We start from the raw sequence: 57,671 nt of genomic DNA on the forward strand, positions 1-57,671 counted from the left end.
TGCAAATGTAAAAGTATTTGACAGCTCTATAACCAAACTACGTTGTCTTCAAAATAATCTTGGTCGTACGATATACACATCAACCATGCAACCTAAAAACCTTCTAAAAGCTTTAAAGCGTTGTGATGTTGCTATTGGAGCCGTAAGAGGTGTAAATCGATCACCTATTATAGTTACTGAAACTATGGTAGATCATATGAAACGTGGCTCTGTTATTATAGATGTTAGTATAGATATGGGTGGTTGCTTTGAAACTAGTGAAGTTACTACACACTATCATCCAACTTTTGATCATAACGGTGTTATACATTATTGTGTACCAAATATTCCTGCAAGATATTCTAGAACAGCTTCAGTATCAATTAGTAATATCTTTACCCCTTACCTATTAGAAATAGGAGACTATGGTGGTATAGAAAATGCACTTCGTTTTGATCGCGGATTAAAAAATGGGTTGTATTTTTACCATGGCATTTTAACTAACAAATCTGTAGCCGAATGGTATGGCTTAGATTATAGTGATGCCAACCTATTAATTTTTTAATTTTAGAACTAACAGCATTTCTTTTATATTATGAAGTTTATACATCGATTAGGCTATTACCTTGGTGGTTTTTCTTTAGGCCTTATACTTTTAATGTTTTTTTTAAATGGTAAAGACGCATCTTGTGACTATGGTCCAAACGCTAGAACCGTAAAGAATATAAGCTCTAAACCTATGGTTTATTCTAGTACCGCTTCTGATTTTGTAAAAGAAAATTCACTAGATTCTATAACCATGTTAAATTTAGTAAAATATGGTAGTGTTGACTTTTCAAAAAGTAAAGAAGAACTAGATTCATGTAAAGTTTATCACATAGAGAATAGCTACAAAGATCTTGATATGGTGCTTAAAGTTCAAAATTGTGATTCTATAGCTACGCTTTTAGATGTGAAATATTTGTAATACTAATTTATCTAAAATATTTATACAAAATTTTAGAATTTTTCAATCTAAATTCACATCTTTGAAATCATTATAAAAAACAGTAAGCATAAGATTATGAAAGTATTAGTAACTGGAGCAGCAGGTTTTATAGGGTTTTATGTCTCAAAAGTATTATTAGAAAAAGGACATAAGGTTGTAGGACTTGATAACATCAATGATTATTACGATGTAAACTTAAAGTTTTCTCGACTAAAAGAACTTGGAATAAATCAAAATGAAGCTGAAGAATTTAATTCACTTTGCAAAAGCAAAAATGAAAGCTTCACATTTATAAGAATGAATCTTGAAAACAGAGAAGAATTACCTCATTTATTTAGAAAAGAAAAATTTGATATTGTTTGTAATTTAGCTGCTCAGGCAGGTGTAAGATACAGTTTAGAAAATCCTGAAACTTATATAGATTCAAATTTAGTAGGATTTCTTAATATTCTTGAATGCTGTAGACATAATGATATAAAACATCTTGTTTATGCAAGTAGCTCTAGTGTTTATGGTCTTAATGAAAAAATACCATTTTCTACTGATGACAATGTTGACTACCCAATCAGTTTGTATGCAGCTACGAAAAAGAGTAATGAATTAATGGCTCATACATACAGTCATTTATTTAAGATTCCGACAACGGGATTAAGATTCTTTACCGTTTATGGACCTTGGGGACGACCAGATATGGCAATGTTTTTATTTACAGACGCTATTGTAAAAGACAGACCTATTAAAGTGTTTAATCATGGCAAAATGGAGCGTGATTTCACATATATCGATGATATTGTTGAAGGAGTCGTTAGAATTATTGAAAAATCATCTGAAAAGAGAATAGATCATAATGAATTTTACAAAATATATAATATTGGTAATAATAACTCTGTTAAGTTATTAGACTTTATAAAAGAGATAGAATATAATTTAGACAAAGTCGCAACCAAAGAAATGTTACCTATGCAACCTGGTGATGTAGAACGAACTTGGGCAGATGTTAATCAATTGATCAAAGATTATGATTATAGCCCTAATACTTCGATTAAAGAAGGTGTTAAATATTTTATCGATTGGTTTAAAGGATATTACAATTAATTGTACTGTATTTTAACGATAGTTTATAGCACTTTTACTAATCTTATGAAGTTTATCGTAAAAACGCGTCGTTGATATAAAATTTTAGACTAATCAAATTATTTCTTACAAATTTGTTGTCATTAAAAATAAACCCAAATCAAATAAACTTAAAGCTATGAAAATTACAAATATTTGTTGTATTGGTGCTGGATATGTTGGTGGACCAACTATGGCAGTAATCGCAAAAATGAATCCGAAAATTAAAGTTACTATTGTGGATATTAATGCCGAGCGTATTGCTGCTTGGAATGACGAAGATGTTTCAAATTTGCCTATATATGAGCCAGGTTTAGCTAAAATTGTTAAAGAAACTCGTGGTAAGAATTTATTTTTCTCAACTGAAATAGATCAAGCCATTAGTGAATCTGAGATGATTTTTATTTCAGTAAACACACCTACAAAGACTTATGGTAAGGGTAAAGGAATGGCTGCAGATTTAAAATATGTTGAGTTATGCGCTAGGAATATTGCTGAAGTTGCCACAACGGATAAAATTGTAGTTGAAAAATCTACTTTACCTGTTAGAACAGCACAAGCCATAAAGAGTATTCTACATAATACCGGTAGTGAAGTTAAATTTGAAATTTTATCAAATCCAGAATTTTTAGCAGAAGGAACAGCAATCGAGGATTTATTAAATCCAGATCGCGTTTTAATAGGTGGTGAATCTGAGGCTGCTATTGAAAGTTTAGCTAAGGTTTATGGTAGCTGGGTTTCTCAAGATAGAATACTAAGAACTAACATTTGGTCTTCAGAATTATCAAAGTTAACCGCTAATGCGTTTTTAGCACAGCGAATTTCTTCTATAAATGCAATTTCAGAATTATGCGAGCATACAGAGGCTAATGTTAGTGAAGTAGCAAAGGCTATTGGTATGGACTCTAGAATTGGCTCAAAGTTTTTAAATGCCTCTATTGGATTTGGTGGTTCATGTTTTCAAAAAGATATTTTAAACTTAGTCTATATTGCTAGAAGTTATGGCTTAAATGCTGTTGCAGATTATTGGGAACAAGTAATTATTCTTAACGACCATCAAAAAAGACGATTTTCAGATAATTTAATAAGTACATTATATAACACCGTATCTGGAAAGAAAATAGCGATGCTAGGTTGGGCGTTTAAAAAAGACACCAACGATACAAGAGAGTCAGCAGCAATATACGTTGCCGATCATTTATTAAGTGAGCAAGCCCATATTGCCGTTTATGACCCAAAGGTTTCTGGTATAAAAATTCAATCAGATTTAAATTATCTAAATACAAGAACCGAAGAAGAAAATAATGATTTAGTTAAAGCTTTTGAAGACCCTTACAAAGCTACCGAAAATTCACATGCCATAGCTATTATGACAGAATGGGATGAATTTAAGACTTATAATTGGGGAAAAATATACGATGGCATGAAAAAGCCAGCATTTATATTTGATGGTAGAAATATATTAGACAAAACTGAAATGGAAACTATTGGTTTTGAATATTCGTCAATAGGAAAGTAATATTTATTTTAAATTTTATTGACACACTTAAAAAAAGCTCTAAGATGTTATCATCTTAGAGCTTTTTTAATTCACTTATATTTTATATAATCTGTATTGCCTATTTATCATCTAGCCCATATAGTTTAATTAACAATTAATCGCTTAGTAATTTCATTGTATTCATCTTTAATTCTTATAATATAAACTCCGACATCAAGAGCACTTATATTTAATTGTGTATTTACAGTAGGATCGTAATATTGATTTGTTACTGTCTTTGAAAGTACAAGTTTACCTGTTAAGTCATATAATTTTATATCAGATGTCTCAAATGAGCCTTGCATTTTAATATTTACAATATCATTTGCAGGATTTGGATATATTGTAATATTGAAATCTAAATTTTCATCCGAAGGCTCTAAGTTACAATCAAAATCTATTTCTACTCTTACAGAAGCTTCATCAAAATCTACAGCATTAAATACAGTAACATAATAATCTGTGGTCTCTGCAGGCGCTACTTCAATAGATGGTGTAATTTCCCCTGTACTCCATAAATATTCGTCACCTCCAGAGGCCGTTAATACTATGGAATCATCTAAGCATAATAAAACATTCTCACCAGCATAAGCAGTTACAGGTTCATAAACATTTATAGTAATATTCTTATCGTCATAACAATCGTTTATATAACCCCTAACCTCAAAAACTGTAGTCTCAGATGGACTAATAGCAATATTAGGTTGTGTTGCTCCATTATTCCATTCATAATTGTTAGCACCAGAGGCTGATAGTGTAATAAAATCACCGCTTAATATATCTAAACTCTCACCGTTCACAATAACAACGTTAGGGTTTGGGTCTACAAAAACAGTAACAACATCAGAGCTTTGTTCTTCACCCAAAGTAACGGTTACGCTATAATCTGTTGTAGATAATGGACTAACTATAATATTTTGAGACGTTTCTCCAGTACTCCAAAGGTAACTATCACCTTGGTTAGCAGATAATTCTACCTCATAATTATCATTTTCACAAACGCGTTCGTCTTCACCTGCGGAAGCTTCAAAGATTTCATCTACCGTTACTGTAATTTGTTCTTGTACTTCACAACCTCCATTAATACCAAAAACAATATATGTCGTAGTTTGTAATGGGCTCACTATGATAGAATTTGATGTTTCACCTGTACTCCAAAGGTAGGCATTAGCGCCAACTGCAGTTAATGTCGTACTTTCTCCTTCTAAAATTATTACGTCATCACTAACTGTTACTAAAGGTAGTGTATTTACATTCACTATTACACTACTAGTAGTCTCTTCACCGGTATCATTAAAAGCTATAACATTATATAGTGTAGTTTCCGTTGGACTAACCTCTATGGAAGCAGAAGTTTCTCCTGTATTCCATAAAAAATTTGTACCACCAGTAGCAGTTAGAGTAGTCGTTTCCCCTACACATATAGATTGGTCGATACCAGCATTTGCTACCTGTGCGGTATCGAATAAAAAATTCAGTGAAAAATTATCAATTGCAACAACATCTCCTCCTGCTCCATCCGCACTGTAGTATGTAATTGTAAAATTATAGGTACCTTCTTCTACTACATAAGATTCAAAATTTAAACCTACATGGCCATTAGGAAGACCTGCATATATAGTTCCACTTTCTATCCATGTACCCGAAGATGGACCTACCCAATCTACTCTTACACTTTCTACTTCTGTGTTTAAATCGCCTCCTTGAGGTATACTTCTAAAGTTTATTTCATTTCCCTCATCTGTTAAATCTATGTCTGTATCTCCTGTAATACCTTGGATTAATAGATCTGTAGAGGCATTGTAAAACTCATAAGTTCCAAAAAATGTATCGATTACTGTAATACTAGAGCTGGCAGTTAAACTTGCATTATTAGATGTATAAGTGATGTCTACCTGACCTTGACCAATAGCTGTTACTAAACCATTTTCATCTACTGTTGCAATTAAATCACTACTACTTGTCCAAGTACCAGATGAGTCTGTTGTATTGGTAGGGATAAGTGTTGCTGTAAGTTGCGTGTTTTCACTAATTTCTAAAGTAACATCTATTGGACTAACTGAAACCGACTCTAAAGGAATAACAATATTAGTTACCGTAATTTCAGCTGTGTCTATAAAACCTCCACTGTTAGATGTAAATGTTATTGTTGCTAGTCCTTCAGAAACGGAAGTAACTAAACCATTAGTCTCTACAGTCGCTATACTAGAATTGCTAGAAGTCCATGCACCACTTTGGTTTGAAGTATTAACTGGTGTAAAAGCTGTAGACAAGGCTACAGAATCTGGTAGGTTTATCGTAGCTGTATTTGGTGTTATTACAACACTCTCTGCTGGAACATCTGGAATTTGACCATTTGCCGTTTGATTTAAATATTCTTCTAAATCTGTATAACCATCTATATCAGTATCTACTACACCGTTGCTAACTAAATTTCCGTACTCTAATATCTCCCAAAAATCTGGCATTCCATCGTTATCTACATCTGTAAAAGGAGTACCACTTGTGAGTATAGGAAATGTTCCTGAAGTAACAGGTGCCGTTGCTATTTGAGTTTCAACATCATTAATAGCTCTAGCATCTTCACTATCTCTTGTTGGTAATGAAGCACCGACATGGTCTTTAAGACTATCAAATAAGTTTACAGCATTTATCAATACAACACCATCGGCAATAATAGGTGTGTTCTTAGGTGTTGTTACTCTATAAGATGTATTTAATGTATTCTGTACGTCTGAAGAACCTCCGCCAGGCTGTACAACGCTCCATTCTTCATCCCAATCAACAGGTGATGTAATTGAAGTTCTTAGTGGACTAATATTACCCTCTGTAAATATTGAAACAGGATAAGCAGTGCTTACATATAGCATATTTCTTGAAAAGCCAGAATCAATACAAAGATTATTTATATAATTTAGATGTTTAGTGCCTGATTCTTCTATGTTATTAGGAAAGGATGCGTGTAATTTGCCTTCAAATGTTACCGTATTTATAATTTCAAAATAAGTATCTTCTGTTACATAATTGCCTGTTTCGTTTTTAATTAATGGTTGTCTTTGCCCTACACTTGAAAACAAAAGATTATAAAAAGTTAATCTATCAACACCACCCGATGCTATTATTCCTTTATCGTTTCCTCCCCAAGCTGTATCTATAAGAGAATTCTGTATGGTTATATCATAAACATTAGCTTCATTATTTCCATCATAATCATAAATTGCTATATTTTCATCACTAGCCCAACTAAATGAACAATGGTCTATAATAACATTGTGTGCGTTTGTTATTACTAGATTATCTGAATTTTGTTCAGAAACTTCAAATTCAGAACGCCTTAATGTTAAATATCTAATAATTACATCATTTGTCTGTACTTGTAATACGACGTCATTTGGTGTGCCTTCCATACTTAAAGTAATACCATCACCAACACTGTGTTGTCCTGCAATAGTTATAAAAGGATTATTGATCGTAAGTGTGCTTTGAAGGTTTATACGGCCTCCTACGTCAAAAATGACTGTTCTAGGACCACTTGCATCAATAGCAGCACGTAAACTTCCAGCACCAGAGTCATTAAGGTTTGTAACTCTTATAACTTGACCGCCTCGACCTCCAACGGCATATTTACCATAACCTTCAGCTCCAGGAAAAGCTGGTAACTGAGCATAAGAATTAAAAGTTGAGAAAAGGGTAAATAAAAAGGCGATACTAAAAGTAATTTTAGTCATATTCTTTTGGGCTTTCATAAAATAGATATTCTTTCTAAATTAAGTTTAGAACAATTTTAAAAAATAAATTGCAATTAACAAGGTTAAGTACTTAATTATTCGACATAATGTAATTTTTTGTAGGTATTTATTTACTTAAAATTACTTTATCGGTTAAATTATGGTTTATATACGTCTAAATACATTTTTTAGACGTTTAAAAATTAACTTTAACATTCTCAAGAATTTATTTACAAAAACAATAGAGTTTAGACCTTATTATTAATAGTTTGTAGCTCAAAAATTTAGATAGGAATTTATAAAAAACCAATTTAGTATATAGTATAGCTACATTAATTTTTTAACGGTTTTTAAAAAAAAGATAATGGTATTACAATAAAATTGCTTTTTTTTACAAAAAACTAACCAAATGTGCGGTATATACTTAACAAATATTGTTTTTGAAGAAAGTGTAGTAAAAGAAAAACTGGATTCAATTTCGTTTAGAGGACCTGACTATACAGGTATAGAGAAAGTTAATAATCTAACTTTTGGTCATCTTCGTTTATCTATTTTAGATTTAGACCCACGTTCTAATCAACCCATGCAGTATGAAAATCTAACAATAGTTTTTAATGGTGAAATATATAATTATAAGGCTATAAAACAAGAACTTTCAGACTTAGGTCATAATTTCAAAACCGAAAGTGACACCGAAGTACTTTTATTAGGTTACAAACAATGGGGCAAATCTATTCTAGATAAAATTAATGGCATGTTTGCCTTTAGCATATATAATGCTACAACAAATACATTATTTTCTGCTAGAGACCGATTAGGTGTAAAACCATTTTATTATTACTGGAATGACAACGAACTAGAGATTTGCAGTCAAATAAGACCACTGCTAAAGAATAAGAAGATAAACGAAGATGCCATATCTATGTTTTTAGACTGCATGTTTATTCCTAGCCCTTACACAATAGCACAACATATTTATAAGCTACCACCAGGAAACTATATGGAACTAGATTTTAATACTAATGAATTAATAATTCAGGAATATTGGAATTTAAAGGAAGTGAAAATACAAGACATTTCATATGAGGACGCAAAAAAAGAGTTGCATGCATTACTAATTGATGCCGTTAAGATTAGGCTGCAATCCGACGTCCCTATAGGATCCTTTCTATCTGGAGGAATAGATTCTGCTTTGGTATCGAGCATTGCAGCAAAAGTATCACCTACCCAGATTAATACGTTTTCAATTGGTTTTGATGACCCAAAGTTTGATGAAAGTAAAATCGCAGAAAAATATGCCGAAATAATTGATTCCAAACACATTACAGCAATTTGCAGTCCTGATGATATCTTAAAATTAATTCCGAAGCTTACAGAAGTATATGATGAACCCTTTGCAGACAGTTCTGCTTTACCCTCATTATTATTAAACAAAGTAACAAAACAATACGTCACCGTTGCACTTTCTGGTGATGGTGGCGATGAAAGTTTTATAGGGTACCCGTATTTTGATTCTTTAATAAAAAACAAGTCTATTATTGATATTCCTTATCCTATTAGAAAATTTCTATCCAAGCCATTATTTTTAAAACTATTTAGATTAAACTCACATCGTGTAAGAAATGCTTTAACCACTAAAACTAGAAATGACTTTATTGAGAATATTTTTTCTAGGAAAGGGTTGCTCCTAAAAAAGGGAAATCATAGTTGGATGAAGCACTATCAAGGTTACAAAAAATGGTCAAACATTTTCCTTCAGAAAGCTGCTGACCTTAATATAAAACTTTGGCTAGAAAACGACAGTAATGTAAAAGTTGATAGAGCAAGTATGGCTTATTCTGTTGAAGTTAGAAGTCCATTTTTAGATTATAGAGTCATAGAATACGCTAGAACACTACCAATGCATTTTAGGTATGAAAAAGGAAGACAGAAAAAAATATTAAGAGATATATTAAAAGAATATATACCCGAAGAAGTGTTTAATCAACCAAAAAGAGGTTTTGCAGTTCCTATTGGTAATTGGATGAGAAGTGAATTGAAAGAAGAATTTATGACCGCTCTTAACGACGATTTTTTAAATAAAGTCCCAAACTTAAATGTGGAAAAATTTAAAAAAATGTTAGAAGAGCACATGAATAACAAACAAAGTCATACACCAAATATTTGGAAACTATTTGTTTTGAGTAAGTGGTACGAAGAATTTGGATTTAATTAGAACCTAAGAAAACTTAATCCGTTTTTTGTATTATGTATTTAACATCAAAATTCTTGTTTTTACTAGAGCTATATTTGATGTATTCTATAAATTCTGTAAGATTTGGGTTAACTATAGTGATATCTCCTGTAACATTCTTAATACCATTAAGTGTTCCTAGACTCGAGCCTCTTACTGTAAAAAAAGATGATTTAGAATTGTACTTTACATACATATTCTCAAAAGAAAACCCACCAATAGGACCAGATGATTTAAAGTAATCTGGAACTTCAAAATAAATAACACTTAAATCGTCTCGTTGCTTACAAATGTCTATCGCACTAATGTTTTTAAAAGAAGTGTGATATCCTTTACTTGGTTTTCTTGAGTATAATAAACGCCAATTACTTTCGTCTATAACAATGTCGCTAAATGATACATTTCCTTTTACAGGAAACTCAGGATGGGAAGAAATGATGATCTCTGCAGCAGGATATCGATTAGACACATCATGATTCATACTTAAATAGCAGTCTTTAAAATTTATACTTACAGGTTCAGATTTATCTGTTAAGTTGTCTAAACCAATAACAATACCAGAATGATTATTATTTGTGAAAGAGCAATGCTCAAAATTTACGTTAATAATGACATCTGTTTCACTATCTGGCTCTATATCTAAACCCGCTTCTGGTAAAGTACCCTTTGTTTTGGTGAAAATAGAATTTTTAACCCAAACGTTTTTAGCACTTATTACACTTATACCCTGTCTTTTATTATTGGTTGAAATAACACCATCTATTAATATATTTTCAGAAAAACGAGTGTCTTTATAGCCATCTATATAAATACCATCGCCACCAGAACTAGAAATTGTTAGGTTCTTTATTTCCACATTACTGCATCCCATGAGGCTAAGTCCCATGCGCCACTCACCATCTATATATTCACTTTTGTTCATTAATAGCATAGAACCATTACCAATTATTTTAAGGTTTTTACAGTTAATAAATTTTAATAAAGCATCACTGGTATTTACATAAGCGCCTGGTTTTGCTTGCAACACAACATCATTTTCAAAAATAATGGTTTTATTTTGTAAGTTTCTCAACTTTAATGGAGACACAAACCAATTACTACTTTGCTTATCAACTATAATAGTATCATTATTTCTAATAGCTTCATTAAATCCTTTTTTATTATCATTAGTATTAAAACCATATGTTGATAGATTGACACTCTGAGCGTTAAAAAGAAGAGGACATAAAAAAACAATACCAAATAACGTTCTCATTGCTTTTAAAAGTAATAAATCAAACAAAAAAAGTTTTTTCATTGAGCACAAAAATTTGCATTTAATCGCATTTATTGATTTTAGACGTAAAATACTGTTTTTTATCAAAAAAAGAGCCTGATGTAATTTGATTTTTTTGATATTTGTCATTAACCAAATTTACTATAACTATCGAAATTTATGTCCTATGGAATAATAAGAATAATTTAAGCTTTAGTTAATTAAGCCTATTTTTTTAGATTAACTAAGATTTTTAATTCAGAAAGTGTTTTCAATTTAATTGATTTTTTTACTATATACTGTTCTAAACAAATTTTAGTGATTCACCTTAAATGAGAACCAATAATTCCCTCTAGACTATTCTGGAACTACAATAATCGATATTGACGTAAATGAGCAGCAATATAAACTGATGTTATTTTAACATCTGTTAATGAGCTGTTTGTATTATTAAAAATTAAAATGAATAGATGTTTTACTTTTGAAGTAAAATCTATATTCTTGCAATTAGAATGCAATTTTTAAACGAACCAATTATAAATGTCTAGAGTAAAAAAATCATTAAAAAACGCGAAAGTTGGGGTGTTCTTCTTCATTATATCCATTTTCGTTCAGTTTTTCTCTAGAAAATTATTCTTAGATAACCTTGGTGATGAATTTATAGGTTTAGAGACCACTTTGAGAAGTGTTTTGGGATTTCTTAATTTGGCTGAATTAGGAATAGGGACAGCCATTGGCTTTACGCTATACAAACCAATTTTTGACGAGAATCATAAAGAAATTAATAAAATAATAGCACTACTTGGAGTACTGTATAGAAAGATTGGTTACTGTATTATTGGTGTTGCCGTAATAGTATCGCTCTTCTTTCCATTTATATTTGACACATCTGAGACTGGAGAGCTGTCTAACTTTTCGCTATTATTAATTTACTTCGTTTTTTACACACTTCTATTTTCATCGTTGCTAAGTTATTTTGCAAACTTCCATCAAAGTTTACTAGGTGCTGATCAAAAGGGGTATATCATTCAAGGTTACTTCCAAACCATAAATATTATTAGAGTCATATTGCAAGCTATTGTTGCTGTTTATTTTAAAGATTTTTATTTATATATCATACTAGAGCTTATATTTAGTATAATTTATAGTGTTTTTGTTCGAAAAAAAATAAAACAAGAATACCCGTGGTTAATTATTAACTCCTCTGAAAAGGCTAAAATAATTAAGGAATACCCAGATATCATTAAAAAGATAAAGCAAGTCTTTGTGCATAAAATGAGTTCTTTTGTTAAAAATGGCACAGATAACATATTAGTAGCTGCATTAGTCAGCATAGAGAGTGTTGCCTTTTTTGGAAATTACCAACTTATATTCACAAAACTGGGTGGTTTAGTGAAAATGGCTTTTGCAGGTACAGGATCTGCTGTAGGTAATTTAATTGCAGAAGATAATGCTGAAAACATTAAAAAAATCTTTTGGGAATTGATGGCTGTTCAGTTCTTTATTGCTGGATTTTTTAGTCTAATTATGTATTTTACCATGGAACCACTTATCATATTCTGGATAGGCGCAAAATATATATTAGCAAAAACCACTTTAATATTACTGATAGCCAACTTCTTTATTTTTCAAATTGCATCACCTGTAGAACGTTTTAAGAATGCCTACGGACTTTATCAAGATACTTGGGCAGCGGCAGCCGAAGCTATAATAAATCTTACCATTTCATTAATTTTTGGAAGCATTTGGGGAATTGATGGTATTATATTGGGTACGCTGGTTAGCCTAATTCTTATTGTAGTAATTTGGAAACCTTATTTCTTATATAAACATGGATTTAAAAAAAGCGTTTGGATATATTGGAAAGGTATTTTACCAGTAACTATAGTCTTTTCTTTAGCGGCATTGTTAGTTAATTTTACTGCTAATTATGTTACTTATGATAGAGAGACATCCGGTATAATTAATTGGATTTTATACGCTACAATAATTACAGCTATCGTCACAGTAATTTACGGTACACTCTTATTTATCTTTGTAGATGGGTTTAGAGTCTTTGTTTTTAGAATGAGAGATTTATTGACTAAGAAATTATTTAAATAAAAAGTAATTCACTTAAAATTGGAAAACACAAAAAACAAAATAGGATTTGTAATTGGTAAACTTTCTTCTGGTGGTGCAGAACGTGTAATATCTACGCTTAGTAACGAACTTATTGAAAGATTTGATGTCACTATAATTACATTTACTGAGTCAGCACCTTTTTATGCTTTAGATGAAAGAATCAAAGTTATTTCTTGTCAGAATTTAGTAGAACAACCAAGTTCAATTTTTGATTCGCTAAAACTAAATTATATTTTAGTAAAGCGTATTTCTGAAATTACTAAAAAAGAGGGAATCAACATACTTATTGGCTTTATAACATCTGCAAACATACTAACTACGATTGCTGCAAAGCTAAATCGCCTACCATGTATTATAAGTGAACGAAATAATCCATTAGTAGAAGAAGTCCCAAAGTTGTGGGTTTTACTTAGGAGATTTGTTTATCCTTTAGCTAATAGCTTGGTCTTGCAAACCAAAGGGGTGAAAAAGATTTATGAGAAAAAAATAAGACCTCACAAAATTACTATATTGCCAAACCCTATAGCGTCAGAATTATCGCAACTAAGGACTAATCAAACAAAATACAAAAAGATTATTTTAACGGTGGGTAGACTAGATAAAAATAAATGTCACGATGAGTTAATAACAGCTTTTAATACTATTAAGCCAGAAGGATGGAAAGTTAAAATAATTGGTGAAGGTGCTAAGAAACAAGATTTAAAAACGCTCATAGAAAGTTATAATTTAGATCATAAAATTGAAATTATCTCAAAGGTTAAAGACATACATAAATATTATAATGAGGCTTCAATTTTTGTTTTCACCTCTAAAACAGAGGGGTTTCCTAACGCTCTATTAGAAGCTATGCATTATGGATTGCCCTGTATTTCTACAGATTGTAATTTTGGGCCATCAGATTTAATAGACAATGGTGTCAATGGCTTTTTAATTCCGGTTAACGACCAGTCTGAATTAACTGATAAATTATCACATTTAATAAAAGATAAAAAATTACAAAATAAATTTTCAGTAAAAGCTAAAGAAACCACTGAAAACTATATTAGCGACAAAGTTGTCGCGCAATGGGAATCATTAATAAATGCACACATCAAATAACTAATAAACTAAAATTAAATAGATTTAGCTACAATAGTTAACTCAACAAACAAATGAGAATTTTAAAATACATAAGTTTAGCATTGGTTTTATTCAATTTACCTTCATTTGGTCTAATGGCTTTTGGTGGTGGTGTTGGAACAGCACTTAGTTATGGTACAATCTTTATTTTGTTTATTTATTATGCATTAGAAAAAAAGACAACACCAAATTGGTGGATTATTATCATTGCAATCTTATACTTTACTATTTCTAGTCTTCAATTCTATGGTCCGCCAACGGTTTTTATGATAGAGCTTGTTAAGTACTTTCTTTTTGTTATTTGTGGCTACGAAATGACAAAGCATGTTAGTAACACTGAATTATTTGTTTTTCTATTAATAGGGGCATTAAGTGTCGGTATAGAAGCTTTATTATTTACTAGTGATTTCGGTCGTTATGCTGGTTTCTATCTAAATGCAAACGTTGCAGGCTTTATTTGTATTTATGGCTATTCTGTAATATTCGGAATAAAGAATGACACCTTAAAATTATTAGGCCAATTTGTATTTACCTTAATGGGTTTATTGACATTCTCACGAACATTTATAGTTATTTGGTTGTTAATTAATATTATATCATTAAAAGTCAGTATTAAAAATATAAGAATATTTGGTATTGGATTTTTAATCTTTGCAACATTGTTATTCATTGACCAAGTTGTTGGTCTTAATAATCCTCGTTTTGATCAATTAAAGAGCATTGCTAACAATGAAGAGGTTTCTAGCCAAGAAATCAGCGAAGATTCTAGAACAGAAACTTGGGCATTATTTTACGATCAAATCTTTGAAGCACCACTCATAGGCAGTGGTTATGGTACTTTTTCTGGAAAACTAAATGAAATGGGTGTTCACAACACATATTTAATGATAATTGGAGAAGCTGGCATATTACCATTTCTTTTGTTTTTAATGTATATAAGTTATCTCTTTTTTAAGAGCTATACCTTTTTTAAAGAAGCACCATATCTTATTATGATGAATATTTCCCTCTCAGTTTTTTTACTGGCAAATCATAATTTTTTTACATTTTATTACATGACCTTCTCTGCAATGTGGATACAATACGCAATAGCTAAGTTGGATAAGGAAAAGGAAAACCAAATCAATGACAAGAAAATTTTAGAAGTATGATAAGTTCTAAAGAAGATTATATTAAATATCTAAACCAAGATAAAAAAGCACTTGGTGTAAAGTCTAAAAGCTTAGAGGATAAGTTAGTTCGTTATATCTCACCTAATCCTATTTGGACGTTCCAGAAAAGAATGCGAAAACTAGAGTTTTACAATAATTGCAAAAATAAAGGCATCTTTAAACTCTATGTGTTTTACTTAAAATATAGATTTAAGAAAATATCAATAAAATTAGGCTTTTCAATACCAATAAATGTTTTTGGGCCAGGTCTATCTATTGTACATTATGGAACTATAGTTATTAATAGCCGTACTAAGGTTGGCAGTAATTGTAGAATGCATGCTTGTGTAAATATTGGTGCTTCAGGCGGAAAAAAAGAAGCTCCACAAATTGGAGATAATGTATATATTGCACCAGGTGCCAAAATTTATGGAGATATTACAATTGCTAATAATATAGCCATTGGTGCAAATGCTGTTGTTAATAAATCCTTTAATGAAGAACACATAGTCCTGGGAGGTATTCCAGCAAAACCTATTGGTGAGGTTAACATTAAGAAAATAATAAAACATATCTAAACAGATAAATACGTAATGTAATATTGCAATGACGAATTTAAGAAAACAAAAAATAAGGAAAAAATTATCTGATGTCTACAGGAAATCAGATATTGGATATTACCTACTTAGACCTTTTTTTAAAATTTATGTACAGGTGCTAAAGTTAATCCCTGATGAGATTATTGTTAAAAAAAGTTTTAAACAGCATATGGGTTATTCCCTAAATTTAAATAATCCCGAAACATTAAATGAAAAGATTAATTGGCTTAAACTATACAATAGAAAAGAACTACATACAATTGTAGCAGATAAATATAAAGTTAGAGCATACATTGAAAAAAAGATTGGAAATCAATATTTAATACCTCTACTCTATCACACAAAGAATTATCGAGATATTAAACCTGAAAATTTACCTGATACAAAATTTATTATTAAAACAAATCATGATAGTTCAGGTGGTCTCATTGTAAGAGATAAATCCCAAATTAATTGGGGAAAAGCCCGTAATAGATTTAAAAGACTACTTAAGGAAAATCATTATTATAGCACAAGAGAATGGCAGTATAAGAATATTTCACCTATGCTTATAGTTGAAAAGCTTTTGTTACATGAAAATGGTAGTATTCCTGAAGATTATAAATTTCATTGCTTTAATGGAAAATTTGGATTTGTTGGGGTTGATTTAGATCGTGAATCTAATAACCGAACAAGAAATTTATATGATTCTCAATGGAACTTACTTCCATGTAATTGGGGAAGACCTAATGGTAGGAAACTTGAAAAACCAACAAATTATGAAGAAATGATCAGGCTAGCAGAAACAATTGCACAAGATTTCATTTATGTCAGAGTTGATTTCTATTCTATTAGGGGTTGTACATTTTTTGGAGAAATAACATTACATCACTCCTCTGGGCTAAAGGAATTTCTCCAAAAAGAATGCGATTACAAGCTCGGTAAGTTACTAAAATTAGATATAAATAATGAAAAATAAAGTAAAAGTGTTTTTTATAATACCTACGCTTTTTGCGGGAGGTGCAGAAAGAGTAATGTCTTTTGTTTCACAAAACCTAGATAAAGAAAAATTTGACGTAACGTTAATAGTTATTGGTTATGAAAAAGATGGTAAATATGACATATCAGGAATTACAGTTAAGTATTTAAATAAAAAAAGAGTACTTAACTCATTCTTTTCTTTAAATAAACTACTTAGAGAAGAAAAACCAAAGATAGTTGTAAGTGCTATTTCTCACTTAAACATATTTATGGGGTTTATTTCTGTGTTATTTCCAAAAATTAAATTCATAGGAAGACACACAATTGTCACCATAGCAGATGAAAAATTTAAAACAGAAAACAAAAAATCGTTCTTAAAAAATATTGAGTATAAAATTAGAAAGCCATTTAGTTTTGGTTACAAATTATTAGACATTATTATATGTCAATCTACAGATATGTATAATGATATGAAAGATAAATCTAATGTGCCAGAGCATAAGTTAAAAATTATTAATAATCCAATTACAGACAACTTCAAATTAAAATCTAAAAATACTGAAGGAGCAGATGTTATTAAATATATAACTGTGGCAAGGATATCAAAAAACAAAGGACACAAAAGAATAATTATGGCCCTTGCTAAACTAAACTTCCCTTATCAATATACTATCATTGGTGATGGTGCAGAAAAAAATAATTTATTTAATTTAATAGATGAATTAGATCTCCAAGACAAAGTTATTTATATCCCCTTCACTACTGAAGTTTCAAAATACCTTTCCAGCAGTGATGTTTATTTAATGGGTTCTTATTCTGAAGGGCTACCTAATAGTCTAATAGAAAGTTGCTCGGTAGGAACACCTGCAATAGCCTTTAAAGCACCAGGTGGTTTAAATGAAATAATTGAAGAAGGTGTAAATGGATTTTTAGTAAATAGTGAGGCTGAATTTTTAGAAAAACTAAACGGTTCACAAGAATGGGATCCGATAGAGATAAGAGAGTCCGTTTATAAAAAATATAATAAAGATAAAATTATTGATGATTATGAAAGCATGTTTTTAGAAATTTTAAACTAAACTACTTAGTTTAAAAAACAAGCCTTAAAAATCAAAAGCTAGTAAAATGTATTTATTTAAAACTAGCTGGTTCAACAAACACTATTAACAAAGTAAATAAAAGAATAATGAGTCTAAGAAAAACCTTTTCAAACTTTTTTAGAGAAACTGAATTGGGTTATTATTTTATAAAACCCTTTTATTTAGTATATCTCATGGGATTAAAATTAATTCCTGATAAAATTATTGTAAGAAATACTTTTAAAAGACATTTAGGTTACGCTCTCAATTTAGATAATCCTAAAACATTAAATGAAAAATTAAATTGGCTTAAACTATATAACAGAAAGGATCTTCATACTACAATAGCAGATAAATATAAAGTAAGAGCATATGTAGAAAAAAAGATTGGGAATAAATACTTAGTGCCCTTATACTACGAAACAAAAAACACCAATGATTTAAAACCTGAGAACTTACCTGAAGCAAACTTTATTATTAAGACAAACCACGATAGTTCTGGAGGTTTAATTGTTAGAGATAAATCATTAATAGATTGGAAAAAAGAAAGAAAAAGATTTAAAAGAAAATTAAACGAAAATCATTACGTTTCTACAGGAGAATGGCAGTATAAGTATATAAAGCCTAGAATTATAGTAGAAAAACTTTTAATTATGGAGGATGGCAGCATACCCAACGATTATAAATTTCAATTTTTTAATGGGAAATTTGCTTTTGCTTTTGTTGATTTAGATCGTTATTCTGGCGAACGAACTAGAAATTTATATGATTCAAATTGGGATTTAATGTCTTGTGAATGGGGAAGACCAAATGGAGAAAAAATTCCGAAGCCAACCAATTTTGATGAAATGAAAAAAGTTGCTGAAAAATTAGCAGAGGATTTTGTTTGTATTCGAGTTGATTTTTATCTTGTAAAGGGTCAGGTTTATTTTGGTGAATTAACATTACATCATGCCTCTGGGCTTCAAAAATTCTTTCAAAAAGAATGTGACTATAAATTTGGAGAACTATTAAACATTGAAAACCTAAAAGGTATCGATTAAATAATAAATATATTCTACCCAATATGTTTGATATCCGTAAAAATAAAAATTAGTTAAATTAAAATAATAAAACATCTAAAAAAACCTGAATTATAAAACGATCTTGAAAGACTATAAAATTGATAAAAAATAATTCTCAAACATTTTGCCAGCTCTTTTTACATCATAGAATACAATAATTAAAATGTCCTCAAATAAAAAAAAATATATAAGCATATTAAGTATAACTCTAGGAAGTGGTGGTGCCGAAAAGGTTATTAGCCTTCTTTTAAAGGCACTTAAAAACGACTACAATGTTACGTTGGTATTGTTCTATAATGTGATCCACTTCCCTATTCCAGAAGGTGTAAATGTTATCTTTCTTTCTGACAAAGGTCCAGACAGACCCTTTCATTTAAAGATTATAGATTCGTTGAAGTTTATAACTAAGTATAACCGTTTTGTAAAAAGAAATAATATAGATATTTCTATTGCCTTTTTAGCCTTTCCAAATCTAATTAATGGTATCGTTTCTATGCTAAATAAAAAGGTTAAAACTATTATAAGCGAACGCGGATTTCCTTCTGATAATGTGTCAAGCAAACTATCACTTTACATTTCAAAACTATTTTATCCTATTTTTTACAATAGATGTGATAAACTATTTTCAAATTCGACACATATAAATAAAGACTTAAAAAATAATTTTGGAATTAAGATTCCGATGGAAGTTATTTACAATCCTATTGAAATTCCGAAACAAACTATCAATCCTAAAGGATTAAATAGTAATGAAGCCTTAGATATAATAACCGCTGGCACATTAAATATTAGGAAGAATCAAATCATGATTATTAGGGCTTTAAATGAAATTCAGAATAACGATAAGCTAACCATACTAGGTGGTGGTGAACTTCACGACTATTTAACAAATCAAATAGAAGCACTTAATCTTAAAGACCAAGTAAAACTAGGTGGTAAAGTTAAAGATGTAAATGCGCATTTATTTAAAAGTAATTGTTTTGTCTTGTCATCGTTTACAGAGGGGTTTCCAAATGCGCTATTAGAAGCTATGGCTATAGGTTTACCAAGTATTTCTACCAATTGTTTGTCTGGCCCATTAGAATTATTAAATGCCAATGAAGCTGTTAATATTGAAGACGGTGAATTCTTTATTGGCAAATATGGACTTTTAGTAAATAATGACGATCATGTTGGTTTAAGTAAAGCACTCGCCTATTTTAGAAATAACCCAGACGAAAGAGAAAAATATAGTTCACTAAGTTTAAAACGAGCTAAAGAATATCATTTAGATACAATATATCATAAATTTAACCAATTTATAAATAACTAAAAAAAGCCTCAAAAGCATGTGTGGAATTAATGGATTTATAGATTTAACTAGTCCTAACGAACAAAAAGTTACATCTATTCTTAATAAAATGAACGACCTTATATTACATAGAGGTCCAGATGAAGATGGTCTATTTTCAGAACAAAATGACACTTTTTCAATAGGCATGGGAATGAGACGTTTATCTATTATAGATTTATCGTCAGGAAAGCAACCTATATTTTCTGAGGACAAACAAATAGTCATCGTATTCAATGGTGAAATTTATAACTACAAAATATTAAAAGCACAATTAGAAGCAGAGGGCGTAACCTTTAAAACCTCTAGTGATACTGAAGTTATACTAAAAGCTTATGAAAAACATGGTGTAGAATCGTTTCAGTGGTTAGATGGCATGTATGGTTTTAGTATATATGATAAAAAAATTAATAAGCTTTTTATTGCTCGTGATTTTTTTGGTGAAAAGCCATTATATTACACAAAGACTGATAAAGCGTTTATTTGGGCGTCAGAGTTAAAATCTATAATAAAAACTATTGATTTTACTCCTAATATTTCAAAAACAGGATTGAATTTATATTTTAGATTAACTTATATACCTGCTCCTCACACCATTTATGAAAACATACATAAATTAGAAGCAAATCATTATATAACTTATGATTTGGCTTCAGATAAGACTGAGATTCATAAAATAAACCAAGAGCCTGTACCTAAGGTAAAAAATATATCTTTTGAGGATGCTAAAGCTAAAACCAAAGATTTAGTTTATAAAAGTGTGGATAGCAGATCTATAGCAGATGTGGGCTTAGGAACATTCTTATCAGGAGGCGTAGATTCTTCTATTATTTCGCTTTGTTTATCCCAAGCTTCAGATAAAAAAATTGATACCTTTTCTATTGGCTTTAAAAAAGCATCTTACGATGAGACAGATAAATCTAGAGTTGTAGCTGAAATGCTTAATAGTAATCATCACGAATTTATTATTGATGAAGATGATCTCAAAGATAATATTCATGAAATTTTAGTGAACTTTGATGAGCCTTTTTCCGATACAGCTGCCTTACCCACTCACCTACTTTCAAGTAAAACGAGAGAACATGTAACTGTAGCTTTAACGGGAGATGGTGGTGATGAAGTCTTTGGAGGTTATAACAAGTACTACATTGGTAAAATGAATAGTAGATACACAAGTATAGTCCCTAAAGCGCTTCATAAACCAATTTTAGGACTAAGTAATAAGTATCTAGTTAATAAAGATGATAAGCGAGGTAAGAAATTTCAAATCAATAAATTACTTAATGCGATAAGCTATGATGGTAATTTTTATTGGGATATTATTTCATTAGCTAATACTAGTAATCAGTTAGCTGAAATTATGTCTCCAGATTACTATATTGATAATTTATTTCAAGAGTATAAAGACATCTTAAAAAAGCAAAAGATTGAAAGCTTAACAGATTTTAGATCAGTAGACAAAATTTTAAGTTTAGAAGGTGGTATGTTGGCAAAAGTAGATCGAACTAGCATGATGACATCTTTAGAATGTAGAGCTCCATTTTTAAACAAAGACCTTTGGGAATTTACCAACACCTTACCAGAAAACTATTTAATGAAAGGTTGGAACAAAAAGCATATTCTAAAAGAGGCTTTTAGAGATCAATTTCCTGAAGAGTTCTTAGAAAAAAGTAAAAGTGGTTTTGGTTCACCTACCGGAGATTGGTTAAGACAAAGTTTAAGAAAAGAATTAGAAAGTTATATCGAACCAGATTTACTAAAATCTCAAGGTATTTTTAATGTAGATATTATTACCCAATTGGTGAGAGATCATTTAGATAGTAAAAAGGATAGTACTTTTAGAGTATGGTCGTATTATTGTTTCCAAAAATGGTATAAATTTAATTTTCTAAAACAAGGATAATGAAAGAGATTAAGGACAAAAGAATATTAATTGTAGCATCACTATCAGCCTCTTTAATAAACTTTAGAGGTGATTTTATAGCAAGCTTAGTGAAAAATGGTTTTACGGTATATGCTGCAGCTCCAGATCACCCAGAACGCATTAGAGTGAAGCTTGAAGCACTAGGAGCTATCCCATTAGAATTTAGTTTAAATAGAACAGGTTTAAATCCAATAAAAGACCTTAATTCAATTAGTGAATTAAAAACTCTAATAAAGGAGTACAAAATTGACTTAGTTTTTCCTTACACCGTAAAACCTGTTATATATAGCTCAATAGCTGCAAATAAGTGTAAAGTACCTGTTATTTCATTGATAACAGGATTAGGCTTCGCCTTTACTGGTTTAACCTTTAAAGCTAGAGTATTACAAAGATTAAATGAAACACTGTATAAGTTATCTATTCGTAAGAATAAGATTATTATATTTCAGAATAACGATGACTATCAACTCTTTTTAGATCGCAAGATAATTTCTAAAGACAATAAAGTTGCACTTGTTAGTGGCTCTGGTGTTAATCTAAATCAATACAAAACTCGAGTTAAAAAAAACACTTCAGATACTATTAGTTTCTTAATGGTTGCGAGATTAATTAAGGAAAAAGGTATAGCTCTTTATTTAGAAGCTGCCAAAACTTTAAAAGAAAAATACCCAAAAGCTGAGTTTCATGTTATTGGTGCACCAGATAAATCTCCTTCTGCTATTAAATTAGAAGAATTGAATGCATTACACGAAAATGGGACTATTATATATCATGGTAATCAAAGAAATGTACCTGAACATCTTTATAACAGAGATGTTTTTGTATTGCCAACGTATTATAGAGAAGGAATCCCTAGATCTATTCTAGAAGCACTTTCTGTTGGTTTACCCATAATTACAACTAATACTCCAGGTTGTAAGGAAACCATATTAAAAGACAAAAACGGCATACTCATTAAACCAATGAATTTGAATGAGTTAACCAATGCTATGGAATATTTTCTTATTAATAAAGAGAAAATTGAAGAAATGGGAATTAATAGTAGAGCCTATGCTGAGAATCGATTTGATGTTAATATAATTAATAATGATTTAATTAATTTAATTAATGAAACTATATAAAAACATTATAAAACGCTTATTCGACTTTTTAACTGCACTTACAGGTCTCTTAATTATTTCACCTTTATTATTGGTTTTAATTATCATATTAGCAATACAAAATAATGGTAAACCCTTTTTTTACCAAGCACGTACAGGTGAAAACGGTAAAATATTTACTATTATTAAGTTTAAGACAATGACTGATAAGACAGATAAGGATGGTGAGTTATTACCTCCTCAAGATCGTATTACAAAAGCAGGTGATATTTGCAGACGCTACTCTTTAGATGAAATTCCGCAGCTCATTAATATATTAAAAGGTGATATGAGCCTTGTAGGTCCACGCCCATTATTACCTAAATATTTAGAACGCTATACCATAAAACAAACAAGACGACATGAAGTTATACCAGGTATAACTGGCTGGGCTCAGGTTAATGGAAGGAATGCTATTTCTTGGGAACAAAAATTTGAATTAGACGTTTATTATGTTAATAATCAGTCGTTTTTATTAGATATAAAAATTATTTTAAAAACCATAGATAAGGTCGTAAATAGAAAAGATGTTAACAGCTCAAACGATGCTCAAATGGAGGAGTTTATGGGATCTAGTAATTAATTAAGGATGTTATATAATATTTAACTCGTTGTAGCTAAGAATAAAATGTTTGGGTTGATGAGCTTCACTCATGTACTGATTCGCTTGATAATGAATATTTTTACCGTTATCTATTAAACCTATTGATTTCCAACCTAATCTATTAGGCGACACAAAATCTTTTTTCAAATTATCTGCGATGTACCAATATTCAGTTCCTTTTATAGCAGATTCTATGGCTTTATAATTTGCTTCATCTGGTTTTTCAGTTCCTAAGTCTTCTGATATTATTATTTTATCAAATAAATCAAAAACCCCTAAAGCTTTTAATTTTGCAATTTGCGTTTTAGTTCTACCATCAGTTATTATACCTAGTTTTCCATTTTTAGATATAATGTTATTTATAATATTAAGTATGCCATCAAACAAATTAATATTTGGTAGGTGATAACGATACATATCAACAAGAGTCTTTTGCTCAACTCCATATTTTGAAACTAGTACCTCAAACACATTCTCTTTACATCGGTATAAAGACAGCATCGAACTATACAATTGTTTCCAATCTTTTTGGTCAAGCTGTTGCGCTATATGCTGATAGGCTGATTTTAAGTAATCTAATTCGTTGTAAAGCGTATCATCCAAATCAAAGACAATAACAGTGTCTTGACTAATCTTTATATCCATGCACTAAAATTTCGTCATCATATCTAATCATTAATAAGTCACTCTCCCATGTATCAAACTTATCATCAATACTTTTATTTAATAAGTATTCTTCTATAATCCATTTCGGGAAATTAGCACCAGATAAATAAGATAAAGGATACCCTCCACCAAACCTTGGATTTATTTCTATAGCACAAATTTTAGAATCATCATACTTACTTAGAAAAAACTGAGCCGTAATACAACCTACTGCACCATCAATTTGATTGAGGTGTTTTTTTATATAATTAACTAAGGTATTATTTTTTGTTAATGCTTTATAAACTTCCCCATCTCTAACCTCTAACCGTTTTCTTGGGACAACACATCTTAACTGATGATCTCTAGAATAGTAGAGGTCGCAAGTAAACTCATCAAACTCATCGTGATCTATATACTCTAAAAACATAAATTTTTCATTACTAAAATGATAGCTGGTTAAATCGCTTTCACTGTTTATTAAGTAAGTATCTACACTTCTACTACCATCGTAAGGCTTAATAAACATTGGTAATTCGTAATTGTCTTTTCTATATTCTTTAGCGATTCTGACCCCTTTTAATTCAAAAAATTCATGAATAACTCTTTTATTACGGCATTTTCTAATAAAGTCTGAAGAAGAAATAACGACTCTTATGCCTTTTGACTCTAAATAAGCCATATTTTCTGATAATAGCAAAAGTTCAGTATCTATAGTTGGTATAATAAGCTTTATACCATTTTCGAGACATATAGAAATAAGCTTATCTAAATAATTAACTTGATCTAGTCTAGGAACTTTAAAATAATCGTCAGCAACATGGCAAGCTGCAGAAAGTTTTGGGTTAAAATCTGCCGCGTATACTTTTCCTACAGAATTAATCTTAGTTAATTCTTTTTTAAATGCTCTGACGAGTGATACTCTTCTTCCGGCAGAAGTTATTAGGATGTTCATTTACCAGTTTGTATTAAAAAAAATAATTAAAGATAAAGATACTGTAGATTTAGTGATTGCAGTAAACTTAATCGTCATAAAACAAAATAATTAGTTCTATGAAACAAATTATTTTACAGTAGCTCAACCCATAACAAATGTATTGCAAATAAGATGCTTAGCTAAATAAATCTTGTATCTAGTTAACAACGTAAATATCTGCTTTTAATCGTTTTATTTTGGGTTGTTACATTTTATTGGTGCATATTTAACCGATTTTTAAATTGTGTCCCAAATCCCTCTTATAGACATCTAATTGAATAGTAATAATTAATTACTTAACAATTTTTGCTTATGAAACCTAAAATATGGCTTTCATCACCACACATGAGTGGTAATGAAGAACCTTACATAAAAGAAGCTTTTGAAACAAATTGGATTGCTCCGCTTGGACCAAACGTCAATGGTTTTGAAAACGATTTACAAACTTTTTTAAACGAAGATAGACAAGTTGCTGCTTTAGCCTCTGGTACCTCAGCATTACATCTAAGCCTTATTATGCTTGGTGTTAGTCATGGTGATGAAGTTATTTGCCAAAGTAAAACTTTTTCTGCTTCAGCTAACCCTATTGTTTACCAAGGCGCTACACCTATTTTTGTTGACAGCGAATGGGATACATGGAATATATGTCCTGAACAACTGGAAATAGCAATTAAAGATAGAATTGCAAAAGGAAAAAAACCTAAAGCAATTATAGCAGTACATCTCTACGGAATGCCTTATAAGGTAAATGAAATTAATAAAGTCGCAGAGGCTTATAATATTCCTATAATTGAAGATAGTGCAGAATCTTTAGGAAGTCGCTACAACGGACAAAACTGTGGTACTTTTGGTGATCTAGCTATTTTATCATTTAATGGAAACAAAATAATTACAACCTCTGGTGGAGGAGCTTTAGTGACAAAAACTAAAGCACAAAAAGAGAAAGCTGTTTTTTTAGCGACTCAAGCACGTGATGACGCACCTCATTACCAACATTCTCATATTGGTTATAATTATAGAATGTCTAATATTATTGCAGGTATTGGCCGTGGACAAATGACTATATTGCAAAGTCATGTAAATAAGCGTCGCTCCAACCACCAATTATATCAAGACTCCTTTAAAAATATAGCTAAAATTTCATTTTTAAATGAACCTAAAGGTTACTATTCTAATCGTTGGTTATCTTGTATTCTTTTAGATTCAAAAGACACAAGAGAAAGCCTGAGATTAGCCTTAGAAAAAGAAAATATAGAATCTAGACCTTTATGGAAACCTATGCATCAGCAACCAATTTTTAGTAATGCACCTAGCTATTTAAATGGTGTTTCTGATGAACTTTTTGAAAGAGGATTATGTCTTCCAAGCGGTTCAAACTTAACTGATACTGAATTAGATAGAGTGGTTTCTGCTATAAATATGTATTTTGCAGTATGATAGTAGAATTATTACATAAAATATCGGGAAGATATGCCTCTAAATGGCTAGTAATGCTATTTGATATATGCATAACTATTGGCACATTTTACATTGCATATTTAATTCAATTTAATTTCCAACTAGAGTTTGATCCATTCGTCGTTGCAAAACAATTACCATATATAGGATTAGTAGCTATAATTAGCTTTCTAGCAGTAGGGTCTTATAAAGGGGTTGTACGTTTTACGGGATTTAAAGATATTATAAACATAATTATTGGTACCAATATCATAGCAACATTGTTAATTGTTGTAACATTGATATCACGGAAATTTAATGAAGATTCTATTTTTAATATTTCCGGTTCTATTGTTTACATCCACCTTTTACTAAATATTTTATTTTTAATAGGTTTTAAATTATTCATTAAGTCCTTATATAACTATATAACTCAAGATTTTAATAAAATTACTAAAGTTTTAATTTTTGGTGCTGGTAATTCTGGTATGCTTACCTATGATGCCATAAAGAATGATACTAAAAATGGTATTGAGATTGTCGGTTTTCTTGATGACGATGATCGTAAAATTGGTAAAAAAATAAATTTATTACATGTACTACATTTAAATAAGATTACACAATCTTTCATCACAAAGAATGATATTGAAGAGGTTATTATTTCTATTCAGAATATAGAACCGACTAGACTTCTTCAAATTACTGGCAGCTTATTTACTTTAGGCTTAAAAGTAAAAATTGTACCACCTGTACAAAGTTGGATTGACGGAGATTTGAGTGCAGGACAAATTAAAGAGGTTAAGATTGAAGATTTATTAGGTCGTGATCCTATTAATATTAAAAACCCGGATTTAGAAGAGCAATACGATAATAAAGTCATATTAATTACTGGTGCTGCTGGCTCTATAGGTAGTGAAATTTGTAGAAAAGCAAGCCTATACAACTATAAAAAACTAATTTTAGTTGATAATGCTGAATCCGCACTTTACGATATACAACAAGAATTTAAAAACCGAGGTTTAACTAACATAGAAGCCATTGTAGCTGATGTTAGAAATAAAACCAGATTAGATCAAATATTTGATCTTCATAAACCAAAAATGGTTTTCCATGCTGCTGCATATAAACATGTACCATTAATGGAAAATAATCCATTTGAGGCAGTTAGCGTAAACATAGGAGGAACTAAAAATGTTGCAGATCTAGCTGTAAAGCACGGTGTTGACAAGTTTGTTCTGATATCTACAGACAAAGCTGTAAACCCAACAAATGTAATGGGTGCGACAAAAAGAATTGCTGAACTCTACGTTACTTGTTTAAAAGGTAAAGGGCAAACTAAGTTTATAACTACAAGATTTGGTAATGTTTTAGGATCTAACGGGTCTGTAATTCCATTATTTAAAAGGCAAATTGAAAATGGTGGGCCTTTAACCGTTACTCATAAAGATATTACTAGGTATTTTATGACTATACCTGAAGCGTGTCAACTGGTATTAGAAGCAGCAGCAATGGGTAATGGTGGTGAGATTTTTGTTTTTGATATGGGAGAACCTATTAAAATATTCAACCTAGCAAAAAATATGATAATTTTATCTGGATTGCGATATCCAGAAGATATAGACATTAAAATAACAGGGTTACGTCCAGGTGAGAAAATTTATGAAGAATTACTAGCCGATGGTGAAAACACCAAAAAGACTTATCATGAAAAAATAATGATTGCTAAATCAAAAAAACTTATGATAAATAAGACAGAACAAGTCATAATAAAACTTTCAAGCATAAGCTCTATTGCGCAACCTTTAGAAATAGTTGCTTTAATTAAATCAATTATTCCAGAATATATTTCTAATAACTCAACCTATGAAGTATTAGATACAAAAACAAAACCTAATATTTAATAGACCACCTATAATTGTAAATCAAATGAAAAATCAAACCTTCTTAATCTTAATACTGTCACTATTTTTAGCACACTCATGTGCCTCTCGTAAAAACCTTGTGTATTTTCAAGATGAACCTATACAAGAAGGACTTTCTGTTAACGAACCTGAGCAATTAATTTATAAGCCAGATGATATATTAACCATTAATGTTTCTGCTTTAGACCCAGAAACGGTTATACCATTTACTTTACCTGTAGTATCAAACAATCTTGGTGGAATTGGGGCTCAAGGTGCTATACAACAACAAAGCTATTTAGTAGATTATAACGGTAATATTGAGTTTCCGGTTTTAGGAACTACAAAAATAGCTGGATTAAACAGAACACAATTAACAAAAATGCTGACTGAGCGTATTAGAGAGTATGCTAGAGACCCTATTGTAAATGTTAGATTGGTGAATTTTACAGTTACGATTATAGGAGAAGTTTCGAGTCCAGGAACATTTACGATACAAGACGAGCGCATTACGTTATTAGAAGCCTTAGGTCTTGCAAGAGATTTAACTATCTATGGAAGACGAAAGAATGTATTATTGATACGAGAAGTAGATGGTAAGAAGAAATTTGCTAAAATTGATTTAACATCAATAAACACGGTGAGTTCACCTCTTTATTATTTACAACAAAACGACGTTATCTATGTGGAGCCTAATAAAGCTAAACTCCGTTCTTCTACCTATACTCAAAATAATGGCCTTTTAATTTCTGCAATTGGAACGTTAACTACTATTATCGCAGTGTTTTTAATAAAATAATATAATTGTCAAAATTCTTTCATGGATACTAAATCTACCTCAATTACAGGCTTACACATTAGGAAAAAAATAGAATTATTTTTTTCCTATTGGAAATGGATTTGCTTTTCTGTAATTGTAGCACTGGTAATTGCCTTCACCCATTTGCGATATACCAATTATGAGTATAAAGCCAATGCAACTATTAAAATACGTGATGAGAAACAATCAACTATGCTACCTAGTATGGAAGAAATGGGGAGCAACGGGCTTTTCTCACAAGGCTCCGATAAAATAAAAGATGAAATTTCAGTTATACAATCACGGACATTATTTAAAAACATAGTTGAAAAATTAAAATTAAATATAAGTTACTTTGAGGAGGGTAAAATAAAAGAAAAAGAACTTTATTCTAACCCAGCTATTAAAGTTAGCTTCTTTCAGAGTGATTCAATAATTAATGAAATAAAAACCAACTTATTTATTAAAATAAAATCGCCTTCAGAATTTATTTTATTCAAAGAACAACATAAATATCTAATGAATCGTGTTGATTCAGAAGGAGAAGTGTATTCATTCGGTGATAAAATTGAAACTAGCTATGGTGGTTATGTTATAACTCCAAATATTGGTAAAAATAAACCTAAAATAGGAAGTAATATTAGAGTTTCAATCAATCGTTTAAATAGCGTAGTGGGAAGCTATCAGAGAAAAGTGAAAGTTTCTACGTCGAAAGGATCTAGTATTGTTAAGCTTGAATTACAAGAGACCGTTGCTCAAAAAGCTATAGATATTTTAAACCAACTTATTCTAGAATATAATAATGATGTATTAGCGGATAAAGAAGCTGTAGTAAATGTAACATCAGATTTTATAAATACGAGACTAGCAAAGGTTTCTGAAGAGTTAAACCAAGTAGAGCTTACAGCTGAAGAGTTACAAAAAAACAATAGACTTACGGCTTTAGGGTCTCAGGCAAATATATACCTAGAGAGAGAAAAAAATAATGAATCACAGATATTAGTCACTTCTAATAGGCTAAAACTTATTGATTTTCTTCAAGAAGAAATTAGTGTAGAAGGAAAAGCTTCTGACTTACTTCCTTTGAATGTAGTTGATGACTCCGGAGTAAACCTGATCACTAAAAACTACAATGAATTGGTCTATCAAAGAGATAAAATTCTTAAAAACTCAAGTGAAATAAACCCAACTGTTATAAAACTTAACGATCAAATAAGCCAGCAAGAATCTAGCCTTCAGAATACTTTAAGTAATATGAAGCAATCAAATAATATTACTCTTAATACTTTAAATAAAGAAGATGTACGTATTCGCGGACAGATCTATAGTGCTCCTAAAAGACAGAGACAATTTAGAGATATTGAACGTAAACAGGGTATGAAAGAGTCATTATACCTCTATCTATTGGAAAAGAGAGAAGAAACAACAATTCGATTAGGTATGTATTCTCCTAATGCTAAAATTATTGATAGTGCTTATTCCTCATTTCGTCCTGTAGCACCAAATCCAACAATTACATATTTGGCAGCATTTATATTTGGGTTAGCTCTTCCTATTGCGGTAATTTACCTTATAATTTTAACAGATACTAAAATTTACAGAAAAAACGATTTAATTGATATTTTAGATATACCTTATATTGGTGATATACCTAAAACTTCTAAAAAAGAAACATTAATCAAAAAAGTTGATTATTCACCAAAAGCTGAAGCTTTTAGAATTATAAGATCAAACATAGATTTTATGTTAAAAAGCACAACCGATGGGTCTAAAAAAATATTTATTACGTCTACCAAGGCGCAAGAAGGTAAATCGCATACAAGTACTAATTTAGCATCGTCAATTTCATTCTCAGAAAAGTCTGTTCTTTTAATTGAGATGGATATTAGAGTCCCTAAAATCATGAATTATTTAGGATTAAAAGACGAATCTAAAATAGGACTATCAGATTTTATTGTAGACAATAAAATAAAGCCTCAAGATATTGTTATTAAACATAAAGAGAATAAATACTTAGACATTATACCTTCGGGGACTATTCCTCCAAATCCGTCTGAATTATTAATGAGTGATCGGATTAAAGAATTATTTAACTATTTTGAAGATAAATACGATTATATTGTTGTAGATACTTCAGCCGTAGGCATTGTAAGCGATACACTTTTAATAGCAAATTTTGCAGATATGTTTATTTATGTTGTAGGTGCTGATAATGTAGATAAGAGACAATTATCAGATGTGGCACAAACTTTATACAATGAGAAACGATTACCAAATATGACTCTGTTATTAAACGGTGTTAAAAGAGGTAAAGGTGGTTATGGTTATGGTTATGGTTATGGTAACAATCCTAATAAGAACACGAAAAATAAATGGTATAGTTTTAGTTAAACTATATAATAAACTTTTAAAAACAGCAACCAATCAATTGATTGGTTGCTGTTTTTTTACATTCTACGTCGTTTTTTCTCAGATTTTAATAATACCAACTCTCTATTAGTCTGCCCAGCAACAGAAGTGTTCTCCTCCGCTCTTCTAATTAAGTAAGGCATCACATCTTTAACTGGCCCAAAAGGAATATACTTAGCAACATTGTAACCCTCCGAGGCTAGATTAAAACTAATATGATCGCTCATTCCGTATAATTGACCAAACCATATGTTGTTATTATTTCTACTAATCCCTAAGTCATTCATTAAACCCATTGCTAAATAGCTACTTGCTTCATTATGAGTACCTATAAAAACAGAAATCGTTTTATTGTTTTCTAAAATATACTTCAAGGTCGTATTAAAGTTATCGTCTGTAATAGCTTTGGTTTCACAAATAGGTGACTTATAGTCTCTTTCATCAGCTCTTTTTCGTTCTTTTTCCATGTATGCACCACGTACAATCTTCATTCCTATTGTAAAACCATCTTTATTAGCACGATTATGCAAACCTTTTAAATAATCTAAACGATCCCATCTATAGGTTTGTAATGTATTATAGACTATTGTTTTTTTCTTATTGTAAAGAGACATCATATCTTCTACCAGGTCGTCTGCGGCATCTTGCATCCAACTTTCTTCTCCATCAATTAATACTTCAACCTCTTTTTCTTCTGCCAACTTACAAACAGCATCAAACCGAGCTACTACTCTATTCCATTCGTTTTGCTCCTCTTTAGTAAACTCTAGACCTTCTGTTTTCTTTTGATATAGATAAAAACGGCCAAAACCTGTGGGTTTAAAAACAACGATAGGCATAGCTTCTCTATCATCACAGAATTGTATAATTTTCAAGATTTTTTCTAAAGCACCATCAAACTGTTCTTCTGATTCTTTTCCTTCAACCGAATAATCTAAAACAGAACTAACTTTGTGTGTAAAAAGCTTATCTATTACGGGCAAACAATCTTCTTCATTAACTCCACCACAAAAATGATCGAATACAGTAGATCTAATGAGTGCTTCAACTGGCAATTTAGCTTTAAGTGCAAAATTTGTGGCTGCAGTACCAATACGGACTAAAGGTTGTACGGAAATCATCTTAAACAAAAAATAGGCACGTTCTAATTCAGAATCTGATTTTAAAGCAAAAGCAGTTTCTGTATTTTCAAAAAGGGTTTTATTTATCATTCTAAAAATTAATTATGCAAATATATTTATTCTAAGTTTTACTTTTTTGTAGAAAACTAAGTATTTTCACAACTTAATTTTAGGTATCACTATAATGAAATCAATTTCTACCAAAAACGCTGTGGTTTATTTTAATTCTGAGGTCTATTCTGAGCTAAATAAACACATCAAAACCACACAACCTTCTAAAATTTTTATCCTAGTAGATACCAATACTCACGAGTATTGTTTACCTCAGTTTTTAGAAAAATTAGAGTCTGATGATATTATTATTGAGGTCATGGAAATCCCAGAAGGAGAAGATCATAAAACTATAGATATCTGCACTGGTGTTTGGGAAGCTTTATCTGAGTATAATGCAGATAGAAAGAGCTTGCTTATTAATCTAGGTGGTGGAGTTGTTACCGATTTAGGCGGTTTTGTAGCATCAACTTTTATGCGTGGCATAAAATACATAAATATACCAACATCACTTCTAGCAATGGTAGATGCTTCTATTGGCGGAAAAACAGGAGTAGATTTAGGTGCGTTAAAAAATCAGATTGGTATTATTAATGAAGGTGAAATGGTTGGTATTGATATTGACTACTTAAGTACATTGCCTCAAAATCAGATGGTTTCGGGTTATGCTGAAATGATAAAACATGGCCTAATCTATGATGAAAATTATTGGAATGTTCTTACGAATCTTCAAAATTTAGATATTTCTGATTTAGAGCAATTAATTTATGATTCTGTTATAATAAAAAATACCATAGTAACTGAAGATCCTAGAGAACAAGGACTAAGAAAAACACTCAATTTCGGACATACATTAGGTCACGCCATTGAAAGTTATTTTTTAGAAAACGCTGATAAAACACCACTTCTTCATGGTGAAGCTATAGCTATAGGCATGATATTAGAAACTTATTTATCTCATAAAGTTTGTGGGTTATCTATCGAAGCTTTAAACCATATAAAAGACGCCATTCTCAAAACATATCAAAAGACCATATTTCTAGAAAATGACAAAAGTAGCATCATTGAGCTTTTAAAATATGATAAAAAGAATAGTCATGGCATTGTTAAGTTTGTGCTTCTAGAGTCTATAGGGCAAGCTAAAATAGATTGCGAAGCTAGTAATTCACTAATCTTAGAAGCTTTTAATTTTTACGATTCTTAGAGATAACGCTCTGTAATTATTTGGTTATGGTGATTTTCGTGACCTGTAATAATGTAACCCAAAGCACGAACTGATATATTTGAACCACTCGCAACACCAAGCTCTAAAAACGTATCCAGGTTTAAACTTTTATATAAAGCAATTGTTGCCATTCTTACAGCTTTAAACTCTTCAATTAAACTAGTTAAAGTACGTTGAGACGTATTACTTTCTAAAACATAATCATCTTGCTCAAAACCAGATAAGGGTGTTTTATCTTTTCTAGCAATACGCAAGGCACGATATGCAAAAATACGCTCTGTGTCAATTATATGAATCAGAATCTCTTTTACCGTCCACTTATCATCAGCATAAGCATAGTTGTGCTTACTATCAGGAATATTAGAATAGAACTTTGGAACAGAAACCAAATTAGACTTTAGACCTTTTATTATATCCTCATGGGCTGTATTATTAATATATGTAGTATAATATGGATTAAACTCGTTTGTATTTAATAAATCTGAAATCATAGTTATTGGTTTAAAACAAAAAATCCTTAGTCATATAATTAACTAAGGATTTTATTGATGTTGTTATTTCTTATAGCTCATTAAAGATGGTATGCATCAGTCGCTTTTTATCATTAATACTTTCTTCTAAAGATATCATAGTCTCTGTTCTATAAACACCTTCAATATCATCTAACATAAATATAATATCCTTAGCATGCATAGTATCCTTTGCTCTTACCTTACAAAAAATATTGAATTTACCCGTAGTAATATGAGCTACTGTAACATAAGGAATCGAACTAATACGCTCTAAAACAAATTTAGTTTGCGATGTATTTTGAAGAAAAACACCCACATATGCAATAAATGAATAGCCTAACTTCTTGTAATCTAATGTTAATGAAGAACCCTTTATGATACCAGCTTCTTCCATTTTCTTAACCCTTACATGAACTGTACCAGCAGAAATTAATAATTTTTTCGCAATATCCGTAAATGGAATACGCGTATTATCTATTAACATATCCAATATTTGATGATCTATTTCGTCCAATTTAAACTTTGCCATATTTGTATTTTCTTTAAACTATATGCAAAAATAAGACATTTTATATATCAAATACGCATCAAAAGGCGAATATATTACCGTTTTAATGAGGTTTTTTCATTATTTATCATAACGAAATCGGTTTCGTTGGTAACTTCTAGAGTTAAGTTTTGTGAATTTTTGACAATTTCATTTTTAGCATTAATCTCTTTATGTCCATAAAGAGCATCTAAATTTGAAATCGATTCAATGATAGGAACAAAATCGATGCTATCGTTTAATAAAACTTCTTTGTACTGAATAACAATGTCAATAGATTTGTCTGAGACGTTATTCAACTTGGCATTTCTAATAATAATATCACAAAACAATTTCTTGTTTTCTGGAATTTTAAAATACGCTTTATAAAAGCTATCATCATGAACTTTTGAAATCACTTCCAATCCTTTTAAAATTGACATAAAAACAAACCGTCTCACCTCTTCCCTATCATAATCATTACGATAATGACCAGCTTCAAACAAAAGTGTTGGTACACCAAAACTTTGAAACGTATCACCCACACAATTCAAATTAAAAGCATCATCATAACGTGAAATGCCATTTGGTATTTCATTCTGCAATGCCGTATTAATCTCAGCAATGATTGACATGGCAACTTTTCTGTTTGGCGTTAGTGTACAATCAATATCTTGAGAAGGTGCTAAAAAAGATAACGTAGCAGAAACATTAGTATCAGCAACACTATAAATAGTACGTTGACCATGTAAATTAAAACAATAGTCTGGCTTAAAATTATCATAAACCTGTCGTAGCAGCTTACTTTCTGGTTGTGTTAAATCTTGTGCGTCTCTATTTAGATCAACCTTGTTGGCATTTAAGCGTGTATAACTTTCTGCTCCATCCGGATTTAAAATTGGAATAACAAAAACAGTACACTGATTTAATATCTTTTTGGTTAACGCGTTCTCTGTTTCAAACAGATTAAAACAATCAAACAGAGCTTTTGTAGTTGTAGATTCATTACCGTGCATTTGTGACCAAAGTAAAACTTTCGTTTTTCCTTTGCCATAAGTGATTCCATAAATTGGACGATTTTCTACAGAAAGTCCTAATGTAGAAACAGTAGTTTTAGAGCACTTTTTAAAACATTTTTCAATGTGATTATTTGTGATGTAACGACCAAATAAAGTCGATTCTTTAACTGATTTATAAGTTGTATTTATTTGATTTAGATCCATAGAACATCTTACTTAATCACAAATGTAACGATTTGATATTTTACAATTGTAAACAATTAAAGCCGCTCATTTTGTTACAATACTAAACACTAAACTCAAAAAACACTATCCTTTAATAATGAGTATTAAATATAATTCAACATAAATAATTTTAAATACATAATATATTGAAATTCAATTATTTAAATGTATATATTAAAAGTTTATATTTAATATAAAAATACAATTAAGTATCAATTAGCAAATCTAGAACATACTATTTGTTACATTTGTAACGTTAATTTATCTAAAAACTAGTTTACATTGATAAACTCAAAAGATTTTACTTTACGACTTCAAAAAGTTATCGATTTTTATGAAGAGAGTGCCTCTGGTTTTGCTGAAAAAATTGGTGTGCAACGCTCTAGTATTTCACATATACTTTCAGGCAGAAACAAGCCTAGTTTAGATTTTGTAATGAAAGTACTTAACTCCTATCCAGAAGTCGAATTATATTGGTTACTAAATGGCAAAGGCACATTTCCTAATACAAGTCAAATCTCTGAATCACCAAATTCAAATTTAATTATTGAAGATTCAGATCAACTTATTAAAAACTCTGATTCTGATTCTGAAATTGAAAAAATTGTGATTTTCTATAAAGACGGTACTTTTAAAAGTTACAAGCCTTAAAATTCAGAAAGCTATTTCTTACCTTTGCAAAAAGATTTAAAATGAAACGTTGTTTTTTAATTTTATTTGCATTAATGCTAGTTAGTTGCTACAATATAGAGCGAGATTGTACAGATTTTAAAACAGGTACGTTTGAATTTAAATACACCATTGATGGAATTGAAAAAATTGGTCAGTTTGAACGTACAAAACTTTGGAATATCGATTACTATGAAGGCAAAGTAGATTCATCTTCTGTAAGATGGATTAATGATTGCGAATTCATTCTTAAAAAAATTAACCCCATCAATAATGCTGAAAAAGATGCGATACACATGAAAATCCTATCTACATCGGACAACTCATATACTTTTGAATATAAGCTCGCAGTTAAAAAGTCCAATAGACCTCTTTTAGTAGAGAAAGGCTTAGCGGTAAAGATTAATTAGATTTCTTAATGAATTCTGATGTTATCTTAGCATTAATAACACTTACCTTCTTAGAAATTATATCAGTATAGATTATATTTTTAATACTTATTGGTTTAATGTTAACAACTAAAACTAACTAACCTTGTGAAAACTTAATTATTTGACAAAATTATCGCTGCAATTATTAGAGACTTTCCTTATTGTTCAATTGGTTTTTTACTTTTTCTTGAGTTTGTAAATTTTAGAAGCTAGAAAAGAAAAATTAAAATAAACTAGCCTGCCCTTTATCATCTGAATTTAAAGAGTCATCAGACTTAGAATCAGTTTCTAGTTTTGGCACATTCGAGATAGTCTCCTCATCAACAACTTCCATCTCATCTGCTGGCTTGGCTTCTGGTGCTTCATAAGGCAAAGACTCTAGCAAACTCACTTGATTTATTTTATCTTTAGTTAATTGATTTCCAAGAGCTGTAATCCCTTTTACTGCAATAAATTTTTCAAGATTAACTTCTAGGTTTTCCTTACGATCCACACCTCTTTCCTTGGTAAACTCCACATCTGCCATTGGTCTCCAATCTGTTGACACAATCTCTAGTTGAGAATCAGAATGGTCTGAAATAAAAGACTCTTCTTTTCCTTCTTGCTCAATTAAAAAACGCTTTACATAGTAACGCTCTTTTTCACCATCATAATAAATAACAGAAATTGGTTTTTTAGGAATCCATTTTTCTAGCACAATCATATCACTATCAAAATGCGTCGTCATTTCTGGTATTATTGTTTTAACCATACCACTTTGTGTAATGATCAATAAACGATCTTCTCCTCTAAACTCACCAATCAATTCACCTCGGTCATCAACATTAAGCCGCTGTACGGTATCATCAAACCAAATTTTACGAGGTTTTAAGGTCGACACACCTTTTTCTTTGAGTTCTACGCGTTTAATTCCATATTTAGTAACCTGGTTGCCCTTAGACGTTCTTCCTTTTATTAGAATATCAGAGAAGTCTAAATCCCATTTCAGTTTTTTAATACTGCCTGCTTGGCGTAACATAATAGTCACTATTTCTGCTTCCCCATTTGGGTTTGCGGAAAAATACCATAATGCAGAACCTTTGTTACCGTTAGTTAAATCGTATTCACGATCTCTAGTCATACTAGTTACAGCAAAACGTTTTAAGTAAGAAGAACCACCTTTGCCATCACGATAAATTATATTATAAATAGTACGCTTGTCTTTCTTCTTAAATACAGCGACGTGAATAATATTTTTACCAATAAACGTTTTAGAGTCGACTTTAGTCACCATCATTTTACCATCGTTAGTAAAAACGATGATATCATCTATATCACTACAATCACAAACATACTCGTCACGCTTTAAAGCTGTACCAATGAAACCTTCTTCTCTATTAACATAAAGTTTTGTGTTACGTATAATAACTTTAGTCGCATCTACATCATCAAAAACTCTGATTTCTGTTTTGCGTTCTTTACCTTCTCCGTATTCTTTTTTAAGTCTTTCAAAATATGCTATCGCATAGTCTATTAGATTCGCTAAGTGATGTTTTACTTGAGCTATTTGATCTTCTAAAGCATCAATCTTTTGCTGTGCTTTGTCAATATCAAATTTAGAAATACGTTTAATTCTAATATCTGTTAAACGCGTAATATCATCAACAGTAATTGCACGTTTTAAATGTTTTATATGTGGTTGAAGTCCTTTATCAATAGCATTAATTACACCATCCCAAGTTTCTTCTTCTTCAATATCGCGATAGATTCGCTTTTCAATAAAAATACGCTCTAAAGATGCAAAGTGCCACTGCTCTTGAAACTCACTTAGTTTAATTTCTAGTTCACTTTTTAAAAGTTGAACCGTATTGTCTGTAGAACGACGCAACATCTCTGATACACCAACAAAATAAGGCTTGTTGTCTTCAATCACACAACCTAATGGCGAAATAGACGTTTCACAACTGGTAAATGCATATAAAGCGTCAATCGTTTTATCTGGTGATAAACCAGATGGTAAATGAATTAATATTTCTACGTTAGCCGCTGTATTATCTTCAATTTTTTTTATCTTAATTTTTCCTTTGTCATTCGCTTTTAGAATCGAATCTATAAGGGATGACGTTGTGGTACTAAAAGGAATTTCAGTAATGACCAACGTATTTTTATCACCTGGCGAAATCTTAGCGCGAACACGAACTTTCCCTCCTCTTAATCCATCATTATAGTTAGAAAAATCTGCATTACCTGAAGTTGGAAAATCTGGCAATATTGTAAAACGTTTACCTTTAAGATGCTTAACCGAAGCCTCGATAAGTTCAATGAAATTATGTGGCAAAATCTTTGTAGATAAACCTACAGCAATACCTTCTCCTCCTTGCGCTAAAAGCATGGGAAACATTACTGGCAAATTCGTAGGCTCTTTACGTCTGCCATCATAAGACGATTGCCATTCTGTAATCTTTGGATTATAAACCACGTCTAAGGCAAACTTAGATAGTCTAGCTTCAATATATCTTGATGCTGCTGCGCGATCTCCAGTTAAAATATTTCCCCAGTTTCCTTGGGTATCAATCAATAAATCTTTCTGACCAATTTGCACCATAGCATCTGCGATACTCGCATCACCATGAGGGTGGTACTGCATCGTGTGACCTACAATATTTGCTACTTTGTTATAACGACCATCATCTAAGTCTTTCATAGAGTGCATAATACGACGCTGCACAGGCTTAAAACCATCTTCTATTGCTGGTACTGCACGCTCTAAAATTACATAAGATGCGTAATCTAAAAACCAATCTTTAAACATCCCAGTCACCTTGGTAATAGTTTCTTGAGGTTCTAAATTTTGTTCGTTATCACTATTTTCTAATGGGTCGTTTTCTTCGCTCATATACTTAACATTCCTTTGCTTACAGGAATTTATTCTTATTCTATTCTTGTTTTATTCTATATATCGCTTGCTGCTTTCGTAAGATTAATAAACAATTAAATTTTTAATCTTAATCCTCAATAACATCCAATTCAACTTTCAAGTTATTAATAATAAACTCTTGACGTGTTGGTGTGTTTTTACCCATGTAAAAAGATAATAATTCTTCAATAGACATATCCTTATCTAACATTACAGGATCTAATCGTATATCTTCTCCTATAAAATGAACAAATTCATCGGGAGAAATTTCACCCAAACCTTTAAATCGAGTAATCTCTGGTTTTGGTTTTAATTTTTCAACGGCTTCTCTTCGTTCTTCCGGTGAATAACAATAAATCGTTTCCTTTTTATTTCTAACTCTAAATAACGGAGTTTGTAAAATATACAAATGCCCTTCTTTTATAACTTCTGGGAAGAATTGCAAGAAGAACGTGATCAACAATAATCTAATGTGCATACCATCAACATCAGCATCAGTAGCTATCACCACATTATTATATCTTAAATCTTCAAGAGATTCTTCTATGTTTAAAGCGGCTTGTAATAGATTGAATTCTTCATTCTCATAAACAATCTTTTTACTTAAACCATAAGAATTTAAAGGCTTCCCTTTTAGGCTAAAAACGGCTTGTGTATTAACATCACGTGATTTTGTTATACTACCAGAAGCGGAATCTCCTTCAGTAATAAACAAGGTTGTCTCTAGATTTCTTGCATTTTTAGTATCACCAAAGTGCACGCGACAATCGCGTAATTTTTTATTATGAAGACTTGATTTTTTAGCGCGGTCTTTTGCTAATTTTCTAATACCAGATAATTCTTTACGCTCACGTTCTGCTTGAAGAATTTTACGTTGAATCTTTTCTGCAGAATTGGGGTTTTTATGTAAAAAATTGTCCAAGTACTTCTTAACGAAATCATTGATATAGCTTCTAACAGTAGGCAGTTTTCCTCCCATATCTGTAGAACCAAGCTTGGTTTTGGTCTGGCTCTCAAAAATAGGTTCCATTACTTTTATGGCAATCGCAGTCACGACAGATTTCCTTATATCTGAAGCTTCATAAGTTTTACCATAAAACTCTCTAATCGTTTTAACTATAGATTCTCTGTAAGCTGTTAAATGTGTTCCACCTTGTGTCGTATTTTGTCCATTTACAAACGAATGGTATTCTTCACTATACTGTGTTTTACTATGCGTAATTGCTATTTCTATGTCATCACCTCTAAGATGAATTATAGGGTATAGCATATCAGATTCATTAATGTTTTCACTTAACAAATCTTTAAGTCCGTTTTCACTAAAATACTTTTCACCATTAAAAACAATTGTTAACCCTGGGTTTAGGTACACGTAGTTTTTAAGCATCTTAATAATATACTCATTTCTATACTTATAATTCTTAAAAATGATACTATCAGGAACAAATGAAACCTTTGTTCCTTTACGTCGAGATGTGTCATCTAATAAATCTTGATCTGTAAGATTTCCTTGTTCAAATTCAGCTGAAGCCGATTTACCATCTCTGGTAGATTCAACTCTAAAATAAGAGGATAAAGCGTTAACTGCTTTTGTACCTACTCCATTTAAACCTACAGATTTCTTAAAGGCTTTAGAATCGTACTTTCCACCAGTATTCATTTTAGACACTACATCTACAACTTTACCTAAAGGTATACCACGACCGTAATCTCTAACAATAACACGTTCGCCTTGCACTGAAATCTCAATAGTCTTGCCTGCTCCCATAACAAACTCATCGATAGAATTGTCTAGAACCTCTTTGAGTAAAATATAAATACCATCATCTGGCGAAGAACCATCGCCTAATTTACCGATATACATACCAGGGCGCATTCGGATATGTTCTTTCCAATCGAGTGAGCGAATATTATCTTCAGTATAATTAGACTGTTCTGCCATAGAAATTAGGACGTAATTTTAGATGAAGGGCTAATATAAGACTATACCATAAAACATGAAATACCGTTTGGGTAAAGTAATTAACAATAAAGAGCGAATGTTGTTGAGAACATTGTGTTTGAATCAAATACTAAATAATTCTTCTGCCTTTTGCTTTAAAACAATGTTTCTAGTAACCAAGAGATTTGTCATATAACGTTTTAAAAAAAGGACATCTGCTAATTTCCCTAAAAGACCTAATGGCGATTTGAACGTAAATCTATCGGTCATTATTGTATAATCAACATCAAATTTATTATCATAAGATGTCTCAAAAATATGCTCGTGCTTAAAGGATTTGAAAGCTCCTGAAACCAGTTCATCTACAAAATAAGTCGGCGATTTAAATTCAGTAATTTTTGAGGTTAAATTCTGTTTAACACCAAAGTGCGTCGCTTCCCAAGTCACCCATTCTCCAAGTTCTATTAAGCCAGAGATTTTACCTGCTATTGCTTTTTCTTTAGAATGTTCTAGTGATTCTTGATGAAAATCTATATTGCGCGATAAATCAAAACAGGTTTTTAAATCTGCCTTAATTAGTGTTTTGATTTCTAGTGTTGGCATAACCCTTATAATTTTACAGCTTAAAAACTTTTAAGCGTAAAGCCAAAAGTTAAAAACTTATCCTCTCTCTCTTGGTTTTCTATAACTATACTTTCAAACGTGTGACGGTAGTTCACTTTAAAGCTTAAAAAATTCCAAAGGGGTAAATCTATACCAATTTCTCCTTGCCAACGATAGTTATCACTTTGCTGCAAAGAAGGCTGAAAATAGGTTTCGTGTGTTAAGATAATTTTTTTCTTAAACAATTCATATCTTCCGTTTAACCAAATTGTACTACGAAAGGTATTGATAGATTGGTCACCATTATACTCAGCGTTATTAAAAACACCCCTAGCAAAATCAGTCTCTTCATATTCGAAAGTAAGTGAAGCTTTAAGCCAGTTATCTTTTTTATCTAATATTTGGTAGGTTGCACCAGCGCCGACTAAGTAACGCAAGTCTATTTCTCTACGGAAATTAGTACTTACAACGCCTAAAACTTGAGGGTAAAAACGTCGTTCTGGATTGAAATACAGAAAATTAAGACTCAAAAAATCGGCATCTGCTTTTTCTTTTCCAAACTCTTGGTAGACATAAGAGTTTGTGTTTTTAAATACCCATTTTTCCCAAGGCTTAATACTAAAGTCTGTACGTCCTCTTAAGATTAAGGTTTCTACATTGCCATCTTGCCAAAACCCTGTAATAGAGAGGCTCGCCTTAACTTTAAGTGAATCACTTTCGTTTATTTGAGCTGAAAGAAAAGTCGGGAAAATTAAAAAATATAATAACGCTTTTTTCATTTTTGTCTTATATAGCAGTTAGCTTTAGTCTAAAACAAAATTAATGACAAACTAAACGTTAAACAAGAAATGCATGACATCACCATCTTTAACAACGTAATTCTTTCCTTCTATACGCATTTTACCAGCTTCTTTTACTTTAGATTCACTTCCGTATTCTACGTAGTCATTATAAGCAATAACTTCTGCTCTAATGAAACCTTTTTCAAAATCGGTATGAATTACTCCTGCAGCTTGTGGTCCTGTTGCACCAACATTTACGGTCCAAGCTCTAACTTCTTTTACACCTGCTGTAAAATACGTTTGCTGATTTAACAACTTGTATGCTGAACGAATTAACTTTGCTGAACCCGGTTCTTCTAAACCTATATCTGCCAAAAACATTTGACGCTCTTCATAGTCGTCCAATTCGTTAATATCTGCTTCTGTACCAACTGCTAAAACTAAAACTTCTGCATTTTCGTCTTTTACAGCGTCTTTAACTTTATCTACGTAAGCATTTCCTGTTATTGCAGAACCTTCATCTACATTACACACATACATTACTGGTTTATCTGTAATAAATTGAGATGGCTTTACAAAATCCTCATAATCTTCTTCTGAAAACTCTAAAGCTCTTAATGAGATGCCAGCCTCTAGGCTTGCTTTAATTTTTAAAAGTACAGCTTCTTCTTTCTGTGCTTCTTTATTACCCGTTTTTGCAGCTCGTTTTACTTTATCCAACTTCTTATCTACTGTCTCCAAGTCTTTAAGCTGTAATTCCATGTCAATGGTTTCCTTATCTCTAATAGGATCTATTGAATTATCAACGTGAATTATATTTTCATCATCAAAACAACGTAACACATGTAAAATAGCATCGGTTTCTCTAATGTTAGCTAAGAACTGATTACCTAAGCCTTCGCCTTTACTTGCTCCTTTTACCAAACCTGCGATATCAACAATCTCTACTGTTGCTGGTAATACGCGTTCTGGATTAACTAATTCTTCTAGTTTCTGTAATCTTGGATCTGGCACATTAACCACACCAATATTAGGCTCAATCGTACAAAACGGAAAGTTAGCACTTTGCGCTTTAGCGTTAGATAAACAATTAAATAAAGTTGATTTTCCTACGTTTGGTAATCCTACAATTCCGGCTTTCATAACATATTATTTTTGCGACTGCAAATGTAGTTAATTCGTGGAATAGTTTTAATTAAAAGTTTTTGAAATGATTACAAAGCTAATTTAAGTTGTGCTTAATGTGTTTCTACAAACTGAGTAAGGGATTTGTATGCATTCTGTTTCGGTTTAAAAACTACTTTTGTAAGTACAGAACTACCTTTATTGTATGTCTTTAGCACTTATTATATTTTCAACTTATTAGCCTGCGCTATGCTTTGTTTCCAATTGCTTAAAAAAATAAAACCAATAATTTTAAATCAATTTTTACTGCATTAATAATAAGGTTAAAAATTATCTGAAAATCTTCTAAATTTTACTAAACTATAGGTGCCAGATCTAGTCAAGCCATATTCGTCATGCATATTTATTTTACCTCCATAACCTTCTCGTGAAGAATAAAATATTCTCCTCAGAACAATTTAAAAGGCATGTAATAAATACTAGTGTAAAAGACAACTAAAATATTTCATTTTTTTGTTTAAATTTTTATTTAGCTGAGTTCAATTCATAAGTGCAACACACTTAATATTTAGGACTTCAATAAGGTTATTATAATTAAACTTTCTAATTGGTCTGTAATTTGCTAATCCATTCCCTTATTACTATTTTGGTATTGTTTTCAAATTGAATGTTTACTTTTTGAAAACCAATAGCTTATTAATTCTATATAATTTTATTATTGCTCAGTTTTTAATGCTGCCTAACCTATGATATGAGTCCGTTTTAATAACTTACATCAAATACTAAGTAAAGTTAGCCGTTTTAGACAGCAATATCAATACGTAACTTCACGTATTTTAATGCATCTTATGCTTGTTTTACGTTTTTAAATGTTGGATGATTTTCTGCAATACTACCTAAACCTTTCTTGTTTACTTTAAAAGTAACATCCTTAGTTGTGGTAAATAACAGAACAGATAAAAAATGGGTTTTTAAATGTGATTTTAAAATAGGTAACGCTTCTTCTAAAGTCAACGCTTCTTCAACATCTTCGGTTTCTCTTAGTCTAAAGCTATATTTAAGCATCACCTTAAAACCATCATCAGTATTTATTGGTCTTATAAATATATTTTTTAATTCCGGTTTACCTATGGTTTTTGCCATAGTTAATTTCGCAAAAGTGCCTGCTGCAATACTTTCTTTTACGTGTTCCCAGAACTCCACAAAAACATCTTGGTATGTCATATACTTTAAATAAATACTATTAATAATAACCCGTTGTGCATTTTGAACTTAAAAGCATATTTAGAACGTCAGTTCGAGTGATTTTGAGGTATAAAAATCGTGTAGAGAACCAATTTAGAGTAACAAATTCTATTCTCGATACAAATTTTACTCATTATAATCGTAAAATTTACTCCAATTGACGAATTTTATTAAAATGCACAACGGGTTAATAATACTAAATTTTCAGTTAAGCACTTGACTAAAACTTTTATTTTATGTTTCACTTACTAATGAAACAAAAATGATAAGCCAAAGGCTTAGAGTAAAAAAAACCAGTAGTGGGAAAAACCAAACTGTTAAATATTTATAAGTTAGTCCTTTATCTTTTTAAGACGACAAAAACTAAGGTATTAATTACGAGCGTTACATAATAGCGTTAATTCTTAAAGCTAGTAACAGTTGTTATACCATCTCTAGTTTTGAGCGATAAGCAGGAAAAAAGTCTTTATTTTGAGAAGCAATTCCTATTTCACAACCAAGATGGTTCTCAGTTAATAATTTATAAGCATTTTCATCTACTACGTACTTCCATATTTTAAAGTCTTTAAAGTCTTTAGAAAAACCACTTTTAAATTTAAAAAGAGAATCTTCCTTGCTGCCTTTTCCACCTCCTAGATTTAAATATTTATAGCCTTCTTTAGTAGACTTAATTCGCATGTCATCAATAATGAGCTTAATTGGGTTTAGATCCATATAGTCTTCACTAAGGCCCGATAAATGATACTGAACAATATTACCTGTTTTTATAAAAATTGCTCCTGCAATAATTTCTTGTGATTCATTATGTATACATAGCGAAAATTCAGAATTAAAATCACTACTTGATAAAAGTTGAACAAAATATTCTTTATCAAAGAAATAGCTTGCATCTGCAATAACTCGTCTCATATTTTCAATATACAAGTTGATAAAAGAATCAAGGTGATCTTCTATTTTACCTTTTATTATTGTACAAAGTCTACGAGATTTATTTAAGTACGTTTTTAATCGTCTATTATATTGTGCTCGCTGATTTTCAATAGTATCACTCAAATCTTTATAGACCACTTTGCCCAAAGTAGTGATAGTTCCGAGTTCATCTAGAATAGTTTCCTGACAATCTAAGAATGGATGAAGTCTTGAAAACACAGTTACAATTTTATTCTCATTAAAGAAGGCATTAAGCTCGTTGTGAAAATTTTCTTTTTTGAAATTCTCGTCTATATTAAGAGCTAATAATCCAGCATATCCATATACAGATATGGCATCTTTATAGTTTGAGTTTTCAATATTTCTTAATAGTAACGGGAAAAGTAATGACGTAAAACCGTCTGTATATTTAATAAGTATAGGTAACTCATTATCTTTTTTCGATAAGTAATGGTAGTCGTAAGTGTGGTAAAAATCTAATTGTTTAACCAAGGATAATTGCTCAGACCACTGATATTTGTCTCTTATAATTTCAATCATTATATTTCATTTTTATTAGCCAATACTTTATTAGCCTTAACGTGATTATTAGTAGTAAAAAATTTAAAAAGTAGTATTCAACAAATAGTTTGAAGTTTATGTCCTAAACATAGCTCCTGTTGGTGTAAGTCCGAGATAAGCCATTCCCGCTTGATTCATCCAATGAGGTTGAATAATTCCATGTTGAAGAACAGCGAAAATATCTCTGTGCGCTCTTTCAATTCGAGATTTAGTATATAATGAAGCTGTGCCTGCCACTGAATAAATTTCAGATAACATAGATTTTGCAGATGTTGCTGCATTATAAGAAGCAGCCCATACATCAGCTAATTGCTCATCTGTATAGGTGTTACTTTCTAGAGATTCATTCCATATAGTTGAAACAGAATTATGCAATTGCGAACGCGTAGCATTCAATATAGTCTTACTTTTTGCTATTGCAGTTTGTATGGTTAGTCTGTCTCGTAAATCAGGATTTTTTCCTGGAGTAACTCTCTCAAGGCAAATTTCAACCAACGCGTCTGTAGCTGATTTTAGCAAACCTAAAGCCATTGCAGCATTACCAGCGGCATTAACACAGCCTATAGGTAAACGACTATAAGCATTATTGATGTGAACCGGACTAGTAAAATCTACGGTATATCCCTCCTTTACAAAAGCCTTCTTAATTTCTACATCGTGACTACCAGTCCCTTTGAGGCCTCCTACGCTCCACGTATCAATCACTTCTATATCTTTTTTTGGAATAAAAAACAATTTCAACTTAGCACCAGGACCTAGTTTTTTAGGTAAATCATCAGAGGTTACAAGGCATCTTAATGCAAACCAATCGGCCAACTCACATCCAGATACAAGAGACCACCGACCAGACACCATGTATCCACCAGTAACAATCTCAGCAACTCCTTCTGGGCGGGCTGAGTTTGCATAAGAATGAGATGGGTTATTAAATATTTCATTCATGCTCGTTTCATCTAGAAACCGGCCAAAAGTGCATGCTAAGTGATTGTTCCAAACAATCCAAGCGACAGAAGCTTCTGCACTACTCAGTAATTCATAGACTTTTAGTGTCTCTACTGGATTGTCTTCCCATCCTCCGAGATAACTTGGCAGACCCATTCTAAATAATTCAAAATCTTTTAGCTTTTCTACAATAGCAGGAGCAAGACTTCGTGTGTTTTCAGTTTCCTCACGGTGAGCCAATGCAAGATTGTAAATCTCAATCGCAGCATCCGTCGGAAGCATTTTTAAATTTTTTAATGCAGATGTATTATTCATAATTATAACTTGTTAGGAAGGGTATGAATATTATTAATAGTTAAAAGGGAGGATAATTACTTTAAAATTAAATCAATTCTAAGCCTTATAAAATGAGATAAATTGCATATAAATGTGATTATTGTTACATTTATACTAGATGTAAATCATTTAATTTATATGTCACTAGAAATCAATAGTTTACGTTTTTATAGCGACAAAATACTATCCTCACTAGCAAAAGAAGAGAGGTTGTATTTTTTAAAACATGCAAAAAGGCTCTTTTTCAAGAAAGGAAAGCTCATTTTCTATGAAAAAGGAATTCCGACAGGTCTCTTCTTAATAAAGAAAGGAAAAGCAAAAATTTATAAGACAGGAGTATATGGTAAGGACCAGATTTTCTATATATATATAAAAGGAGATTTATTTGGTTATCACGCCTTACTTGCTAATGAGCACTATGAAGACTCTTGCGAAGCTTTAGAGGACTGCGAAGTGCTTTTTATTAACAAAACAGACATTGACCATTTGTTAGAAACGATAGAAAACCTAAAATTACTTTTCATCCAAAATATAAGTCATGAATTTGGTGTACTAGTAAATACGATCACAATTTTAGCTCAAAAGCCTTTAAGGGCAAGATTAGCGCTGTATCTTATAATACTAAATGAAAGATACTATGACGAAGGGACTCAAAAATCAGAAATCATATTACCTAGAGAAGATTTAGCAAATATTATAGGTACAGCAAGGGAAAGTCTCGGAAGATTACTTAAAGAGTTTAAAGAAGAAAAACTGATAACAATTAATAAACGAAGTATCGAAATATCGAACCTCAAAAAAATAATAATTTTAGCAAATACTTAAAGAAAGACAATAGACTATAAAATATAGAAATTAAAGACTTTCTAAAAGTTAGTCATTTTTTATAAAGTAGTAAAAACACAAACCAATCTGTTATATAATAAACCACCCTATTCAAAATCAACCGCTATGAAAAAATCAATCCTCCTATTACTCGCATTAAGTTTAGCTTTCGCTTGCTCAAAAGAACAATCTGAAACTACCTCTGGAGACTTTAGTGTTTCTGGCAAATTTCTAACACCCAATGGTGAAGATGCTGTGTCTAAAGCAACAGTAAAACTTATTAAAGATGAACTTGTAATTAAAGAAACCGTTACAGATAGTGAAGGTAAATTTTTAATTAGTGATTTAGATGCAGGAGATTACCAAGTCCTAATTTCTAAAGGCTTGTTCTCCGCTTCACAATTTATTACACTAGAGGATTTAAATGGCATTTTAGACTTCGATTTAGAAAATATTTCTATTACAGATTTACCAAATATAGCAGTAGTTACTGGTAGTTACGATAATATAGAAACAGTACTTTATGATATTGGTTTAGTAAATCCCCTTACTCAAGAACCTCTTTTCGATATTATTGATGGTGAGAGTTTTGGTAGGTCTAGTGAAAACAACCACAACCATAGTGAAGTAGGAAACAGAACATTTAATCCACAACTAGAACCTAATACAGATCTTAGTTTTGCAGATTTAATTGCATCACCAGATTTGTTAGCAACTTACGATATTATCTTTTTAAACTGTGGTCTAGACGAAAGTCAGACAGAATTCAGCAGCAACTTAACTAATTATGTGGCTAACGGTGGACTTTTATATTCTACAGATTATGCTTTTGTCTATTTAGATGACATTACTAATAATGGTGAAGATTATTTAGACTTCTACGAACCAAACCGATCAGGAACTTCACTATCTACAGAGGCTACGATAGTTAATGACGATTTATTGGCTTGGTTAGATTTAAATTTTGGAATTGTGATTGAAGATAATACCGTAACCATAGATCAGTTTCTTCCCCAATGGCAAGTAGTTGATAGCTATAATGAAGACACTGTAATTCCTTGGTTAAATGGTTCTATAGAATACAATACTATAACGGAAGACAAGTCGTTAGCTTACACGTTCTTGCATGGAGATGGAGGTGTTTTGTACGCGTCATTCCATACTAAAAACAATCCTGAGCAGTCTGAAGCCGTTGCTAGATCTATACAATATTTAGTATTTGAGTTATCAGATTTATAATATGAGAAAATCTTATAAAAAAACCCGAAGTGTAATGCTTCGGGTTTTTTATTTTGTTTCAAAGTTTAGTTCTTAATCTTCAGGGTGCATAAATTTCTGCTTACCTGATAAAACCTCTTCTGTTTCCACAAGGTTATCATCTGGTACACAACAATCTACTGGACATACAGCAGCACATTGTGGCTCTTCATGAAAGCCAATACATTCCGTACACTTGTCTGGTGATATATAATATAATTCGTCACTAATGGGCTCTTGCGTTTCATCTGCATCTACTTCTTTACCATTTGGAAGCACAATTTTTCCTTTTAAGCTTGTACCATCTGCATAACGCCAATCGTCAGCACCTTCATAAATAGCAGTATTTGGACATTCTGGCTCACAAGCTCCACAATTAATACATTCGTCTGTGATTATAATTGCCATAGTAATTTTTTGTTTTTATTCCTTAAATTTGCAATTACAAAAATAAAGCCAAAATGGCGCATTACCAAACACTAGATGGATTTACAACAAAGAATTAACGCATTCGTAAAATTAGGAGCATTCTTAAGTCAATTTACAACAAATGGTACTACTAAAAATGCCCACATAGAAGCTAATGATTTGTTTTTTGATGGATTTAAACATCAAATAAAATTAGCCAAAGAGCATAATGGTTGGTTTACAGAAAAGAATATTACATTCAGTTTAGAATCCTGGTCTAATGCATTGACTAATAGAAATATTGACAAATGGATAAACAACTATAACTTTATTGCTATTAAACCTAATACTGTTGCTATAATAATGGCAGGTAATATTCCATTAGTTGGGTTTCATGATTTTTTATCTGTGCTTATTTCTGGACATGATGTTTTGGTTAAACAATCCTCAAACGATAAGCATCTTCTCCCATTTTTAGCTAAATATTTAGAAATAGTTGAACCACAATTTAAAGGAAAAATTAAATTCACCGAACAAAAACTAGAAAAATTTGATGCGGTAATCGCAACAGGAAGTAATAATACCGCACGTTATTTTGAATACTACTTTAAAGATAAACCTTCAATTATTAGAAAAAACAGAAACTCAGTTGCAGTATTAACTGGCAACGAATCCGCTGAGCAACTCGAAGCATTATCAGAAGACATCTTTAGATATTATGGGTTAGGCTGTAGAAATGTTTCAAAATTCTTTATACCAAAAGATTATAATTTTGATGCCTTTTTTAATGCGATTTACAAATGGCATCCTATTATAAACGAGTCTAAATACGCTAATAATTACGACTATAATAAGGCTGTATACTTAATGAGTGAATTTGAGATGCTTGAGAATGGCTTCTTAATGATTAAAGAAGATGAAAGCTTCTCCTCTCCTATTGCAACGCTATTTTACGAATACTATAATACAATTGAAGATTTGCAACAGCAACTAAAAGAAAATAAAGATAATATTCAGTGTATTGTCGCTGATGGATTCTCTGAAGACGAAATTAACTTCGGTGAAACGCAAAAACCACAGCTTTGGGATTATGCAGATAACGTAGATACTGTTGACTTTTTGTTAAAAACATAGGGTAAAAATTATCAAATTAGTAACAAATAATAGCCAATTAATTAGCACCTTTGTGTTAGTTAAAATCAAACAAACATTATGAAAAAACATAATTTTAGTGCAGGACCATGCATATTACCAAAATCAGTAATGGAACAAGCTGCAGCAGCGGTTTTAGATTTTGATGACGGCCTATCATTACTAGAAGTTTCGCATCGTAGCAAACCTTTTGTTGATGTTATGGAAAACGCTAGATCTTTAGCTTTAGAACTCTTAGGTTTAGAAGGAAAAGGCTACAAAGCGTTATTCTTACAAGGTGGTGCAAGTATGCAATTCTTAATGGTAGCTTTAAATTTATTAGAAAAGAGAGCTGGATATTTAAATACCGGAACTTGGTCTGACAAAGCGATTAAAGAAGCTAAAATTTATGACGATGTTTACGAAGTAGGCTCTTCAAAAAGTGCAAACTTTAATTATATACCAAAAGGTTACGAAATTCCTGAAGATTATGATTATTTTCATTGTACATCTAATAATACCATTTTTGGTACACAAATGAAAAGTTTCCCTAAATCACCAATACCTATGGTATGTGATATGAGTAGTGATATATTTTCGCGTCAATTAGATTTTTCAAAATTCGATTTAATATATGCAGGTGCTCAGAAAAATATGGGTCCTGCTGGTACAACACTTGTCGTTGTTAGAGAAGATATCTTAGGTAAAGTATCGCGTAAAATTCCATCAATAATGGATTATAAAGTACATATTAGCAAAGGGAGTATGTTTAATACACCCCCTGTTTTTCCTGTTTACGTTACTATGTTGACTTTACAGTGGCTAAAAGATCTAGGAGGCATTAAAGCAATTGAAAAAGAAAACAAAAAGAAAGCAAATTTTATATATTCTGAAATTGATTTAAACCCACTATTTAAAGGTTACTCAGCAAAAGAAGATCGCTCTAACATGAATGCAACATTTACATTAGAGAACGAGAATCTCAAAGAAACCTTTGAAGCCATGGTGAAAGAAGCAGGTATCAACGGTCTTAATGGACATAGAAGTGTTGGTGGTTACAGAGCATCAATGTACAATGCCTTATCATTAGATAGCGTAAAGGTTTTAGTTGAAGTGATGAGCGAATTAGAAAGTAAAGCTTAAAAATATTTTATAGTAGGCAGTTGCAGTTTGCAGTACTTACTGAGGTAATAAATAATTATAATTAATAAGATTTCCGTTTTACGGAAATGAAAAAACGAGTTTTTTCAATGAAAGTATTAGCAAACGATGGAGTTTCTCAAAGTGGAATCAAGGCATTAGAAGCCGCTGGATATGAAGTTTTAACAACTACAGTAGCACAAGAGCAATTAGAAAAGTATATCAACGAAAATGATATTTCTGTTTTATTAGTAAGAAGTGCTACAACCGTAAGAAAAAATATAATAGACAACTGCCATAGCCTAAAAATAATTGGTCGTGGTGGTGTTGGTATGGATAATATCGATGTAGACTATGCACGTTCTAAAGGCTTAAGTGTTATTAACACACCTGCAGCGTCGTCGCATTCTGTTGCAGAATTGGTTTTTGGTCATTTTTATGGTTTAGCCCGTTACTTACATAACTCAAATAGGGATATGCCTTTAGAGGGTGATACCAAGTTTAAGAACCTAAAGAAAGCCTATGCCAAAGGCACAGAATTAAAAGGAAAAACATTAGGTGTTCTTGGTTTTGGACGTATAGGACAAGCCACAGCTAAAGTTGCCATTGGTGTAGGAATGAAAGTTGTTGCGTTTGATCCTTTTATGGAAAAAGCAAATCTTCAATTAGATTTCTTCGATGGACAAAAAGTAAACTTTGAAATTAAAACTATTTCTAAAGAAGAGGTTCTAAAACAAGCTGATTTCTTAACGCTTCACGTGCCAGCACAAAAAGGGTATGTTATTGGTGAAAAAGAATTTAACCAAATGAAAGATGGCGTTATATTAGCTAATGCAGCGCGTGGTGGTGTTGTTGATGAAATAGCTTTGATTAAAGCTATTGAAAACGGTAAAGTATCTAGAGCTGCTTTAGATGTTTTTGAAAAAGAACCACAACCAGAGATGCAGTTATTAATGAATCCTGCGTTATCATTAACTCCACATACAGGTGCTGCAACAAATGAAGCACAAGATAGAATTGGTACCGAATTAGCAGAACAAATCATAAATATTTTGGGATAAACGTCTCAAAATGTGACCAAAGCATAAAAAATGAGTCCTATAATTGCATAGGACTTTTTTTGTGCCTAAAAAAATTGAATTTTATTAACCTTAATCATATAACAACATGTCAGGAATTTTAGATTTATTAAACAGTGATTTAGGAAAAACCATTATTAGTGGTGTTTCTGATTCTACAGGAACAGATCAAAACAAAACAAGTAGTGTTTTAACTATGGCTTTACCAGTACTTATGAAAGCTATGGAACGTAACGCTTCTTCACCAGAAGGTGCTCAAGGCTTAATGGGAGCATTAAGTAGTAAGCATGATGGTAGCATATTAGATAACCTTAGTGGTTTATTTAGTGGTGGAGTTGATGATAATGTAAAAGCTGATGGTTCTAAAATTTTAGGTCATATATTAGGTGTAAAACAACAAGGTGTAGAACAATTTATTGGACAAAAATCTGGTTTAGATACTAGTTCAGTTGCAAATATTCTTAAAGTAGCTGCACCTTTATTAATGGGTGTTTTAGGTAAACAAGCTAACCAAAACAACGTGAGTTCTCAACGTGATATTAGCGGACTTTTAGGTGGTTCACTTGGAGGTAGTGAAACCAAAAACGAGCAAAGCTTTTTAGAAAAAATATTAGATGCAGATGGTGACGGAAGCGTTATCGACGATGTTGCAGGTATGGTATTAGGCGAAAGCAACAAAAAAGACGCTTTAGGCGGTCTTCTTGGTGGCTTATTCGGTAAATAAAATATATATTAAGTATATAAATAGAAAAAGCAGCTCAACCGAGCTACTTTTTCTATTTATTGATTATTTGCAAACTCCAAAGCACGTTGTTCATTATAGTAAATATTCCCTTTAGTAATAAACCCTACATGTCCACCATATTCTGGTATTTCTAAAAACAAATTCGAATTTTGCTTTGCTTCTTTAACAGGATAACATTCTGCTGATAAAAAAGAGTCATTAAGCGCATTAATAACTAAAGAGGGTACTTTAATATTTGGTAGAAATTGTAAACAACTTGCTTTTTCGTAATAATCGAAAGCATCTTTAAAACCATGAGCTTTGGATGTATAAACATGATCAAAGTCTATTAAAGTTTTAATTGAGTTATAATCTGTAAGGTCAATTTTATTAGGGAATTGAATCAATTTAGGTTTTAGTTTTTGTTTTAAATGGTCTAAAAATCGAATTGAATAATGTCTGTTTTTAAAACTTAATAATTCATCACAAGAACCTCTTAAATCGCATGGTGTTGAAACAGCAATAACCGCTTTTACTTCTTGTGGTAAATTTCGTTCCTCACCAACATACTTTAGAGCCATATTAGCACCTAAACTTATGCCTTTTATATAAATAGCGTCGTATTGGTTTTTAGTCAACACATGCTTTACAACTGCATCTAAATCTTCCGTTGCACCAGAATGGTAACTACGATACAGCAAATTAGGTTCGCCACTGCAGCCTCTAAAATTGACTCCAATAGCATCTATACCATTATCATTAAAGTGTTTTGCAGTACCGGTTAAGTAAGGTCGCTGTGCATGTCCTTCTAAACCATGAAGCAAAATAATAACCTTATTACTTTTTTTTGATGCATAACTCCAGTCTAAATCGATAAAGTCAGAATCTGGTAATGCTATGCGTTCTCTAGTTTGCACTACTCCATTAACCTTTCTGGCCATACCAGAAAAGACTGTAGACACAAAACTTGTTTTTGCCCAAAATGGTGGATTGTAGGTAGATTGTAGTATTGGCATTATTAAAAATTCAAATCAAAATATAAAGTTCAACGTCAGTTCGAGTGAAATTGCTTTTTTGCAATTTTGTATCGAGAACTTTCTAATTTGATTATTAAAAATAAAAAGCTTCTCGATACAATTTCTCATACTTCAAAGTCACTCGAAGTGACAAAATTATTTAAGTACATTAAACTCAATAGAAGAATCATTAAAGACCTTATGTGTCTGAGCCTTAAAATCTTCTTCTTTAGCTTTAAAAATATTATCTACATACGTTTGTGGATTCGCATCTATATAAGGAAAAAATGTGCTCTGTATTTGTACCTGAATTTTATGTCCTTTCTTAAACGTATGGAATACATCTTGCAACTTTAAGTTAACAGCTGTTTTCTGGTTTGGAACAAATGGTTCAGGCTTACTCATACTATTTCTAAAGCGCCCTCTTAATACTTCGCTTCGCACCATCATATGATAATTACTTAATTTTAAATGATCTTGAACATCATCTGTATTTTTAGTATCCGCAGGATAAACATCAATCACTTTTACAATCCAATCAGCTGCAGTACCTGTGGTAGAAACATTTAGTTTTGCCAAAATATCTCCAGCAAGCGTTACATCACCATCTAAAACTTCGGTTTCAAAGGTTAACACATCTGGTCGTCTAGATGCAAAACGCTGATCGTCTGTCATAAATTTTCGTGGTGTAAACCCCACTTTAATATCTTCTGTGTATGGCACTGGTTTTTTAGGATCACTTACAAAATCTGAAGTCGCGTACATTTTATTTGGCAACGTCGTTAGACTTTGATAAGGTTGCATAAAATAGCTTTCTTTAGTTGTGTTTTTTGGTGGCCAAGTTTCAAACGATT

At 31.1% G+C, this 57,671-nt stretch carries 48 protein-coding genes (2 of these 48 running past the window's edge); 29 read left to right on the top strand and 19 right to left on the bottom strand.

The window, feature by feature from the left end:
* The 4 genes from B2U95_RS14775 to B2U95_RS14790 all read left to right on the top strand — a co-directional run.
* Nucleotides 1–544 carry the 3' portion of an alanine dehydrogenase gene (locus B2U95_RS14775; protein WP_296317483.1) on the top strand. It extends 656 nt beyond the left edge of the window, so 544 of the gene's 1,200 nt are visible here — the last part of the coding sequence; the start codon falls outside the window, past its left edge; its stop codon occupies nucleotides 542–544.
* Nucleotides 545–574: 30 nt separating this feature from the next.
* Nucleotides 575–946, top strand: a complete 372-nt coding sequence (locus tag B2U95_RS14780; protein ID WP_296317485.1) for a hypothetical protein — start codon at nucleotides 575–577, stop codon at nucleotides 944–946.
* A 96-nt stretch (nucleotides 947–1,042) separates the two neighbouring features.
* Nucleotides 1,043–2,062, top strand: coding sequence for an NAD-dependent epimerase (locus B2U95_RS14785; RefSeq protein ID WP_296317487.1), 1,020 nt, complete (start codon nucleotides 1,043–1,045; stop codon nucleotides 2,060–2,062).
* Nucleotides 2,063–2,219: 157 nt separating this feature from the next.
* The gene (locus B2U95_RS14790) at nucleotides 2,220–3,599 is read left to right on the top strand and encodes a nucleotide sugar dehydrogenase (RefSeq protein WP_296317488.1); all 1,380 of its coding nucleotides are present in this window, start codon (nucleotides 2,220–2,222) and stop codon (nucleotides 3,597–3,599) included.
* 125 nt (nucleotides 3,600–3,724) lie between these two features.
* On the opposite strand, the gene B2U95_RS14795 is transcribed toward B2U95_RS14790, so the two are convergent.
* Complete coding sequence (locus tag B2U95_RS14795) at nucleotides 3,725–7,348, bottom strand: Ig-like domain-containing protein (RefSeq protein ID WP_296317490.1); 3,624 nt, start codon at nucleotides 7,346–7,348, stop codon at nucleotides 3,725–3,727.
* 409 nt (nucleotides 7,349–7,757) lie between these two features.
* Here B2U95_RS14795 and asnB (B2U95_RS14800) point away from each other — a divergent pair, with 409 nt between their 5' ends.
* A complete protein-coding gene (gene asnB / locus B2U95_RS14800) occupies nucleotides 7,758–9,563 on the top strand; it encodes an asparagine synthase (glutamine-hydrolyzing) (protein WP_296317492.1) in 1,806 nt (601 codons plus the stop codon).
* Nucleotides 9,564–9,576: 13 nt separating this feature from the next.
* Here the strand turns inward: asnB (B2U95_RS14800) and B2U95_RS14805 are convergent, their stop codons facing one another.
* The gene (locus B2U95_RS14805; protein WP_296317494.1) at nucleotides 9,577–10,878 is read right to left on the bottom strand and encodes a right-handed parallel beta-helix repeat-containing protein; all 1,302 of its coding nucleotides are present in this window, start codon (nucleotides 10,876–10,878) and stop codon (nucleotides 9,577–9,579) included.
* Nucleotides 10,879–11,376: 498 nt separating this feature from the next.
* Between B2U95_RS14805 and B2U95_RS14810 the strand changes: the two genes are divergently transcribed.
* The 11 genes from B2U95_RS14810 to B2U95_RS14860 all read left to right on the top strand — a co-directional run bounded on the left by B2U95_RS14810 (nucleotide 11,377) and on the right by B2U95_RS14860 (nucleotide 23,908).
* Nucleotides 11,377–12,939: a lipopolysaccharide biosynthesis protein gene (locus B2U95_RS14810; protein WP_296317496.1), complete on the top strand. Its 1,563-nt coding sequence runs from the start codon at nucleotides 11,377–11,379 to the stop codon at nucleotides 12,937–12,939.
* Between the two features lie 18 nt (nucleotides 12,940–12,957).
* Nucleotides 12,958–14,058 carry a glycosyltransferase family 4 protein gene (locus B2U95_RS14815; RefSeq protein ID WP_296317498.1) on the top strand — a complete coding sequence of 367 codons (1,101 nt, stop codon included), beginning with the start codon at nucleotides 12,958–12,960 and terminating at the stop codon, nucleotides 14,056–14,058.
* 53 nt (nucleotides 14,059–14,111) lie between these two features.
* Nucleotides 14,112–15,230, top strand: a complete 1,119-nt coding sequence (locus B2U95_RS14820; protein WP_296317500.1) for an O-antigen ligase family protein — start codon at nucleotides 14,112–14,114, stop codon at nucleotides 15,228–15,230.
* Nucleotides 15,227–15,808, top strand: a complete 582-nt coding sequence (locus B2U95_RS14825) for a serine O-acetyltransferase (protein WP_296317503.1) — start codon at nucleotides 15,227–15,229, stop codon at nucleotides 15,806–15,808. The genes B2U95_RS14820 and B2U95_RS14825 overlap by 4 nt, the downstream gene beginning before the upstream one ends.
* 28 nt (nucleotides 15,809–15,836) lie before the next feature.
* Nucleotides 15,837–16,787: an ATP-grasp fold amidoligase family protein gene (locus B2U95_RS14830; protein ID WP_296317505.1), complete on the top strand. Its 951-nt coding sequence runs from the start codon at nucleotides 15,837–15,839 to the stop codon at nucleotides 16,785–16,787.
* Nucleotides 16,777–17,868 carry a glycosyltransferase gene (locus B2U95_RS14835; RefSeq protein ID WP_296317507.1) on the top strand — a complete coding sequence of 364 codons (1,092 nt, stop codon included), beginning with the start codon at nucleotides 16,777–16,779 and terminating at the stop codon, nucleotides 17,866–17,868. Before B2U95_RS14830 ends, B2U95_RS14835 begins: the two co-directional genes overlap by 11 nt.
* Before the next feature lie 107 nt (nucleotides 17,869–17,975).
* The gene (locus B2U95_RS14840) at nucleotides 17,976–18,911 is read left to right on the top strand and encodes an ATP-grasp fold amidoligase family protein (RefSeq protein ID WP_296317509.1); all 936 of its coding nucleotides are present in this window, start codon (nucleotides 17,976–17,978) and stop codon (nucleotides 18,909–18,911) included.
* Between the two features lie 184 nt (nucleotides 18,912–19,095).
* Nucleotides 19,096–20,244, top strand: a complete 1,149-nt coding sequence (locus B2U95_RS14845; RefSeq protein WP_296317511.1) for a glycosyltransferase — start codon at nucleotides 19,096–19,098, stop codon at nucleotides 20,242–20,244.
* Between the two features lie 16 nt (nucleotides 20,245–20,260).
* Nucleotides 20,261–22,165: an asparagine synthase (glutamine-hydrolyzing) gene (asnB, locus tag B2U95_RS14850; protein ID WP_296317513.1), complete on the top strand. Its 1,905-nt coding sequence runs from the start codon at nucleotides 20,261–20,263 to the stop codon at nucleotides 22,163–22,165.
* Nucleotides 22,165–23,307, top strand: coding sequence for a glycosyltransferase family 4 protein (locus tag B2U95_RS14855; RefSeq protein WP_296317514.1), 1,143 nt, complete (start codon nucleotides 22,165–22,167; stop codon nucleotides 23,305–23,307). The genes asnB (B2U95_RS14850) and B2U95_RS14855 overlap by 1 nt, the downstream gene beginning before the upstream one ends.
* Entirely contained in the window at nucleotides 23,294–23,908 is a 615-nt protein-coding gene (locus tag B2U95_RS14860; RefSeq protein WP_296317516.1) for a sugar transferase, read from the top strand. Before B2U95_RS14855 ends, B2U95_RS14860 begins: the two co-directional genes overlap by 14 nt.
* 9 nt (nucleotides 23,909–23,917) lie before the next feature.
* Here B2U95_RS14860 and B2U95_RS14865 read toward each other — a convergent pair whose 3' ends face one another.
* Entirely contained in the window at nucleotides 23,918–24,574 is a 657-nt protein-coding gene (locus B2U95_RS14865; RefSeq protein WP_296317518.1) for an HAD family hydrolase, read from the bottom strand.
* Entirely contained in the window at nucleotides 24,558–25,529 is a 972-nt protein-coding gene (locus tag B2U95_RS14870; protein ID WP_296317519.1) for an ATP-grasp domain-containing protein, read from the bottom strand. Before B2U95_RS14870 ends, B2U95_RS14865 begins: the two co-directional genes overlap by 17 nt.
* A gap of 333 nt (nucleotides 25,530–25,862) precedes the next feature.
* On the opposite strand from B2U95_RS14870, the gene B2U95_RS14875 reads away from it, so the two are divergent.
* From B2U95_RS14875 to B2U95_RS14890, 4 genes are read left to right on the top strand one after another with little or no spacing between them, the layout of a single operon-like run.
* On the top strand, nucleotides 25,863–26,987 hold the full coding sequence (locus tag B2U95_RS14875; protein WP_296317521.1) for a DegT/DnrJ/EryC1/StrS family aminotransferase: 1,125 nt from the start codon (nucleotides 25,863–25,865) through the stop codon (nucleotides 26,985–26,987).
* A complete protein-coding gene (locus B2U95_RS14880; RefSeq protein ID WP_296317523.1) occupies nucleotides 26,984–28,888 on the top strand; it encodes a polysaccharide biosynthesis protein in 1,905 nt (634 codons plus the stop codon). Before B2U95_RS14875 ends, B2U95_RS14880 begins: the two co-directional genes overlap by 4 nt.
* 25 nt (nucleotides 28,889–28,913) lie before the next feature.
* Nucleotides 28,914–29,687 carry a polysaccharide biosynthesis/export family protein gene (locus tag B2U95_RS14885; protein WP_296317525.1) on the top strand — a complete coding sequence of 258 codons (774 nt, stop codon included), beginning with the start codon at nucleotides 28,914–28,916 and terminating at the stop codon, nucleotides 29,685–29,687.
* A 21-nt stretch (nucleotides 29,688–29,708) separates the two neighbouring features.
* Complete coding sequence (locus B2U95_RS14890) at nucleotides 29,709–32,078, top strand: GumC family protein (protein WP_296317527.1); 2,370 nt, start codon at nucleotides 29,709–29,711, stop codon at nucleotides 32,076–32,078.
* A 56-nt stretch (nucleotides 32,079–32,134) separates the two neighbouring features.
* Here the strand turns inward: B2U95_RS14890 and B2U95_RS14895 are convergent, their stop codons facing one another.
* Nucleotides 32,135–33,307 (bottom strand): proline dehydrogenase family protein, encoded by a 1,173-nt coding sequence (locus B2U95_RS14895; RefSeq protein WP_296317528.1) that lies wholly within the window; start codon nucleotides 33,305–33,307, stop codon nucleotides 32,135–32,137.
* A 94-nt stretch (nucleotides 33,308–33,401) separates the two neighbouring features.
* On the opposite strand from B2U95_RS14895, the gene aroB reads away from it, so the two are divergent.
* Complete coding sequence (gene aroB, locus B2U95_RS14900; protein ID WP_296317530.1) at nucleotides 33,402–34,472, top strand: 3-dehydroquinate synthase; 1,071 nt, start codon at nucleotides 33,402–33,404, stop codon at nucleotides 34,470–34,472.
* On the opposite strand, the gene B2U95_RS14905 is transcribed toward aroB, so the two are convergent.
* The 3 genes from B2U95_RS14905 to B2U95_RS14915 all read right to left on the bottom strand — a co-directional run bounded on the left by B2U95_RS14905 (nucleotide 34,469) and on the right by B2U95_RS14915 (nucleotide 36,754).
* Complete coding sequence (locus tag B2U95_RS14905; protein WP_296317532.1) at nucleotides 34,469–34,984, bottom strand: DinB family protein; 516 nt, start codon at nucleotides 34,982–34,984, stop codon at nucleotides 34,469–34,471. The two genes, aroB and B2U95_RS14905, sit on opposite strands and share 4 nt — an antisense overlap.
* A gap of 70 nt (nucleotides 34,985–35,054) precedes the next feature.
* Nucleotides 35,055–35,534, bottom strand: a complete 480-nt coding sequence (locus tag B2U95_RS14910) for an Lrp/AsnC family transcriptional regulator (RefSeq protein ID WP_296317533.1) — start codon at nucleotides 35,532–35,534, stop codon at nucleotides 35,055–35,057.
* 74 nt (nucleotides 35,535–35,608) lie between these two features.
* On the bottom strand, nucleotides 35,609–36,754 hold the full coding sequence (locus tag B2U95_RS14915) for a M14 family metallopeptidase (protein ID WP_296317535.1): 1,146 nt from the start codon (nucleotides 36,752–36,754) through the stop codon (nucleotides 35,609–35,611).
* A gap of 303 nt (nucleotides 36,755–37,057) precedes the next feature.
* Here B2U95_RS14915 and B2U95_RS14920 point away from each other — a divergent pair, with 303 nt between their 5' ends.
* Together B2U95_RS14920 and B2U95_RS14925 are read left to right on the top strand one after the other, a co-directional pair.
* Complete coding sequence (locus tag B2U95_RS14920) at nucleotides 37,058–37,426, top strand: helix-turn-helix domain-containing protein (RefSeq protein ID WP_296317537.1); 369 nt, start codon at nucleotides 37,058–37,060, stop codon at nucleotides 37,424–37,426.
* A gap of 41 nt (nucleotides 37,427–37,467) precedes the next feature.
* Complete coding sequence (locus tag B2U95_RS14925) at nucleotides 37,468–37,854, top strand: hypothetical protein (RefSeq protein ID WP_296317539.1); 387 nt, start codon at nucleotides 37,468–37,470, stop codon at nucleotides 37,852–37,854.
* Nucleotides 37,855–38,098: 244 nt separating this feature from the next.
* Here B2U95_RS14925 and B2U95_RS14930 read toward each other — a convergent pair whose 3' ends face one another.
* The 8 genes from B2U95_RS14930 to B2U95_RS14965 form a co-directional block, all read right to left on the bottom strand.
* Nucleotides 38,099–40,750 (bottom strand): DNA gyrase/topoisomerase IV subunit A, encoded by a 2,652-nt coding sequence (locus B2U95_RS14930; protein WP_296317541.1) that lies wholly within the window; start codon nucleotides 40,748–40,750, stop codon nucleotides 38,099–38,101.
* A 109-nt stretch (nucleotides 40,751–40,859) separates the two neighbouring features.
* Nucleotides 40,860–42,713, bottom strand: a complete 1,854-nt coding sequence (locus B2U95_RS14935; protein WP_296317543.1) for a DNA topoisomerase IV subunit B — start codon at nucleotides 42,711–42,713, stop codon at nucleotides 40,860–40,862.
* 123 nt (nucleotides 42,714–42,836) lie between these two features.
* Nucleotides 42,837–43,316, bottom strand: a complete 480-nt coding sequence (locus B2U95_RS14940) for an SRPBCC family protein (protein WP_296317545.1) — start codon at nucleotides 43,314–43,316, stop codon at nucleotides 42,837–42,839.
* Between the two features lie 20 nt (nucleotides 43,317–43,336).
* On the bottom strand, nucleotides 43,337–44,095 hold the full coding sequence (locus tag B2U95_RS14945) for a DUF481 domain-containing protein (protein ID WP_296317547.1): 759 nt from the start codon (nucleotides 44,093–44,095) through the stop codon (nucleotides 43,337–43,339).
* 51 nt (nucleotides 44,096–44,146) lie between these two features.
* Complete coding sequence (gene ychF / locus B2U95_RS14950) at nucleotides 44,147–45,241, bottom strand: redox-regulated ATPase YchF (RefSeq protein WP_296317550.1); 1,095 nt, start codon at nucleotides 45,239–45,241, stop codon at nucleotides 44,147–44,149.
* 828 nt (nucleotides 45,242–46,069) lie between these two features.
* Nucleotides 46,070–46,447, bottom strand: a complete 378-nt coding sequence (locus B2U95_RS14955; RefSeq protein ID WP_296317553.1) for a hypothetical protein — start codon at nucleotides 46,445–46,447, stop codon at nucleotides 46,070–46,072.
* Between the two features lie 444 nt (nucleotides 46,448–46,891).
* A complete protein-coding gene (locus B2U95_RS14960) occupies nucleotides 46,892–47,938 on the bottom strand; it encodes a peptidoglycan bridge formation glycyltransferase FemA/FemB family protein (protein ID WP_296317555.1) in 1,047 nt (348 codons plus the stop codon).
* A gap of 96 nt (nucleotides 47,939–48,034) precedes the next feature.
* Entirely contained in the window at nucleotides 48,035–49,216 is a 1,182-nt protein-coding gene (locus B2U95_RS14965; RefSeq protein WP_296317557.1) for an acyl-CoA dehydrogenase family protein, read from the bottom strand.
* 159 nt (nucleotides 49,217–49,375) lie between these two features.
* On the opposite strand from B2U95_RS14965, the gene B2U95_RS14970 reads away from it, so the two are divergent.
* Together B2U95_RS14970 and B2U95_RS14975 are read left to right on the top strand one after the other, a co-directional pair.
* Complete coding sequence (locus B2U95_RS14970) at nucleotides 49,376–50,062, top strand: Crp/Fnr family transcriptional regulator (protein ID WP_296317558.1); 687 nt, start codon at nucleotides 49,376–49,378, stop codon at nucleotides 50,060–50,062.
* Nucleotides 50,063–50,188: 126 nt separating this feature from the next.
* A complete protein-coding gene (locus B2U95_RS14975) occupies nucleotides 50,189–51,301 on the top strand; it encodes a carboxypeptidase-like regulatory domain-containing protein (protein WP_296317560.1) in 1,113 nt (370 codons plus the stop codon).
* Nucleotides 51,302–51,373: 72 nt separating this feature from the next.
* On the opposite strand, the gene B2U95_RS14980 is transcribed toward B2U95_RS14975, so the two are convergent.
* On the bottom strand, nucleotides 51,374–51,727 hold the full coding sequence (locus B2U95_RS14980) for a 4Fe-4S dicluster domain-containing protein (RefSeq protein ID WP_296317562.1): 354 nt from the start codon (nucleotides 51,725–51,727) through the stop codon (nucleotides 51,374–51,376).
* A 75-nt stretch (nucleotides 51,728–51,802) separates the two neighbouring features.
* On the opposite strand from B2U95_RS14980, the gene B2U95_RS14985 reads away from it, so the two are divergent.
* The 4 genes from B2U95_RS14985 to B2U95_RS15000 all read left to right on the top strand — a co-directional run bounded on the left by B2U95_RS14985 (nucleotide 51,803) and on the right by B2U95_RS15000 (nucleotide 55,801).
* Complete coding sequence (locus tag B2U95_RS14985) at nucleotides 51,803–52,861, top strand: acyl-CoA reductase (RefSeq protein ID WP_296317564.1); 1,059 nt, start codon at nucleotides 51,803–51,805, stop codon at nucleotides 52,859–52,861.
* Between the two features lie 78 nt (nucleotides 52,862–52,939).
* On the top strand, nucleotides 52,940–54,001 hold the full coding sequence (serC, locus tag B2U95_RS14990; RefSeq protein WP_296317567.1) for a 3-phosphoserine/phosphohydroxythreonine transaminase: 1,062 nt from the start codon (nucleotides 52,940–52,942) through the stop codon (nucleotides 53,999–54,001).
* 107 nt (nucleotides 54,002–54,108) lie between these two features.
* Complete coding sequence (locus B2U95_RS14995) at nucleotides 54,109–55,059, top strand: D-2-hydroxyacid dehydrogenase (RefSeq protein WP_296317569.1); 951 nt, start codon at nucleotides 54,109–54,111, stop codon at nucleotides 55,057–55,059.
* A 106-nt stretch (nucleotides 55,060–55,165) separates the two neighbouring features.
* Complete coding sequence (locus B2U95_RS15000) at nucleotides 55,166–55,801, top strand: DUF937 domain-containing protein (RefSeq protein ID WP_296317571.1); 636 nt, start codon at nucleotides 55,166–55,168, stop codon at nucleotides 55,799–55,801.
* Between the two features lie 56 nt (nucleotides 55,802–55,857).
* Here the strand turns inward: B2U95_RS15000 and B2U95_RS15005 are convergent, their stop codons facing one another.
* Complete coding sequence (locus B2U95_RS15005) at nucleotides 55,858–56,817, bottom strand: YheT family hydrolase (RefSeq protein ID WP_296317572.1); 960 nt, start codon at nucleotides 56,815–56,817, stop codon at nucleotides 55,858–55,860.
* 156 nt (nucleotides 56,818–56,973) lie between these two features.
* Nucleotides 56,974–57,671: the final stretch of a CocE/NonD family hydrolase gene (locus B2U95_RS15010; RefSeq protein ID WP_296317590.1), read on the bottom strand. The gene runs 1,099 nt beyond the window's last position; the window shows 698 of its 1,797 coding nt (coding positions 1,100–1,797); its start codon lies beyond the right edge, outside the window; its stop codon occupies nucleotides 56,974–56,976.

It is taken from the genome of Winogradskyella sp. UBA3174, from assembly GCF_002364335.1.
Taxonomy (GTDB): domain Bacteria; phylum Bacteroidota; class Bacteroidia; order Flavobacteriales; family Flavobacteriaceae; genus Winogradskyella.

Excerpts from the sequence above, each read along its gene's own strand:
- B2U95_RS14865 (WP_296317518.1), bottom strand. The coding sequence starts at position 24,574 with ATGGATATAAAGATTAGTCAAGACACTGTTATTGTCTTTGATTTGGAT.
- B2U95_RS14855 (WP_296317514.1), top strand. The coding sequence starts at position 22,165 with ATGAAAGAGATTAAGGACAAAAGAATATTAATTGTAGCATCACTATCA.
- B2U95_RS14965 (WP_296317557.1), bottom strand. The coding sequence starts at position 49,216 with ATGAATAATACATCTGCATTAAAAAATTTAAAAATGCTTCCGACGGAT.
- B2U95_RS14930 (WP_296317541.1), bottom strand. The coding sequence starts at position 40,750 with ATGAGCGAAGAAAACGACCCATTAGAAAATAGTGATAACGAACAAAAT.
- B2U95_RS14835 (WP_296317507.1), top strand. The coding sequence starts at position 16,777 with ATGAAAAATAAAGTAAAAGTGTTTTTTATAATACCTACGCTTTTTGCG.
- asnB (WP_296317492.1), top strand. The coding sequence starts at position 7,758 with ATGTGCGGTATATACTTAACAAATATTGTTTTTGAAGAAAGTGTAGTA.
- B2U95_RS14845 (WP_296317511.1), top strand. The coding sequence starts at position 19,096 with ATGTCCTCAAATAAAAAAAAATATATAAGCATATTAAGTATAACTCTA.
- B2U95_RS15000 (WP_296317571.1), top strand. The coding sequence starts at position 55,166 with ATGTCAGGAATTTTAGATTTATTAAACAGTGATTTAGGAAAAACCATT.
- B2U95_RS14870 (WP_296317519.1), bottom strand. The coding sequence starts at position 25,529 with ATGAACATCCTAATAACTTCTGCCGGAAGAAGAGTATCACTCGTCAGA.
- B2U95_RS14975 (WP_296317560.1), top strand. The coding sequence starts at position 50,189 with ATGAAAAAATCAATCCTCCTATTACTCGCATTAAGTTTAGCTTTCGCT.
- asnB (WP_296317513.1), top strand. The coding sequence starts at position 20,261 with ATGTGTGGAATTAATGGATTTATAGATTTAACTAGTCCTAACGAACAA.
- B2U95_RS14795 (WP_296317490.1), bottom strand. The coding sequence starts at position 7,348 with ATGACTAAAATTACTTTTAGTATCGCCTTTTTATTTACCCTTTTCTCA.
- B2U95_RS14820 (WP_296317500.1), top strand. The coding sequence starts at position 14,112 with ATGAGAATTTTAAAATACATAAGTTTAGCATTGGTTTTATTCAATTTA.
- B2U95_RS14910 (WP_296317533.1), bottom strand. The coding sequence starts at position 35,534 with ATGGCAAAGTTTAAATTGGACGAAATAGATCATCAAATATTGGATATG.
- B2U95_RS14780 (WP_296317485.1), top strand. The coding sequence starts at position 575 with ATGAAGTTTATACATCGATTAGGCTATTACCTTGGTGGTTTTTCTTTA.
- B2U95_RS14790 (WP_296317488.1), top strand. The coding sequence starts at position 2,220 with ATGAAAATTACAAATATTTGTTGTATTGGTGCTGGATATGTTGGTGGA.
- B2U95_RS14955 (WP_296317553.1), bottom strand. The coding sequence starts at position 46,447 with ATGACATACCAAGATGTTTTTGTGGAGTTCTGGGAACACGTAAAAGAA.
- B2U95_RS14830 (WP_296317505.1), top strand. The coding sequence starts at position 15,837 with ATGACGAATTTAAGAAAACAAAAAATAAGGAAAAAATTATCTGATGTC.
- B2U95_RS14915 (WP_296317535.1), bottom strand. The coding sequence starts at position 36,754 with ATGGATCTAAATCAAATAAATACAACTTATAAATCAGTTAAAGAATCG.
- B2U95_RS14785 (WP_296317487.1), top strand. The coding sequence starts at position 1,043 with ATGAAAGTATTAGTAACTGGAGCAGCAGGTTTTATAGGGTTTTATGTC.
- B2U95_RS14825 (WP_296317503.1), top strand. The coding sequence starts at position 15,227 with ATGATAAGTTCTAAAGAAGATTATATTAAATATCTAAACCAAGATAAA.
- B2U95_RS14810 (WP_296317496.1), top strand. The coding sequence starts at position 11,377 with ATGTCTAGAGTAAAAAAATCATTAAAAAACGCGAAAGTTGGGGTGTTC.
- aroB (WP_296317530.1), top strand. The coding sequence starts at position 33,402 with ATGAAATCAATTTCTACCAAAAACGCTGTGGTTTATTTTAATTCTGAG.
- serC (WP_296317567.1), top strand. The coding sequence starts at position 52,940 with ATGAAAAAACATAATTTTAGTGCAGGACCATGCATATTACCAAAATCA.
- B2U95_RS14945 (WP_296317547.1), bottom strand. The coding sequence starts at position 44,095 with ATGAAAAAAGCGTTATTATATTTTTTAATTTTCCCGACTTTTCTTTCA.
- B2U95_RS14885 (WP_296317525.1), top strand. The coding sequence starts at position 28,914 with ATGAAAAATCAAACCTTCTTAATCTTAATACTGTCACTATTTTTAGCA.
- B2U95_RS14860 (WP_296317516.1), top strand. The coding sequence starts at position 23,294 with ATGAAACTATATAAAAACATTATAAAACGCTTATTCGACTTTTTAACT.
- B2U95_RS14875 (WP_296317521.1), top strand. The coding sequence starts at position 25,863 with ATGAAACCTAAAATATGGCTTTCATCACCACACATGAGTGGTAATGAA.
- B2U95_RS14940 (WP_296317545.1), bottom strand. The coding sequence starts at position 43,316 with ATGCCAACACTAGAAATCAAAACACTAATTAAGGCAGATTTAAAAACC.
- B2U95_RS15005 (WP_296317572.1), bottom strand. The coding sequence starts at position 56,817 with ATGCCAATACTACAATCTACCTACAATCCACCATTTTGGGCAAAAACA.
- B2U95_RS14995 (WP_296317569.1), top strand. The coding sequence starts at position 54,109 with ATGAAAGTATTAGCAAACGATGGAGTTTCTCAAAGTGGAATCAAGGCA.
- B2U95_RS14840 (WP_296317509.1), top strand. The coding sequence starts at position 17,976 with ATGAGTCTAAGAAAAACCTTTTCAAACTTTTTTAGAGAAACTGAATTG.
- ychF (WP_296317550.1), bottom strand. The coding sequence starts at position 45,241 with ATGAAAGCCGGAATTGTAGGATTACCAAACGTAGGAAAATCAACTTTA.
- B2U95_RS14970 (WP_296317558.1), top strand. The coding sequence starts at position 49,376 with ATGTCACTAGAAATCAATAGTTTACGTTTTTATAGCGACAAAATACTA.
- B2U95_RS14880 (WP_296317523.1), top strand. The coding sequence starts at position 26,984 with ATGATAGTAGAATTATTACATAAAATATCGGGAAGATATGCCTCTAAA.
- B2U95_RS14935 (WP_296317543.1), bottom strand. The coding sequence starts at position 42,713 with ATGGCAGAACAGTCTAATTATACTGAAGATAATATTCGCTCACTCGAT.
- B2U95_RS14805 (WP_296317494.1), bottom strand. The coding sequence starts at position 10,878 with ATGAAAAAACTTTTTTTGTTTGATTTATTACTTTTAAAAGCAATGAGA.
- B2U95_RS14895 (WP_296317528.1), bottom strand. The coding sequence starts at position 33,307 with ATGATAAATAAAACCCTTTTTGAAAATACAGAAACTGCTTTTGCTTTA.
- B2U95_RS14890 (WP_296317527.1), top strand. The coding sequence starts at position 29,709 with ATGGATACTAAATCTACCTCAATTACAGGCTTACACATTAGGAAAAAA.
- B2U95_RS14985 (WP_296317564.1), top strand. The coding sequence starts at position 51,803 with ATGGATTTACAACAAAGAATTAACGCATTCGTAAAATTAGGAGCATTC.
- B2U95_RS14905 (WP_296317532.1), bottom strand. The coding sequence starts at position 34,984 with ATGATTTCAGATTTATTAAATACAAACGAGTTTAATCCATATTATACT.
- B2U95_RS14925 (WP_296317539.1), top strand. The coding sequence starts at position 37,468 with ATGAAACGTTGTTTTTTAATTTTATTTGCATTAATGCTAGTTAGTTGC.
- B2U95_RS14960 (WP_296317555.1), bottom strand. The coding sequence starts at position 47,938 with ATGATTGAAATTATAAGAGACAAATATCAGTGGTCTGAGCAATTATCC.
- B2U95_RS14980 (WP_296317562.1), bottom strand. The coding sequence starts at position 51,727 with ATGGCAATTATAATCACAGACGAATGTATTAATTGTGGAGCTTGTGAG.